61 protein-coding genes and 1 pseudogene (1 of these 62 only partly in view) are annotated in these 54,306 nt (G+C 63.3%); 37 read left to right on the top strand and 25 right to left on the bottom strand.

All coding sequences use genetic code 11. The annotated features are described in order from the left end of the window. Positions 1–25 precede the first annotated feature (25 nt). Positions 26–235: a hypothetical protein gene (locus ACOABP_RS01870; RefSeq protein WP_066733656.1), complete on the top strand. Its 210-nt coding sequence runs from the start codon at positions 26–28 to the stop codon at positions 233–235. Then, on the top strand, positions 232–477 hold the full coding sequence (locus ACOABP_RS01865; RefSeq protein ID WP_066733653.1) for a hypothetical protein: 246 nt from the start codon (positions 232–234) through the stop codon (positions 475–477). The genes ACOABP_RS01870 and ACOABP_RS01865 overlap by 4 nt, the downstream gene beginning before the upstream one ends. Positions 478–570: 93 nt before the next feature. Here the strand turns inward: ACOABP_RS01865 and fnr are convergent, their stop codons facing one another. After that, entirely contained in the window at positions 571–1,296 is a 726-nt protein-coding gene (gene fnr / locus ACOABP_RS01860) for a fumarate/nitrate reduction transcriptional regulator Fnr (RefSeq protein WP_066733651.1), read from the bottom strand. A gap of 85 nt (positions 1,297–1,381) precedes the next feature. Here fnr and ACOABP_RS01855 point away from each other — a divergent pair, with 85 nt between their 5' ends. From ACOABP_RS01855 to truB, 8 genes are all read left to right on the top strand, one after another. Next, complete coding sequence (locus ACOABP_RS01855; RefSeq protein WP_474226733.1) at positions 1,382–2,149, top strand: sulfite exporter TauE/SafE family protein; 768 nt, start codon at positions 1,382–1,384, stop codon at positions 2,147–2,149. 551 nt (positions 2,150–2,700) lie between these two features. Further along, complete coding sequence (gene scpB / locus ACOABP_RS01850; RefSeq protein ID WP_474226732.1) at positions 2,701–3,702, top strand: SMC-Scp complex subunit ScpB; 1,002 nt, start codon at positions 2,701–2,703, stop codon at positions 3,700–3,702. 28 nt (positions 3,703–3,730) lie between these two features. After that, the gene (rluB, locus tag ACOABP_RS01845) at positions 3,731–5,662 is read left to right on the top strand and encodes a 23S rRNA pseudouridine(2605) synthase RluB (RefSeq protein WP_474226731.1); all 1,932 of its coding nucleotides are present in this window, start codon (positions 3,731–3,733) and stop codon (positions 5,660–5,662) included. Between the two features lie 331 nt (positions 5,663–5,993). After that, on the top strand, positions 5,994–6,482 hold the full coding sequence (gene rimP / locus ACOABP_RS01840; RefSeq protein WP_474226730.1) for a ribosome maturation factor RimP: 489 nt from the start codon (positions 5,994–5,996) through the stop codon (positions 6,480–6,482). Continuing rightward, positions 6,479–7,954 carry a transcription termination factor NusA gene (nusA, locus tag ACOABP_RS01835; protein WP_474226729.1) on the top strand — a complete coding sequence of 492 codons (1,476 nt, stop codon included), beginning with the start codon at positions 6,479–6,481 and terminating at the stop codon, positions 7,952–7,954. The genes rimP and nusA overlap by 4 nt, the downstream gene beginning before the upstream one ends. 83 nt (positions 7,955–8,037) lie before the next feature. Beyond that, positions 8,038–10,968 carry a translation initiation factor IF-2 gene (gene infB, locus ACOABP_RS01830; protein ID WP_474226728.1) on the top strand — a complete coding sequence of 977 codons (2,931 nt, stop codon included), beginning with the start codon at positions 8,038–8,040 and terminating at the stop codon, positions 10,966–10,968. Between the two features lie 68 nt (positions 10,969–11,036). Continuing rightward, positions 11,037–11,408, top strand: a complete 372-nt coding sequence (rbfA, locus tag ACOABP_RS01825) for a 30S ribosome-binding factor RbfA (protein WP_066733635.1) — start codon at positions 11,037–11,039, stop codon at positions 11,406–11,408. A 72-nt stretch (positions 11,409–11,480) separates the two neighbouring features. Continuing rightward, positions 11,481–12,422, top strand: coding sequence for a tRNA pseudouridine(55) synthase TruB (gene truB, locus ACOABP_RS01820; RefSeq protein WP_474226727.1), 942 nt, complete (start codon positions 11,481–11,483; stop codon positions 12,420–12,422). Positions 12,423–12,516: 94 nt separating this feature from the next. On the opposite strand, the gene ACOABP_RS01815 is transcribed toward truB, so the two are convergent. The 4 genes from ACOABP_RS01815 to ACOABP_RS01800 all read right to left on the bottom strand — a co-directional run bounded on the left by ACOABP_RS01815 (position 12,517) and on the right by ACOABP_RS01800 (position 17,645). Beyond that, complete coding sequence (locus ACOABP_RS01815; protein WP_474226726.1) at positions 12,517–14,124, bottom strand: DHA2 family efflux MFS transporter permease subunit; 1,608 nt, start codon at positions 14,122–14,124, stop codon at positions 12,517–12,519. 37 nt (positions 14,125–14,161) lie between these two features. Continuing rightward, positions 14,162–15,427, bottom strand: a complete 1,266-nt coding sequence (locus ACOABP_RS01810; RefSeq protein ID WP_474226725.1) for an EmrA/EmrK family multidrug efflux transporter periplasmic adaptor subunit — start codon at positions 15,425–15,427, stop codon at positions 14,162–14,164. Positions 15,428–15,510: 83 nt separating this feature from the next. Further along, positions 15,511–17,046: an AdeC/AdeK/OprM family multidrug efflux complex outer membrane factor gene (locus ACOABP_RS01805; protein WP_474226724.1), complete on the bottom strand. Its 1,536-nt coding sequence runs from the start codon at positions 17,044–17,046 to the stop codon at positions 15,511–15,513. An 83-nt stretch (positions 17,047–17,129) separates the two neighbouring features. Next, on the bottom strand, positions 17,130–17,645 hold the full coding sequence (locus ACOABP_RS01800; protein ID WP_474226723.1) for a MarR family winged helix-turn-helix transcriptional regulator: 516 nt from the start codon (positions 17,643–17,645) through the stop codon (positions 17,130–17,132). Positions 17,646–17,840: 195 nt separating this feature from the next. On the opposite strand from ACOABP_RS01800, the gene typA reads away from it, so the two are divergent. Next, a complete protein-coding gene (typA, locus tag ACOABP_RS01795; RefSeq protein ID WP_474226722.1) occupies positions 17,841–19,661 on the top strand; it encodes a translational GTPase TypA in 1,821 nt (606 codons plus the stop codon). A gap of 63 nt (positions 19,662–19,724) precedes the next feature. On the opposite strand, the gene ACOABP_RS01790 is transcribed toward typA, so the two are convergent. Then, positions 19,725–20,654 (bottom strand): sterol desaturase family protein, encoded by a 930-nt coding sequence (locus ACOABP_RS01790; RefSeq protein WP_474226721.1) that lies wholly within the window; start codon positions 20,652–20,654, stop codon positions 19,725–19,727. 222 nt (positions 20,655–20,876) lie between these two features. Here ACOABP_RS01790 and ACOABP_RS01785 point away from each other — a divergent pair, with 222 nt between their 5' ends. The 3 genes from ACOABP_RS01785 to ACOABP_RS01775 all read left to right on the top strand — a co-directional run bounded on the left by ACOABP_RS01785 (position 20,877) and on the right by ACOABP_RS01775 (position 24,379). Next, positions 20,877–22,445: a methyl-accepting chemotaxis protein gene (locus ACOABP_RS01785; RefSeq protein WP_474226720.1), complete on the top strand. Its 1,569-nt coding sequence runs from the start codon at positions 20,877–20,879 to the stop codon at positions 22,443–22,445. A 114-nt stretch (positions 22,446–22,559) separates the two neighbouring features. Next, positions 22,560–23,639 carry an enoyl-CoA hydratase/isomerase family protein gene (locus ACOABP_RS01780; RefSeq protein ID WP_474226719.1) on the top strand — a complete coding sequence of 360 codons (1,080 nt, stop codon included), beginning with the start codon at positions 22,560–22,562 and terminating at the stop codon, positions 23,637–23,639. 176 nt (positions 23,640–23,815) lie between these two features. After that, the gene (locus ACOABP_RS01775; protein WP_474226718.1) at positions 23,816–24,379 is read left to right on the top strand and encodes an NADPH-dependent FMN reductase; all 564 of its coding nucleotides are present in this window, start codon (positions 23,816–23,818) and stop codon (positions 24,377–24,379) included. A 472-nt stretch (positions 24,380–24,851) separates the two neighbouring features. On the opposite strand, the gene ACOABP_RS01770 is transcribed toward ACOABP_RS01775, so the two are convergent. Beyond that, entirely contained in the window at positions 24,852–25,196 is a 345-nt protein-coding gene (locus ACOABP_RS01770; RefSeq protein WP_474226717.1) for a hypothetical protein, read from the bottom strand. Positions 25,197–26,346: 1,150 nt separating this feature from the next. Here ACOABP_RS01770 and ACOABP_RS01765 point away from each other — a divergent pair. After that, the gene (locus ACOABP_RS01765) at positions 26,347–26,571 is read left to right on the top strand and encodes a hypothetical protein (RefSeq protein WP_474226716.1); all 225 of its coding nucleotides are present in this window, start codon (positions 26,347–26,349) and stop codon (positions 26,569–26,571) included. A 162-nt stretch (positions 26,572–26,733) separates the two neighbouring features. On the opposite strand, the gene ACOABP_RS01760 is transcribed toward ACOABP_RS01765, so the two are convergent. The 12 genes and pseudogenes from ACOABP_RS01760 to ACOABP_RS01705 all read right to left on the bottom strand — a co-directional run bounded on the left by ACOABP_RS01760 (position 26,734) and on the right by ACOABP_RS01705 (position 32,686). Beyond that, entirely contained in the window at positions 26,734–26,991 is a 258-nt protein-coding gene (locus tag ACOABP_RS01760; protein ID WP_474226715.1) for a helix-turn-helix transcriptional regulator, read from the bottom strand. 91 nt (positions 26,992–27,082) lie between these two features. Further along, entirely contained in the window at positions 27,083–27,217 is a 135-nt protein-coding gene (locus tag ACOABP_RS01755) for a hypothetical protein (protein ID WP_474226714.1), read from the bottom strand. Further along, the gene (locus tag ACOABP_RS01750; RefSeq protein ID WP_474227886.1) at positions 27,214–27,423 is read right to left on the bottom strand and encodes a DNA translocase FtsK; all 210 of its coding nucleotides are present in this window, start codon (positions 27,421–27,423) and stop codon (positions 27,214–27,216) included. Before ACOABP_RS01750 ends, ACOABP_RS01755 begins: the two co-directional genes overlap by 4 nt. A gap of 42 nt (positions 27,424–27,465) precedes the next feature. Next, a pseudogene (locus ACOABP_RS01745) lies at positions 27,466–28,359 on the bottom strand (recombination-associated protein RdgC); the annotation flags it as partial. 23 nt (positions 28,360–28,382) lie between these two features. After that, positions 28,383–29,015 (bottom strand): lambda exonuclease family protein, encoded by a 633-nt coding sequence (locus ACOABP_RS01740; protein WP_474226713.1) that lies wholly within the window; start codon positions 29,013–29,015, stop codon positions 28,383–28,385. Further along, complete coding sequence (locus tag ACOABP_RS01735; RefSeq protein WP_474226712.1) at positions 29,003–29,239, bottom strand: hypothetical protein; 237 nt, start codon at positions 29,237–29,239, stop codon at positions 29,003–29,005. The genes ACOABP_RS01740 and ACOABP_RS01735 overlap by 13 nt, the downstream gene beginning before the upstream one ends. Further along, positions 29,236–29,883 (bottom strand): ERF family protein, encoded by a 648-nt coding sequence (locus tag ACOABP_RS01730; RefSeq protein ID WP_474226711.1) that lies wholly within the window; start codon positions 29,881–29,883, stop codon positions 29,236–29,238. The genes ACOABP_RS01735 and ACOABP_RS01730 overlap by 4 nt, the downstream gene beginning before the upstream one ends. 17 nt (positions 29,884–29,900) lie before the next feature. Continuing rightward, positions 29,901–31,139, bottom strand: a complete 1,239-nt coding sequence (locus ACOABP_RS01725; protein ID WP_474226710.1) for a hypothetical protein — start codon at positions 31,137–31,139, stop codon at positions 29,901–29,903. 118 nt (positions 31,140–31,257) lie between these two features. Further along, on the bottom strand, positions 31,258–31,401 hold the full coding sequence (locus ACOABP_RS01720) for a hypothetical protein (protein WP_474226709.1): 144 nt from the start codon (positions 31,399–31,401) through the stop codon (positions 31,258–31,260). Continuing rightward, positions 31,398–31,673, bottom strand: a complete 276-nt coding sequence (locus ACOABP_RS01715; RefSeq protein WP_474226708.1) for a hypothetical protein — start codon at positions 31,671–31,673, stop codon at positions 31,398–31,400. Before ACOABP_RS01715 ends, ACOABP_RS01720 begins: the two co-directional genes overlap by 4 nt. Beyond that, positions 31,670–32,308, bottom strand: a complete 639-nt coding sequence (locus tag ACOABP_RS01710; protein ID WP_474226707.1) for a hypothetical protein — start codon at positions 32,306–32,308, stop codon at positions 31,670–31,672. Before ACOABP_RS01710 ends, ACOABP_RS01715 begins: the two co-directional genes overlap by 4 nt. Positions 32,309–32,323: 15 nt before the next feature. Further along, on the bottom strand, positions 32,324–32,686 hold the full coding sequence (locus tag ACOABP_RS01705; protein WP_474226706.1) for a hypothetical protein: 363 nt from the start codon (positions 32,684–32,686) through the stop codon (positions 32,324–32,326). A gap of 565 nt (positions 32,687–33,251) precedes the next feature. On the opposite strand from ACOABP_RS01705, the gene ACOABP_RS01700 reads away from it, so the two are divergent. Next, positions 33,252–33,470, top strand: a complete 219-nt coding sequence (locus ACOABP_RS01700; protein ID WP_474226705.1) for a hypothetical protein — start codon at positions 33,252–33,254, stop codon at positions 33,468–33,470. Positions 33,471–33,518: 48 nt separating this feature from the next. Here the strand turns inward: ACOABP_RS01700 and ACOABP_RS01695 are convergent, their stop codons facing one another. The 3 genes from ACOABP_RS01695 to ACOABP_RS01685 form a co-directional block, all read right to left on the bottom strand. Continuing rightward, on the bottom strand, positions 33,519–33,773 hold the full coding sequence (locus ACOABP_RS01695) for a hypothetical protein (protein ID WP_474226704.1): 255 nt from the start codon (positions 33,771–33,773) through the stop codon (positions 33,519–33,521). A gap of 590 nt (positions 33,774–34,363) precedes the next feature. Then, positions 34,364–35,248, bottom strand: a complete 885-nt coding sequence (locus ACOABP_RS01690; RefSeq protein ID WP_474226703.1) for a hypothetical protein — start codon at positions 35,246–35,248, stop codon at positions 34,364–34,366. Between the two features lie 125 nt (positions 35,249–35,373). Next, on the bottom strand, positions 35,374–35,856 hold the full coding sequence (locus ACOABP_RS01685) for a hypothetical protein (RefSeq protein WP_474226702.1): 483 nt from the start codon (positions 35,854–35,856) through the stop codon (positions 35,374–35,376). Positions 35,857–35,927: 71 nt separating this feature from the next. On the opposite strand from ACOABP_RS01685, the gene ACOABP_RS01680 reads away from it, so the two are divergent. Further along, the gene (locus ACOABP_RS01680; RefSeq protein ID WP_474226701.1) at positions 35,928–36,209 is read left to right on the top strand and encodes a YdaS family helix-turn-helix protein; all 282 of its coding nucleotides are present in this window, start codon (positions 35,928–35,930) and stop codon (positions 36,207–36,209) included. Between the two features lie 205 nt (positions 36,210–36,414). On the opposite strand, the gene ACOABP_RS01675 is transcribed toward ACOABP_RS01680, so the two are convergent. Then, a complete protein-coding gene (locus ACOABP_RS01675; RefSeq protein WP_474226700.1) occupies positions 36,415–36,711 on the bottom strand; it encodes a hypothetical protein in 297 nt (98 codons plus the stop codon). A gap of 129 nt (positions 36,712–36,840) precedes the next feature. Between ACOABP_RS01675 and ACOABP_RS01670 the strand changes: the two genes are divergently transcribed. The 9 genes from ACOABP_RS01670 to ACOABP_RS01630 are packed head-to-tail and all read left to right on the top strand — an operon-like array spanning position 36,841 to position 40,939. Then, on the top strand, positions 36,841–37,119 hold the full coding sequence (locus tag ACOABP_RS01670) for a hypothetical protein (RefSeq protein ID WP_474226699.1): 279 nt from the start codon (positions 36,841–36,843) through the stop codon (positions 37,117–37,119). An 18-nt stretch (positions 37,120–37,137) separates the two neighbouring features. Continuing rightward, on the top strand, positions 37,138–37,320 hold the full coding sequence (locus tag ACOABP_RS01665) for a hypothetical protein (RefSeq protein ID WP_474226698.1): 183 nt from the start codon (positions 37,138–37,140) through the stop codon (positions 37,318–37,320). Beyond that, positions 37,314–37,757: a hypothetical protein gene (locus ACOABP_RS01660; protein ID WP_474226697.1), complete on the top strand. Its 444-nt coding sequence runs from the start codon at positions 37,314–37,316 to the stop codon at positions 37,755–37,757. Before ACOABP_RS01665 ends, ACOABP_RS01660 begins: the two co-directional genes overlap by 7 nt. After that, the gene (locus ACOABP_RS01655; protein WP_474226696.1) at positions 37,754–38,842 is read left to right on the top strand and encodes a YdaU family protein; all 1,089 of its coding nucleotides are present in this window, start codon (positions 37,754–37,756) and stop codon (positions 38,840–38,842) included. The genes ACOABP_RS01660 and ACOABP_RS01655 overlap by 4 nt, the downstream gene beginning before the upstream one ends. Beyond that, positions 38,839–39,081 (top strand): hypothetical protein, encoded by a 243-nt coding sequence (locus ACOABP_RS01650; protein ID WP_474226695.1) that lies wholly within the window; start codon positions 38,839–38,841, stop codon positions 39,079–39,081. The genes ACOABP_RS01655 and ACOABP_RS01650 overlap by 4 nt, the downstream gene beginning before the upstream one ends. Before the next feature lie 35 nt (positions 39,082–39,116). Beyond that, on the top strand, positions 39,117–39,467 hold the full coding sequence (locus ACOABP_RS01645) for a hypothetical protein (RefSeq protein WP_474226694.1): 351 nt from the start codon (positions 39,117–39,119) through the stop codon (positions 39,465–39,467). Further along, positions 39,464–39,919: a DUF1064 domain-containing protein gene (locus ACOABP_RS01640; RefSeq protein ID WP_474226693.1), complete on the top strand. Its 456-nt coding sequence runs from the start codon at positions 39,464–39,466 to the stop codon at positions 39,917–39,919. The genes ACOABP_RS01645 and ACOABP_RS01640 overlap by 4 nt, the downstream gene beginning before the upstream one ends. 19 nt (positions 39,920–39,938) lie before the next feature. After that, positions 39,939–40,352: a hypothetical protein gene (locus ACOABP_RS01635; protein ID WP_474226692.1), complete on the top strand. Its 414-nt coding sequence runs from the start codon at positions 39,939–39,941 to the stop codon at positions 40,350–40,352. A 47-nt stretch (positions 40,353–40,399) separates the two neighbouring features. Further along, positions 40,400–40,939, top strand: coding sequence for a hypothetical protein (locus tag ACOABP_RS01630; protein ID WP_474226691.1), 540 nt, complete (start codon positions 40,400–40,402; stop codon positions 40,937–40,939). A gap of 6 nt (positions 40,940–40,945) precedes the next feature. Here the strand turns inward: ACOABP_RS01630 and ACOABP_RS01625 are convergent, their stop codons facing one another. Beyond that, positions 40,946–41,317: a hypothetical protein gene (locus tag ACOABP_RS01625; protein WP_474226690.1), complete on the bottom strand. Its 372-nt coding sequence runs from the start codon at positions 41,315–41,317 to the stop codon at positions 40,946–40,948. A 210-nt stretch (positions 41,318–41,527) separates the two neighbouring features. Between ACOABP_RS01625 and ACOABP_RS01620 the strand changes: the two genes are divergently transcribed. Then, positions 41,528–41,890, top strand: a complete 363-nt coding sequence (locus ACOABP_RS01620; protein WP_474226689.1) for an NUDIX hydrolase — start codon at positions 41,528–41,530, stop codon at positions 41,888–41,890. A 241-nt stretch (positions 41,891–42,131) separates the two neighbouring features. Continuing rightward, complete coding sequence (locus ACOABP_RS01615; RefSeq protein WP_474226688.1) at positions 42,132–42,515, top strand: YkvA family protein; 384 nt, start codon at positions 42,132–42,134, stop codon at positions 42,513–42,515. Between the two features lie 79 nt (positions 42,516–42,594). On the opposite strand, the gene ACOABP_RS01610 is transcribed toward ACOABP_RS01615, so the two are convergent. Then, positions 42,595–43,212, bottom strand: a complete 618-nt coding sequence (locus ACOABP_RS01610; protein WP_474226687.1) for a response regulator — start codon at positions 43,210–43,212, stop codon at positions 42,595–42,597. A gap of 1,524 nt (positions 43,213–44,736) precedes the next feature. Here ACOABP_RS01610 and ACOABP_RS01605 point away from each other — a divergent pair. From ACOABP_RS01605 to ACOABP_RS01565, 9 genes are all read left to right on the top strand, one after another. Beyond that, the gene (locus tag ACOABP_RS01605) at positions 44,737–45,453 is read left to right on the top strand and encodes a terminase small subunit (protein ID WP_474226686.1); all 717 of its coding nucleotides are present in this window, start codon (positions 44,737–44,739) and stop codon (positions 45,451–45,453) included. A gap of 3 nt (positions 45,454–45,456) precedes the next feature. Further along, positions 45,457–46,158, top strand: coding sequence for a GIY-YIG nuclease family protein (locus ACOABP_RS01600; RefSeq protein ID WP_474226685.1), 702 nt, complete (start codon positions 45,457–45,459; stop codon positions 46,156–46,158). Next, positions 46,148–47,752 (top strand): terminase, encoded by a 1,605-nt coding sequence (locus ACOABP_RS01595; RefSeq protein ID WP_474226684.1) that lies wholly within the window; start codon positions 46,148–46,150, stop codon positions 47,750–47,752. The genes ACOABP_RS01600 and ACOABP_RS01595 overlap by 11 nt, the downstream gene beginning before the upstream one ends. A gap of 11 nt (positions 47,753–47,763) precedes the next feature. Then, positions 47,764–50,082: a portal protein gene (locus ACOABP_RS01590; protein WP_474226683.1), complete on the top strand. Its 2,319-nt coding sequence runs from the start codon at positions 47,764–47,766 to the stop codon at positions 50,080–50,082. A 180-nt stretch (positions 50,083–50,262) separates the two neighbouring features. Then, positions 50,263–51,369 (top strand): hypothetical protein, encoded by a 1,107-nt coding sequence (locus ACOABP_RS01585; RefSeq protein ID WP_474226682.1) that lies wholly within the window; start codon positions 50,263–50,265, stop codon positions 51,367–51,369. 17 nt (positions 51,370–51,386) lie between these two features. After that, positions 51,387–52,676: a phage capsid family protein gene (locus tag ACOABP_RS01580; protein WP_474226681.1), complete on the top strand. Its 1,290-nt coding sequence runs from the start codon at positions 51,387–51,389 to the stop codon at positions 52,674–52,676. Positions 52,677–52,738: 62 nt separating this feature from the next. Further along, entirely contained in the window at positions 52,739–53,215 is a 477-nt protein-coding gene (locus tag ACOABP_RS01575; RefSeq protein WP_474226680.1) for a hypothetical protein, read from the top strand. A 67-nt stretch (positions 53,216–53,282) separates the two neighbouring features. Then, on the top strand, positions 53,283–54,149 hold the full coding sequence (locus ACOABP_RS01570) for a RyR domain-containing protein (protein ID WP_474226679.1): 867 nt from the start codon (positions 53,283–53,285) through the stop codon (positions 54,147–54,149). Continuing rightward, positions 54,146–54,306, top strand: the 5' end (the start) of a protein-coding gene (locus ACOABP_RS01565) for a phage adaptor protein (protein WP_474226678.1). It continues 517 nt past the right edge of the window; the window shows 161 of its 678 coding nt (coding positions 1–161); it begins with the start codon at positions 54,146–54,148; its stop codon lies off the right edge, out of view. The genes ACOABP_RS01570 and ACOABP_RS01565 overlap by 4 nt, the downstream gene beginning before the upstream one ends.

Raw genomic sequence — 54,306 nt, 5'->3', positions numbered from 1 at the left:
GGACGGATGCCAATAGGAGAGCGCAATGACCCAACACCCCGCAAAGCCCTGGTACAGGGAACCATGGCCCTGGATTCTGATGAGTGGTCCGCTGCTGGCGATGGTCGGTTGCGGTATCACGATCTGGCTGGCGAACACCCATGCCGATGTGCCGGTGACCGACGCCACCCGCCATGGACTGGTAGTGGAGAAGGCAAGCGCCGATCGCGCTGAACAGACCGCGAGGCGCCCATGAGACTGCGCTGGCTGATGTGGGTGCTATGGCCGGCGTTTCTGATGGGCGGTGCGGCCACGGCGGTGGTGTTCTCGGTGGTAGATCCCGGAGATCTGAATTTCTTCGGACATCCGGTCGAGGCGTCGCGGCAGGCGATCTACACTGTGGGGTTTCTGGTAGCGTGGCTGTTCTGCGCGTTGTCCAGCGGGCTCACGCTGTACACGATGCCGGTGAAGCTTAGTGACACCGATGAACTCGAGTAGGCAATGCAGAATTGCACTGCAAAAGACAAAGGCCGCGCCGGAAGTGTTCCGGCGCGGCCTTTGGCGTGATGTTCCGTGCGGGTTCGGTCTGTCTCAGCAGGACCGGCTGTACACCTGCTTGATACCTGCCATATCGACGAGCTTCACATGTCGCTGACGAATCTGGATCAGGCCTGCTTCGGCAAAGCGCGAGAACAGGCGGCTGACGGTCTCGAGTTTCAGGCCCAGGTAGCTGCCGATTTCCTCGCGGCTCATGCGCAGAACGAACTCGGTGGACGAATAACCGCGTGCCGACAGACGCTCGGACATGTTCACGAGAAAAGCGGCCAGGCGCTCTTCGGCGCGCATCGAGCCCAGTGTGATCAGCATGACCTGGTCCTGCGAGATTTCCTTGCTCATCAGGCGCAGGAACTGGCCTTGCAGCGAGGGCAGGGTGCTGGAGAGCGATTGCAGGTCGTCATAGCGCACGACGCAGACTTCGGTGTCCTCCAGCGCGGTGGCGTCGGAAGCGTGCTGCATCTCGCTGAGGCCGTCGAGGCCAATGACTTCGCCGGGCAGGTGAAAACCGGTGATCTGGGTGCGCCCGTCTTCCATGGTGACGTGCGTCTTCAGTGTTCCGAAGCGAATGGCGTACACCGCGTTGAGCGGTTCGCCCATGCGGTAAAGCGTTTCGCCCTTGTGAACACGCACGCGTTCCTGCACGAGCGTGTCCATCTTCGCCAGGTCTTGTTGCGACATGCCCACGGGCAGGCAAAGCTGGCCCATGGCACATGTGGAACAACGGGGCGACATCTCGGTGACGGGGATGGAAGTCAACAATTGAAGTGCTCGTTATGAATGCGCTTGCAGCGAGGGCGCGATGCAGGCATTTTACAGCGTCATGTGACGCAGAAGCGAGGAACAGTTGCCATTTGGTGTGCTTTTAAGCGTTTTTCTGATGGCCTTGCTCGGTGGTATGCATTGCGCTGCCATGTGTGGAGGAATTGCTATTGCTGCGGAGCAGAAACACCCGCGGGATGTGGCAATTGTCTTGCATCGTTCCACGCGTCAATGGTGGACTGCGTTGTGCATCATGCATGCGGGGCGCATTACGACATACATGCTGCTTGGCGCGGTGATGGGTGCGGTGGGCGCGACGGTGTGGCGACAGGATTATCTGCCGCTGCAGCGCTGGCTCTATGCGGCGGGCAGCATGATGCTGGTGATCACGGGTCTGTGGTTGTTGCGTGGACGCGTGATGCGATCCGACTGGATCGAGCGTCTGGCGTCGCTGGCCGCAGTACACGTGGTTCAACGTGCACGTGCGATGGCCGGGCGACTGCCGATGCGGCTGCGCGGCAAGCAGCGCGCGGCACCGCTGGTGCGTCGATACGGGATGGGCCTGGCATGGGGGCTCGTACCGTGTGGAATGGTCTATGGTGCACTTGCGCTGGCGCTGCTGGCTGGCAACGCGGTATCGGGTGCGCTGGTGATGGGGGCGTTCGGTCTGGGCACGCTGCCGAACCTGCTGGTGATCTCGGGGTTGTCGGGATACCTGCGGCAACTCTCCCGCAAGCCCGCGGTGCGCGTGGCGTCGGGCCTGGTGGTGATCGGATTTGGCGTGCTGGGGGTGGCCCGGGCAATATGGCTGCCGGATACCCTGGCCCAACACGGCTTTTGCGTGGTGTTCTGAATCGGCCACAGCGGCGGGTTGCGGGCGGGGCCGGGAATGCCATACAATCCCGAGAACCACGGTATCGCGCCGCACCATGCTCGGGGCGCCGCTGGGGCCGCATCCCTGATCTGGGGAGCGTGCCCAGGGTTTCTGGCCACCCCGGTGCGCCGGAAACGTCTCCACAGTCCATCCGGTTCAAAAGATCTGGTTAAAAGGCCGGCTGCGGTTGGGAAGATGGCGCCGGTCAGGGCGGGGTTGCCTGAGCCGATATCGTCTTGTTTCTTGCCGTCTTGGCCATCCGGTGGCCCTGGCGAATGTCCGCCCCGAAGGGAGAAGGCGCGACGCAAGAGGTCCGTTGACTGGTGAAACTGGCCAGCGCCGGACGATCTCCTGCCGGATCGACCCGGCAATTCGATGCAAAAGAACGAGGTGCGCACGGCTGCGCTGCATTAGCGGGCGAGCTGGCTGCGCGATGAAATGGCGGTGGCTTCGGCCTCGCTGTATCTGCAATCTCCAGTGCCCCGGGATTCGTCCGGGGGCAGGTGCAAAGACAGGCTGCACGCAATCACATGAATACCCAAGAGGCGAAGATCGTCCTCGAGACCGCGCTGATCTGTGCGCAGGAACCGCTGCGCGTTGGCGATCTGCGACGGTTGTTTGCCGACGACGTCGGCGCCGACACGATCCGGGTGCTGCTCGAGGAACTGCGGCAGGACTGGCAGCCGCGCGGGGTGGAACTCGTGGCGCTGGCCAGCGGCTGGCGTTTCCAGAGTCGCCCCGAGATGCGGGAGTTCCTTGACCGGCTGAATCCGGAAAAGCCGCCGAAGTACTCGCGCGCCGTCATGGAAACCCTGGCGATCATTGCGTATCGCCAGCCTGTCACCCGTGGCGATATCGAGGAAATCCGGGGCGTGACGGTCAGCACGGAAGTGGTCAAGAAACTCGAGGACCGCAGCTGGATCGAAGTCATCGGCCACCGCGATGTGCCGGGGCGCCCGGCGCTGTACGCAACGACCAAGGCGTTCCTGGATGACCTCGGCTTGCGTTCGCTGGACGAACTGCCGCCGCTGGAAGACGCCCAGGCGCAGGCGCAAGCCGCGCTGCTGGAGCAGCAGGCTATTGATTTTGAAGAAATCGCCACGGCCAACCCACCGGCTGGCGACGAAGAGGCCTTTGCGGAGTCGGCCGCCGTGCAAGCTGAAGCCTCCGTGCCTGCAGAGGCCGGGGCGACGCCCGCGGCGGTGGGCGCGGCTGAAGCCAGCGAAACGGCAGGCCTGGCCGAAGCCGGCGAAGGCGCCACGCAGGAAGCGCGCGCCGACACGGAATCGGCGCAGCACGAAGAAGGGGACGTTGCCCCCAGCGAGGAACTCGCCGACGGCGATGCCTCCGAAGACGATATCAGCACCGCCCGGATGCCTGTAGAAGACGGGCAGGACGACGCGCCGGTGGCTCATGCCAACGGCTTCCACATGGACACCGGGGCGCCCGAAGCGGCGCCCGCCGAGCCTGCGGACCTGAATGACGAGACGCCATTCCCGACCGAGGACGACGACGAGCGTGTGTCCAACTGAACAACATGCAACATCGATAGTGAATACTTTGTCTGATTCCGCTGAGCAAGACGTCCGCCAGCCGGACGTGCCGGGTGACACCGGCGCCCCCGATACGGGAAATGACGCCGACGGCGCGCCGCGCCGCAAGGGGCTCCGCCGCGGTTTGCGCAATCTGGTGGCTTCGCGCCGCCAGGCCGCGCAGGATCGGGACGCGGGTCGCGCGGAAGGCGATGCTCCGGCACCGGCCGAGGCTGGCGACACCGCCCAGCCCGCCGCGCCGCGTGGCCGTGGCCGCCGCAAGCCGGCGCCCGCCGCCGATGCCGGTGCACCGGAGGCGCAGCAGGCCGATGGCGGCGAGCCACAGGCCCAGGCTGGCCAGCGCAAGCGCCGCCAGCAACCGCAGCGCAAGGCCGCATTGGTCGACGGCGACAACAAGCCGGCAGCCGAGCAGGCTGGCAAGCGCAACCGCAATGGCCAGCGCAAGAATCAGGCGGGTGCCGGCAAGCAGGGTGCCCGTGGCGAACAGCGTCAGGGCGAGCAGCGCCAGGGCGACAAGCCGGCCAGGCAGGGCAGCGGCAAGGGCGGTGCGCCCAAGAGTGCCGCAGGCTCCGAAGACCTGTTCCGGTTCGTGATTTCCGAGCAGTTCGACGAGGAAGATACGGTCGTGCCGCGCACCAAGGCCAAGCCGGTGCGCGAGCTGACATCGGATGACGATGCGCCGAAGCTGCACAAGGTACTGGCCGAAGGCGGTCTGGGCTCGCGCCGCGAGATGGAAGAACTGATCCTGCAGGGTCGGGTGTCCGTCAACGGCCTGCCGGCGCATATCGGCCAACGTATCCTGCCGGCCGACCAGGTTCGCGTGAACGGCAAGCTGATTCATCGCAAAGTATCGACCAAGCCGCCGCGCGTGCTGCTGTATCACAAGCCGTCCGGCGAAATCGTCAGCCAGTCGGATCCGGAAGGCCGTCCGACCGTGTTCGACAGCCTGCCGCGCATCAAGAATGGCAAGTGGGTGGCGGTGGGGCGCCTGGACTTCAATACCGAAGGCCTGCTGATCTTCACCACGTCTGGCGATATCGCCAACCGTTTCATGCATCCGCGCTATGGCGTGGAGCGCGAGTATGCGGTGCGTACGCTGGGCGAACTGGCGGAAGCCGATCGTCAGGCGCTGCTGCACGGTATCCAGCTCGATGATGGCGAGGCCAACTTCCTGCGCATCGCCGATGGCGGTGGCGAAGGCGTGAACCAGTGGTATCACGTGGCGCTGACCGAAGGCCGGAATCGCGAAGTGCGCCGGATGTTCGAAGCCGTGGGTCTGACCGTTTCGCGCCTGATCCGTACCCGCTACGGCCAGTTCCTGCTGCCGCGCGGTCTCAAGCGCGGCCGCTGGCAAGAACTGGAAGCTACCGACGTGCGCAACCTGATGGCCAATATTGGCCTGAAGGCGCCGGCCAAGAGTGATCAGGGCGGCAGCAAGGGCGCCACCAAGGTGGGCGGTCGCAAGGCGCGCACCGAAGCGGCCATTGCCGGCATGCCGATGCACACCGGCATGGATGGACTGCCCCGCTTTGAAAAGCCGGCTGGCAATCGCGGCGGTGGCAATGCCGGCGGCCGTGGCCAGCCCGACCCGATGCAGACCTCGATGGGCTACATCCCGTCTGGCCCGGCACCGCTGACGTCGCACACGACGAAATTCAGCGGTGGCCTGGGCGGCGGCGGTATGCGCGGCGCGGGCGGCATGCGAGGCGCGGCCGGCGGCAAGGGTGCCGGCGGCGGCCGTAGCGGCCGTGGTGGCATGGGTGGTATGGGTGGCAATGCGGGGAATGCCGGGAACGCTGGTGGCAATCGTCAGCGTCGGGGCGGCGGCGGCGATGTCAACGGCAATGTGATGCCGAAGGCCGCGAAGGCCGGTGGCGGCGCTGGTGGCGGTGGCGGCAATCGCCGGCCACGTGGCGGCGGCCGGGGCGGTCAACGCTGATACGGAAAGGGCCGATGCCGGGAAAGTCCGGCGATCGGCCCCGTTCCGGCGCGGATCCCAGTTGGCTTTTGCCTTTTAGTCATAATCCGCGTATAATCAAAGTCTATTCAAAAGTATCATCCTCGGCGAGGATGGGCGAATGATGGGCATTGCGCCCATTTTTTTTTGGTTCGCCCGTTTGTGCTTGCGGCTGGATTGCGTCACACGATGCGTCCGGTTTCATGGGGATGATGGGCAGGCAGGGCTTACAGGCCGTTTCGGAACCTCGATTTCAGAACGTTGTGTTGTCCAGTGTCTGCCAAGGTATTGAAAGCCACTACTCGGGAATACAGTGCATCTGGCAGATTTGATCGAAACCACCCTTAACGGCATGGGCTACGAGTTGGTTGAGCTTGAGCGTGCCCCGGCCGGACTTCTGCGTGTCTATATCGATCAGCCTGAAACCGGCATCGTCATTGAGGATTGCGAGAAGGTCAGCCGACAGCTCACGCACGTGCTGATGGTCGAGAACGTCGACTACGAACGCCTCGAAGTGTCGTCGCCCGGCCTGGACCGCCCCCTCAAGAAGCTGGCCGACTTTGCCCGCTTCGCCGGTGAGGAAGCCCGAGTCACGCTGCGCCTGCCGGTCAACGGCCAGAAGAATTTCGTCGGCATCCTGCGCGAACCCGCAGGCGAGGCCGGGGTCGAGAAGATCGGCCTGGAATTCGAGGGCAAGGATGGCCCGGCGCTGCTGGAATTCGCCATATCCGATGTCGACAAGGCCCGTCTGGTGCCTGTGATCGACTTCAAGGGAAATCAAAGAAAAGGGAACAAGCAATGAGCCGCGAAGTTCTGTTGCTCGTCGATGCGCTAGCGCGCGAGAAGAACGTCGACAAGGATGTGGTCTTTGGCGCACTGGAGGCCGCGCTGGCCTCGGCGACCAAGAAGCGTTTCGAGGAAGACGTGGATATCCGCGTCCATATCGACCGTGAATCCGGCGAGCACGAAACGTTCCGCCGCTGGCTTGTCGTCCCCGACGAACAGGGCCTGCAGGAACCGGACAAGCAGATCCTGCTGTTCGAAGCCCGCGATCAGAGCGCCGACATCCAGCTGGACGATTTCATCGAAGAGCAGATCGAGTCGGTGGAGTTCGGCCGTATCGGCGCGCAGGCCGCCAAGCAGGTGATCCTGCAGCGTATCCGCGACGCCGAGCGCGAACAGATCCTGAACGACTATCTGGATCGCGGCGAGAAGATCATGACCGGCACGGTCAAGCGCGCCGACAAGAAGGGCCTGATCGTCGAGTCCGGTCGCGTGGAAGCGCTGCTGGCCCGCGATCAGATCATTCCGAAGGAAAACCTGCGCACCGGCGACCGCGTGCGTGCGTACATCCTGAATGTGGACCGCGCCGCGCGTGGCCCGCAGATCGAACTGTCGCGCACCGCGCCCGAGTTCCTGATCAAGCTCTTCGAGAACGAAGTGCCCGAGATGGAAGAGGGCCTGCTGGAAATCAAGGCAGCTGCCCGCGATCCGGGTGTGCGCGCCAAGATCGCCGTGGTGGCGCATGACAAGCGCATCGATCCGATCGGTACCTGCGTGGGCGTGCGTGGCACGCGCGTCACGGCAGTGCGCAACGAGATTGGCGGCGAAGCCGTGGACATCGTACTGTGGTCGGAAGACCCGGCGCAGTTCGTGATCGGCGCGCTGGCACCGGCACAGGTGCAATCGATCGTGGTCGACGAAGAGAAGCACTGCATGGATGTGGTGGTCGACGAGGAAAACCTCGCCGTCGCCATTGGTCGCAGCGGTCAGAACGTACGCCTGGCGTCGGAGCTGACCGGCTGGCAGATCAACATCATGACGCAGGAAGAATCGGCGCAGAAGCAGGCCGAGGAAAGCGAAGTGGTCCGCAAGTTGTTCATGGCCAAGCTGGACGTGGACGAGGAAGTGGCGGACATCCTGATCGAGGAAGGCTTCTCCACGCTGGAAGAAGTGGCCTACGTGCCCATCAGCGAAATGATGGAAATCGAGGCCTTCGACGAGGACACCGTCAACGAGCTGCGCAACCGCGCCCGCGATGCGCTGCTGACGATGGAACTGGCCCGGGAAGAAAAGGTGGAAGAGGTGTCGCAGGATCTGCGTTCGCTCGACGGCCTGACCCCCGAGCTGATCGGCAAATTGGCCGAAGGCAATATCCACACGCGTGACGACCTGGCCGAACTGGCCGTGGACGAGCTGGTCGAGATGGCCGGCGTTGGCGAGGATGAAGCCAAGGCGCTGATCATGAAAGCACGGGAACATTGGTTTAACTGAGGGACACGTCCGGGTTGACACCCGGACGCGCTTTCCGCACACGAATTGTCCCGACGTAGAAACCGAGCATTGAAAGGGTTTGAATGGCAAGCACAACAGTTGCCCAACTGGCCGCAGAACTGAGCCGCAGCCCTGCTGCACTGCTGGAACAATTGCAGGCAGCTGGGGTGGGCAAGGCGACGCCTGAAGACATCATTACCGAATCGGACAAGACCCGACTGCTGGATTACCTGAAGCGGTCGCACGGTCAGACCGATGACAGCGCACGCAAGAAAATCACGTTGACCAAGCGCGAAACGTCCGAGATCCGTCAATCCGACTCCACCGGCAAGACCCGCACGGTGCAGGTCGAAGTGCGTAAGAAGCGCGTGCTGATCAAGCGCGACGAAGTCGAATCGCACGACGACGGTGCCGACACCCAGGCGGCCGAAGCCGCTGCCGAGCAGGCACGCCGCGACGAGGAACAGCGTCGCGAGCAGGCTGAAGCCCTGGCACGCCAGGAAGCCGAAGCCCAGGCTGCCCGCGAGGCCGCCGAGCGCGAGGAATCCGAGCGCCGTGCCAAGCAGGAAGCACTGGAGGCCGAGCAGCGCCGCCAGGCCGAACTGCTGGAGCAGAAGGCGGCTGAAGAAGCCGCTGCCGCCCAGGCTGCCTCCGACGCCGCCGAGGAAACCGCGCGCAAGAAGGCTGAAGAAGACAAGGCACGTCTGGCCACTGAACGCGCTCAGGCGCAGAAGAACGTCGACGACGCCAAGGCTGCCGCCGACAAGGCGCGCGCCGAGCAGGACAGCGCCAAGGCGGCTGCCGACAAGGCGCGTGCCGAGCAGGACGCCGCTGCGCGCCGCCGTCGCGAGGCTGCCGAAGCCGAGGCCCGCGCCATCCAGCAGATGCTGAATGCGCCGCCCCGTGTGCTGAAGGCACCGTCGGAGCGCAAGGCCGAGGAAAAGAAGGCCGAGCAGACCGGCACGCTGCACAAGCCGGTGAAGCCGGCTGGCACCGAAGTCAAGAAGGACGAAAAGAAGACCGCCGCCGCACCGGCCGCCACGACGACCACTGCCACCGCCGACAAGAAGGGTGGCAAGGGCAAGGGCAGCTGGCAGGACGAAGCCCGTGGCAAGGGCAAGGGCGGTGGCCTGAAGACGCGCGGCGATTCGTCGGGCGGTACCGGCGGCTGGCGCAGCGGCTCGCGTGGCCGTGGCGGCAAGCAGCATGGTGACGATGGCCGCAGCAACTTCCAGGCACCGACCGAACCGGTGGTGCGCGAAGTGCACGTGCCCGAGACCGTCTCGGTGGCCGATCTGGCCCACAAGATGGCCGTCAAGGCATCCGAGGTCATCAAGCAGATGATGAAGCTCGGCCAGATGGTGACGATCAACCAGGTGCTGGACCAGGAAACCGCCATGATCGTGGTGGAAGAAATGGGCCACAAGGCGTACGCCGCCAAGCTGGACGATCCGGAAGCGCTGCTGCTGGTGACGGAAGGCGAAGAGCAGACCGACGCCGAACTGCTGCCGCGTCCGCCGGTGGTGACCGTGATGGGTCACGTCGACCACGGCAAGACCTCGCTGCTGGACTACATCCGCCGCACCAAGGTTGCCGCGGGCGAAGCCGGTGGCATTACGCAGCACATTGGCGCGTACCACGTGGAAACCGACCGTGGCGTGATCACGTTCCTGGATACCCCGGGTCACGAGGCCTTCACGGCCATGCGTGCCCGTGGTGCCAAGGCCACCGATATCGTCATCCTGGTGGTGGCGGCCGACGACGGCGTGATGCCGCAGACCAAGGAAGCGATTGCGCACGCCAAGGCTGCCGGCGTGCCCATCGTGGTGGCGATCACCAAGGTCGACAAGCCCGAAGCCAACCCGGACCGCGTCAAGCAGGAACTGGTGGCCGAGCAGGTGTTGCCTGAAGAGTACGGCGGCGATTCGCCGTTCGTGCCGGTGTCGGCCAAGTCCGGCCAGGGCATCGACGACCTGCTCGAGAATGTGCTGCTGCAGGCTGAAGTGCTGGAGCTGCGTGCTCCGGTGGACGCACCCGCCAAGGGTCTCGTCGTGGAAGCCCAGCTCGACAAGGGCAAGGGCCCGATCGCCACGATCCTGGTGAGCAGCGGTACGCTCAAGCGCGGCGACGTCGTGCTGGCCGGCAGTGCCTATGGCCGCGTGCGCGCCATGCTGGACGAAAATGGCAAGCCGGCGAAGGAAGCTGGTCCGTCGATCCCGGTGGAAATCCAGGGTCTGTCGGAAGTGCCCGCCGCCGGTGAAGAAGTGCTGGTACTGCCGGACGAGCGCAAGGCGCGTGAAATCGCCTTGTTCCGTCAGGGCAAGTTCCGCGACGTGAAGCTGGCCAAGCAGCAGGCGGCCAAGCTGGAAACGATGCTGGAGCAGATGGCCGAAGGCGAAGTCCAGACGCTGCCGCTGATCGTGAAGGCCGACGTGCAGGGTTCGCAGGAAGCGCTGGTGCAGTCGCTGCAGAAGCTGTCGACCGCCGAAGTGCGCGTGCAGATCGTGCACGGTGGCGTGGGTGGCATCTCGGAATCGGACGTCAACTTGGCTACCGCTTCGAAGGCTGTGATCATCGGCTTCAACGTGCGTGCTGATTCCGGTGCGCGCAAGCTGGCCGAGCACAACGGCATCGACATCCGCTACTACAACATCATTTACGATGCTGTGGACGAGATCAAGGCGGCGATGTCGGGCATGCTGGCGCCGGAGAAGCGCGAGACGACGATCGGTCAGGTGGAAGTCCGTCAGGTCTTCCGCGTGCCGAAGGTTGGCGCCGTGGCCGGCTGTATGGTCACCGACGGCCTGGTCAAGCGTACGTCGCTGGTCCGTGTACTGCGCAACAACGTGGTGATCCACGACGGCGAACTGGACTCGCTCAAGCGGTTCAAGGACGACGTCAAGGAAGTCAAGCAGGGCTTCGAGTGCGGTCTGTCGATCAAGAACTTCAACGATGTTCAGGAAGGCGACCAGCTCGAGGTGTACGAAATCACCGAGGTGGCGCGTACGCTGTAAGGCGATACGCAAAGACGGCAGGCTCCGGCCTGCCGTTTTCACATCATCGGTAAAGCAAAAAGTTTTGCATGGCCAAGAAAGGCAATATCTCTTCCCGTAATTTGCGCCTGTCCGACCAGATCCAGAAGGAACTGGCCGAGATGATCCAGCGCGAGCTCCGCGATCCGCGCCTGGGGCTGGTAACGCTGCAGTCGGTGTCGCTGACGCCCGACTACGCGCACGCCAAGGTCTACTTCACGGTGCTCGGTGCCGAGCCCGAGGTGGCGGCCGGCATCCTCAAGGAAAAGGCGGGCTACCTGCATTCGCTGCTGTTCAAGCGTCTGCATATTCATACCGTGCCGACGCTGCACTTCCATCACGACACGTCGGTGGAGCATGCGATCGAGATGTCGAAGCTGATCAACGAAGCCAATTCGACGCGCGCCAAGGACGACGAATAAGGCTTCGGCCCTGTTCTTGCCGTTTTCTCGCGAGCCGGCCTGCGGGCCGGCGCCGCAAACCTCTTCCCCGCAATGACCGATTCCCAAGCCAACCGTCCGCCCCGGCTGCCGCGCCGTGACGTGCATGGGGTGCTGCTGCTCGACAAGCCGCTGGGCCTGTCGTCCAACGATGCGCTGGTGCGCGCCAAGCGCCTGTTGCGCGCAAACAAGGCCGGCCATACCGGTACGCTCGATCCGCTGGCGACGGGCTTGTTGCCGCTGTGCTTTGGCGAGGCCACCAAGTTCTCGCAGGACCTGCTCGACGCCGACAAGACCTACGAAGCCGCTGTGCGCCTGGGCGCCACCACGACCACCGGGGACGCGGAGGGCGATATCGTCAGCGAACGGCCAGTGACCTGCGACCGTGCCGCGCTAGACGCAGCGATCGTGCGTTTCACGGGCGAAATCGAGCAGGTGCCCCCGATGTACTCGGCGCTGAAGAAGGACGGCAAGCCGCTCTACGAATATGCGCGGGCAGGGCAGACGGTGGAGCGCGCGGCACGCCAGGTGACCATCCACGCGATCACGCTGCTCGATGTCGACCTGGAAAATAGTCGTTTTACGATGCGCGTGACCTGCAGCAAGGGCACGTATATCCGCACGCTGGCCGAAGATATTGGCGAAGCGCTTGGTTGCGGCGCTCACCTGACGGGGCTGCGGCGTACTGGCGTGGGCGATCTGACGCTGGAGGGCGCGGTGACGCTGGAGCAGATCGACGCACACGCCGACGACGTGCGGCCCACGTTGCTGGCGCCGGTGGACGCGCTGCTGCAGCGTTGCGCACCGGTGCAACTCGATGCCGCGTCGGCTGGCCGCTTCGTGCAAGGCCAGCGCATCGCGCGCCGCGATCTGCCCGAGGGGCAGGCGGCGGAAGAGGGCGCGCTGGCGCGTGTCTATGGCGACGATGGCAAGCTGCTTGGTGTGGCGCGGATGCGGGACGGGGCCTTGCGGCCGGAGCGCCTCGTAAAACTCTGAGTTTTACCGGCCCTGAAGAAAGCGCCCAAAGCAAAAGGGCATCGATATATGGATCGATGCCCTTTTTTCATGCCTCATGCAAACTGCCGGCCGATCAGTGTGCGCCGGCCGCGTCGGCGCCGCCGCCGCCCTTGGCGCGCTTGGTCAGCCAGACAAAGCCGATCAGCGCGAAGAACAGCACGCCCGAGATCCAGAAGATGTCGTTGGCGCCCAGCATCGACGCCTGCAGCGAGATGTTGCGTTCGATCAGCCCGATGGCCTGCATCTTCGACATGCCCATTTGCATCAGGTGGTCGAGCTGGGCCTGGTACGCCGGGTTGTACGGGTTGATCTGTTCCACCAGCTGCGCGTGATGCAGCGCCGAGCGGTTTTCCCAGACCGTGGTCGAGATCGACGCACCGATGGCACCGAACGTGATCCGCACGAAGTTCGACAGGCCCGAGGCCGCCGGGATCTTCTCGGGCGGCTGGCCCGACAGGATGATCGACGTCAGCGGGATAAAGAACATTGCCATGGCCGCACCCTGGATCAGCGTCGGGATCACCAGTGCGCGCGTGTCCACGCCAGTGGTGAAGCCGGCCCGCATGAAGCTGACCGCGCCGAAGATGATAAACGCCGTGGTCGCCACCCAGCGCGCGTCGATTTTCGGCAGCGCACGGCCGATGATAGGCGACAGGATGATGGCAAAGATGCCCACGGGTGCCGTTACCAGGCCGGCATCGGTGGCGGTGTAGCCGACGATGGTCTGCAGCCACAGCGGCAGGATCACGAGGTTGCCGAAGAACAGACCGTAGGCCACCGATATCGCCACCACCCCGGCCGCGAAGTTGCGGCCCTTGAACAGGTGGATGTCGACGATTGGATGCTTTTCGTAAAGCTCCCAGGCCAGGAAGAACAGGAAGCCGACCACGGCGGTCACGCCCAGCGCCACGATCACGCCGGAATGGAACCAGTCCAGTTCCTTGCCCTTGTCCAGCATCAGCTGCATCGAGCCAACCCAGATCACCAGCAGCGCCAGGCCGATGCGGTCGATCGGCAGCATCTTGGTGGGCGTTTCACGCTCGCGATAGATCGACCACGTCACCCAGGCCGTCACGATCCCGATCGGCACGTTGATGTAGAAGATCCACGGCCAGGTCATGTTGTCCGAGATCCAGCCGCCCAGCAGGGGCCCCATGATGGGCGCCACCAGCGTGGTCATGCCCCATAGCGCCAGGGCCATCGAACTCTTGGCGGGCGGATAGCTTGCCAGCAGCAGCGCCTGCGACAGCGGAATCATCGGGCCGGCCACTGCGCCTTGCAGCACGCGGGCGGCCAGCAGCGTTTCCAGGTTCGGCGCCACGCCGCACAGCCACGACGACACCACGAACAGCAGGATCGACAGCACGAACAGACGCACCGCGCCAAAGCGCGTGGTCAGCCAGCCCGTGAGCGGCACCGAGATCGCGTTGGCGACGGCGAACGACGTGATGACCCAGGTGCCCTGGTTCGGCGATACGCCGAGGTCGCCCGAGATGGCCGGGATCGACACGTTGGCAATCGACGAATCGAGCACGTTCATGAACGTGGCGAGCGACAGCGCGATGGTGCCCAGGATCAGCTTGCCGCCCGTAAGCGGCGGATGCGCGGCGGGGCGGGCGGGCGCCGGCTTCGGGGCCGGTGCCGCGCCGGCGTCCGGCGTTGCGGTGGTGGAATTAGCCATGGGCAATCAGCCAGTCAAACAGGTCAGTTCGGATCGGTCAGGTACGGGCGGGCTTGGTCGCCGCACGCGCCGCATTGGCCGCCGCGGCACTTGCCGCGCTGGCCGGGCCGGCAGGATTTGCCGCACCCGGAGCCGGCACGCGACCGCCGTTGTTGACCGCGATAATGCGGGCGATCAGCGCGTCGGCGTCCTGCGCCACCTTGTCGTAGACATCGGTCTGCAGCGGCTTGGCCGACTTGGTGCTGACCAGCGACGCGCCTTCTTCCTTGCGCACGTCGACCGTGACGTTCATCGACAGGCCCACGCGCAGCGGGTGGTCCTTGAGCTGCTGCGGATCCAGGGCGATCCGCACCGGCAGGCGCTGCACCACCTTGATCCAGTTGCCGGTGGCATTCTGCGCAGGCAACAGCGAGAACGCGGCACCGGTGCCGGCCGAGAAACCTTCCACATGGCCCGTGTACTTGACCTTCGAGCCATAGACGTCGGCTTCCAGCTCAACCGGCTGGCCGATCCGCATGTGGGTGATCTGCACTTCCTTGAAGTTGGCGTCGACCCAGACCTGGTCCAGCGGCACCACGGCCATCAGGGGCGTGCCGGCCGCCACGCGCTGGCCCACCTGCACCGACCGCTTGGCGACGTAGCCGGTGACCGGCGCCGGCATGGTCGAGCGCGCGAACGCCAGATAGGCCGAGCGCAGGTTGGCGGCGGCGCGCTGCACGTTCGGGTGCTTTTCCACCGTGGTCTGGTCGGTCAGCACCTGGTTCGATGCCAGTTGCTCGCGGGCGGCAACCAGCGCCGATTCGGCGGCCTTCAGCGCGGTCTGGGCGTGGGCGATTTCCTCGCTCGACACGGCGCCCGAGCCGGCAATGGCCTGGCGGCGGCGCAGGTCGTCGCGGGCCTTTGCCACGTCGGCATCGCGCAGTGCCACCTGCGCCGACAGCGAACCATTGTTCACATACAGCGTGCGCACTTCGCGCACGGCCTGGGCAAGCTGGGCTTCGGCCTGCTCCATTGCCACCTGCGTGTCGGCGCGATCCAGTTGGATCAGTGGCTGGCCGGCGGTCACCAGTTGCGTATCGTCAGCGGCAATCGACACCACGGTGCCACCCACCAGCGGCGTGACCTGCACTACGTTGCCGGCCACGTAGGCGTCGTCGGTGTTTTCGAAATGGCGGGCGTAAAGGCCCCAGTACAGGCCATAGCCGATGCCGGCCACCACAACCGCGGCGGTCAGGGAAACGAGCAGGCGCTTGCGCTTGCCGTTGTTGTCGCCCGCGGGGGCTGCTTGCTGGTTGGTGCTCATGATTGGATCTCTCGAATCTCTGCGATGTGTCGTCGTGTCTTGTGTCGGGCAGTGCTATCGGCTGGTGCCGGGAGCCGGTGCCATCAGCCCTGCGTTGCCTGGGCCGTGCCTGCGGGCTTGCCTGCGTCGGGATGATTGCCACCCGGGGCGGCGCCTTCTTCCTGATAGCCGCCGCCCAGCGCCTTCATCAGCCCCATCTGCAGGTCCAGCCGGCGCGCCTGCAGGTCGGTTGCCAGCCGGCGCTGTTGCAGCACGTTGCTTTCGGCATTGAGCACCGTCAGTTGCGTGCCCAGGCCCGCCTTGTAGCGTGTGGTGGCCAGCGAGTAGGCATGCTCGGCCAGGTCCAGCGCCTCGCGCTGGGTCTGGATCTGCTGGTCCACGCTGCGGATGCTGGTCACCGTATCGGCCGTCTCGCGCAGCGCATCCACCAGCGTCTGGTTGTAGCTGGCCGCGGCGATGTCGTATTGCGCGTACTTGCCCTTGAGGTTGGCGCGCAGGCGGCCGCCCTGGAAGATCGGCAGCGTCACCGACGGCCCCACGCCAAACGTGCGGCTCATGCTCATCAGCAGGTTCGACGGATCGAGCGAGGCCACGCCGGCAAAGGCGGTCAGCTTCACATCGGGCAGGAATTCCTTCTTCGCCACGGTGATGTCCTTGGACGAGGCCTCCACGCGCCAGCGCGCGGCCACGATGTCCGGACGGCGGCCAATCAGGCCGATGGTCAGGTCGTCGGGCAGTTGCGGCGTGGCGTTGGCAAGCAGCGTCGGCCGGGCGATCTGCAGGCCCCGGTCGGGCCCCTTGCCCAGCAGCGCCGCGATCTGGTTGCGCGCCAGGGCGATTTCCTCGTCCACGCGCTGCAGGTCGGTCTGGGCGGCGGCCACGGTGCCGCGTGCCTGGGTGGTTTCCACCTGGGTATCTAGCCCGGCGGCCAGGCGCTGGCGCGACAGGTCGGTCAGGTCGCGGCGCTGGGCGATGGCGCGTTCGGCCACGTCGCGCTGCGCGTACAGCGCGGCCAGGCGGTTGTAGCCGCGGGCGACCGACGTGGTCAGCATCAGGCGCGCGGCCTGGGTTTCGGCTTCCATCGCGCGGTCATCGGACAGCGCGGCTTCCAGCGCGTCGCGGTTCTTGCCCCAGAAGTCGAGATCCCAGTTCAGGCCCAGCTGCAGGCGCGACTGGTTCTGCCAGGACCCTGCCAGCGGCGTACCCGTGAACAGGTCGGTTTCCGAGAAGCGCTGGCGTACCAGGCTGCCTTCGAAGTCCACACCGGGGTAGAGCGCGGAGCGGGTGGCATCGGCCATCGCCCGCGAGGCTTCCAGGCGGCCAAATGCCACCTGCAGGTTCGGGTTGCCCTGGATGGCCTCGTCCACCAGCACACGCAGCTGCGGGTCACGGAACTGGTCGACCCAGTCCTGCGACGGCCACTGGCCGTGTTCGCCGGCAAAGGTTTGCGGCGACGCCAGCGTGCTGGCCTCGGTCATCGTCTGCGTGCTGTGCGAATTGCCCAGCGCGGCGCATCCGGCCAGCACGGCAGCCGCCAGCACGGTCAGCGCAAGCGTGCCCGTGCGGCGAAGCTGGCCCGTGCGGCTGGCACGGTGGGGAAGGGAGTGAGCGGTGGTCATAGGGTGTGACTGTGACGCGGTCTGGCGATTTCAGGAATGGCGAATCTGACGAGTTGGAATTCTTCTTCGGTATCGTCGATGGCCTATCCCGTGTTGCGCTCGAACGGGCAGCCGGCAGGGCCTGCGCCGCGGTTGTTGGCGATGATCCGCAGCAGCATGCCGCGCAGCACCTCGATCTCGTCATGGCTGAAGCCCTCGAAATGGCGGCGCATGACATTGCAGAATACGGCCGGCAGCTTCTCGACCATGGCGGTGCCGGCAGGGGTGATGGACAGGTCTACCACGCGGCGGTCGTCGTCACGGCGCGTGCGCGCAATGAGGCCGCGCTTTTCCATGCGGCTCAGCAGTCGCGTGACCGATCCGGCATCGGTGTTCAGGTTGCGGGCCAGGTCGGTTACCGTGGTGGCCTCGCCTTTGGCCAGCATCATCAGGCAGCTGGCCTGCGCGTGCGTCATGTCCAGGCTGCTGACATCCTGCTCCACGCCTTGCGACAGCGTATTCTTCGCGCGCGCCAGCAGGTAGCCTACGCTCTTGCCGATTTCATAGTCGGCCGGGTCGAACAGGTCTTCGGACGGATCGAGGGGTGTCGGGTGCTTCATCTCTTGTCGATGCAATCTTTGCCTGGGCAAATATAAGCATGTAACAAGTGATGTTCAAGTACCGCAATTCGTTATTGCGGAAAACGCAATGGCCTCTCTTGATCTATGCTGAACAGCGATAGAGTGTTCTGCGCTGCAACATGCTAGAATGTCGGGTTAATTTTTTCCGATAGCTCCGCCTTCAGGGGACGCCGAATGACCCGCGCCATCCGTAATATCGCCATCATCGCTCACGTCGATCATGGCAAGACCACCCTGGTCGACCAACTCCTGCGCCAGGCAGGCACCTTCCGCGACAACCAGCAAATCGCCGAACGGGTGATGGACTCGAACGACCTGGAAAAGGAACGCGGGATCACCATCCTCGCGAAGAACTGTGCCGTCGAGTACAACGGCACGCACATCAACATTGTTGATACCCCGGGCCACGCCGACTTCGGCGGTGAAGTGGAGCGCGTGCTGTCGATGGTCGACGGCGTGCTCCTGCTGGTGGACGCCGTGGAAGGCCCGATGCCGCAAACGCGTTTCGTGACGCGCAAGGCACTGGCCCTGGGCCTGAAGCCCATCGTCGTGATCAACAAGATCGACCGCCCGGGCGCCCGTCCGGACTGGGTGATCAACCAGACCTTCGACCTGTTCGACAAGCTGGGCGCCAACGACGACCAGCTGGATTTCTCGGTGATCTACGCATCGGGCCTGAACGGCTACGCCGGCCTGACCGAAGATGTGCGCGACGGCGACATGAAGCCGCTGTTCGAGACCGTACTGGACAAGGTGCCGGTGCGTAACGACGACCCGAACGGTCCGCTGCAGATGCAGATCATTTCGCTGGACTACTCGAGCTACGTCGGCAAGATCGGCGTGGGCCGCATCTCGCGTGGCCGCGCCAAGCCGCTGCAGGACGTGGTGGTCAAGTTCGGCCCGGAAGGCAATCCGATCAAGGGCCGTATCAACCAGGTGCTGAAGTTCAGCGGCCTGGAGCGCGAAATCGTGTCCGAGGCGGAAGCCGGCGACATCGTGCTGATCAACGGTATCGAGGAACTGGGCATCGGCTGCACCGTGTGCGCCCCCGAAGCCCAGGACGCGCTGCCGATGCTGAAGGTGGACGAGCCCACGCTGACGATGAACTTCTGCGTCAACACGTCGCCGCTGGCCGGCCGTGAAGGCAAGTTCGTGACCAGCCGCCAGCTGCGCGAGCGCCTGGACCGCGAACTGAAGTCGAACGTGGCGCTGCGCGTGGCCGATACCGGCGACGACACCATCTTCGAAGTGTCGGGCCGCGGCGAACTGCACCTGACCATCCTGCTGGAAAACATGCGCCGCGAAGGCTACGAGCTGGCCGTGTCGCGTCCGCGCGTGGTGTTCAAGGAAATTGACGGTGTCAAGAACGAGCCGTACGAACTGCTGACCGTGGACGTCGAAGACGGCCACCAGGGTTCGGTCATGGAAGAGCTGGGCCGCCGCAAGGGCGAACTGCTGGACATGGCTTCGGACGGCAAGGGCCGTACCCGCCTGGAATACCGCATTCCGGCACGTGGCCTGATCGGCTTCCAGGGTGAATTCCTGACGCTGACGCGTGGTACCGGCCTGATCAGCCACATCTTCGACGACTACGCACCGGTGCGCGAAGGCGGCCTGGGCGAGCGCCACAACGGCGTGCTGATCTCGCAGGACGACGGCGATGCCGTGGCCTACGCACTGTGGAAGCTGCAGGACCGCGGCCGCATGTTCGTGAAGCCGGGCGACGCGCTGTACGAAGGCATGATCATCGGTATCCACAGCCGCGACAACGACCTGGTCGTGAACCCGATCAAGGGCAAGCAGCTGACCAACGTGCGCGCGTCGGGTACCGACGAAGCGGTGCGCCTGGTGCCGCCGATCCAGATGTCGCTGGAATACGCGGTGGAATTCATCGCCGACGACGAACTGGTGGAAATCACGCCGAAGAGCATCCGTCTGCGCAAGCGTCACCTGAAGGAGCACGAGCGCAAGCGTGCTTCGCGTGACACGAACTGATTTCCGGTGTCCGGCCTGCCGGCCGGTCGGAAACGAAAACCGCGCCCATGTGGCGCGGTTTTTTTATGTGCCGCTGGTTTGCTCCGCGCCCCCGCCTGCGTGAGAGGGGCCGGGCGAGAGCCCAGGCGTGCCCGGATCTGCCGAAGCGGCAAGTTCACTGCGCCACTCCGGCGGCTTCCACAGGTAGCGCAAATCCCGCTCGCGCCAGGCATCGGCAAGCATGTCGCGCCATTCGTGGAACGTCAGCGTCAGCGGGTTGTGCGTGTGGACCTGCCGCGTGATGCCATATTGCGGCGCCTCCTGCTCGGGCACGAACGTGCCGAACATGTGGTCCCAGACGGTCAGCACGCCGGCATAGTTGCGGTCGATGTACTGCGGATTCCTGGCGTGATGCACGCGGTGGACGCTTGGCGTATTGACGAGCTTTTCGATGATTGGCCAGCGCTGCCCCAGCCGCGTATGGACGAAGAACTGGAACGCCAGATTGAGCCCCACGGCCAGAATCACCCAATCTGGCGAAAATCCGATGAAGGCCAGCGGAATCCAGAAGATCCACATGCCCGAGACCGGGTAGGTCAGGCTCTGCCGGAACGCTGTCGAGAAGTTCATGCCTTCCGACGAGTGATGGGCTACGTGCGATGCCCACATCCAGCGCACCCGATGGCTGGCGCGATGGAACCAGTAGTAAAGAAAATCCTGCAGCAGCAACAGCAGCGCAAACGACCACCATGTCTCCGGCACGGCGCGCAGGCCATGCGCGTAGCACCACGTGTAGACCGTCCGGATCATCAACCAGAGAAAGAAGGCGTCCGATGCCTGGTGCATCAGCGCCAGCGTGGCATTCGACAGCGTGTCGCGCCAGCTGTAGATCGAGCGGTCGCGCTTCGACCAATACCAGGCTTCCCAGCCGATCGTCAGCACGAAGACCGGGGCAAAGGCCATCAGGATCAGGCCGGGGTCGAAACCCTGGGCGGCGGGGGCGCTGGATGTCATGGGCGATGTCATGGCGCAAGTGTGCATATTTTCGCCAGATACGCACTGAGGATTTCCTCCATACGCCCGTCAAGTGGCGCTCGCTTAACGTCTCGCCGATCATCACAAAAATGAAGGACTGACTATCACCGCAGGGCAATCAAGTCGGGCCACGGCAATGCCGTCATTGGGGCGATGGCCATGGAGGAGTGGCCGCTTTCATAACACGGAGAGATCTGCCCCATGTTTCGCAACACTACGATTGGCGCCCGGTTGTGGCTCCTGACGATTGTCACAAACTTGTTGCTGTTGATTGTCGGTGCCGTTGGATGGATCGGCATGTCGCGTAGCAATGACGCCACGCGCCAGATCTATCAGCAGCAATTGTCGGCGGCCACTCATCTGGCCGAAGCGCGCTCGAATCAGTTGCTGGTGCGTGTGCTGCTGGACCAGGCAGTCTTTTCGACCGAGGCCGCCGATGCCAAGGCGCGCGCGGCCACGGCGCAGGATTTTGCGCGCCAGTCCGACGCTGCCTGGCAGTTGTATCTGGCTATTCCGCGAACCGACGAGCAGACTCGCGCCACCGAGAACGTGTCGGAGAAACGCCGCGCCCTGTTCCAGGAAGGCGTGACGCCGATGATTGCCGCCCTGGACGCCGGCAATCGCGACGCGATGATGAAGGCCGTCATGGAGACGATTCCGAAACTCGATATCCAGTTCACTGCCGTCAACACGGAACTGGGTCGCCTGCAGGTGGAAAGTGCCAAGGCCGTCTACGAAAATTCGCAACATCGCTACGACCGGCTGCTTGCCGTGTCCATCGCCGTGCTGGGGCTTGGCCTGGTGTTCAGCACCGTGGTGGCCTGGCGACTGCGTGCGTCGATCGTCAATCCGCTGGATATCGCCATTGCCCGTTTCGCGCGCATGGCCGACGGCGATCTTAGTATTTCGGCTATGCGAGATGGCGATGCAACGGCCGACGAGCATGCAAAAAGCGAAACCAGCCGCATGCTCGGCATGCTCGGCCGCATGCAAGGGCGCCTGGTCGAGATGGTGGGCGAGGTGCGCAGCGGCGCCGATTCGATTGCGGCGGCCAGCCAGCAGATTGCCAGCGGCAATGCCAACCTGTCGCAGCGTACCGAGCAGCAGGCCGCTTCGCTCGAAGAGACCGCTTCGAGCATGGAGGAACTGACCAGCACCGTGCGCCACAACGCGGACAGCGCCCGCGAGGCCAGCACACTGGCGGTGGATGCCCGCCGGCTGGCCGAGACCGGCAGCCAGGCCGTGTCGCGCGTGCAAAGCACGATGCAGCAGATCGACACCGGGGCCAACAAGGTGGTGGACATCATCGAGGTGATCGAGAAGATTGCTTTCCAGACCAATATCCTGGCGCTGAATGCGGCCGTGGAGGCCGCGCGTGCGGGCGAGCACGGCCGTGGCTTCGCGGTGGTGGCCGGCGATGTGCGCGATCTGTCGCAGCGTTGCGCGGCGGCGTCCAAGGAAATCCGCACGCTGATTGGCACCTCTGTGTCGAACGTGCGCGAAGGCACGTCACTGGTGGACGATGCGGAGCGCGCGATGCAGGACATCGTGAATGCGGTGCGGCGTGTGAGCGATATCGTCGGCGGCATCAGCGCGGCGTCGGACGAGCAGTCGCGCGGCATCGAGCAGGTGAACGTGGCGGTTTCGCATATGGACGGCATGACGCAGCAGAACGCGGCGCTGGTGGAGGAAGCCGCCGCCGCCGCCGGGTCGCTCGAAGACCAGGCGCAGCGGCTGACCGGCCTGATGTCGGCCTTCCGGCTGGCCTGATCGCCGAGGCCGGTGGCTTGTGACAGACGATGAGCCGATTCTGAAACGGCGTCGTCATCGAATCCGGGCAAGGTAGGTGGCGTAAAATTACCGCCTACTGGAATGGAGACAGAAATGACGGAGTTCGTATCAACAGCGGTGCAGGGCGGCGTAGCCTATCTGACGCTGACCCGCCCGCAGGCCCTGAACGCATTGTCGCTCGACATGATTCGCGCGATCACGGCCGCGCTGCAGCAGTGGGAGTCCGATGCCGCGGTGCACGCGGTGGTGGTGGCCGGCGCGGGCGGCAAGGCGTTCTGCGCGGGCGGCGACATCCGCTGGTTCCACCAGGCGTACCACGCCAACGACCCGCTGCTCGACCAGTTCTTTGTCGAGGAGTACGCGCTCAATCATCTGATCCACCGCTACAGCAAGCCCTACATCGCGCTGATGGACGGCGTGGTGATGGGTGGCGGCATGGGCATCTCGCAAGGTGCGCGGCTGCGCATTGTCACCGACCGCACCAAGATGGCCATGCCGGAAACGAACATTGGCCTGTTCCCCGATGTGGGGGGCGGTTGGTTCCTGGCGCGCACGCCGGGACACATCGGCGAGTACCTGGGCCTGACCGGCGTGGTAATTCATGCCGCCGACGCGCTGTACGCGAAGCTTGCCGATGCCTATCTGCCAGCCAATGTGATGGCGGAACTGGCGGCATCGCTTCAGGCGCATGCGTTCGGCAGCGCCGACGCAGTGCTGGCGCATATCGCTACCTTCACGGACCAGCACGCAACCGCGTGCGCCCCGCAGGCCAGCCAACTGGCGCAGCATGCCGAAGCCATCGACACGCTGTTTGCCGGCGAGACGGCGCAGGGCATTCTCGCCGCCATCAGCGATATGGCCGGTGACTGGGCAGCGCAGACCGCCGCCACGCTGCGTAGCCGGTCGCCGCTGATGCTCTGCGTCACGCTGGAACAGATCCGCCGCGCGCGCACGATGTCTCTGGAGGACGAACTGCGCATGGAACTCGACATGATGTACGACGTGTTCCGTCACGGCGACGGTATCGAAGGCATCCGCGCACTGGTGATCGACAAGGACCACGAGCCGAAATGGAATCCGGCCCGACTGGATGAAGTGACGCCCGGCCATGTGCGCGCGTTCTTCGACAGCAAATGGCGGCGCGAGGAGCATCCGCTGGCGTCGCTGGGGTAATCGTTTCGCCAATTGCGGCAATTGCGCCATCCGCGTCGATGCGCGGGTGGCGTGGGCGGCAGCGGTGGCGGGGCAGTGGTCACGCAAGTCGAGTAGAGTGTCGGCAGGACTGGCCCCGTAGCCGGGGCCGGCCTTCGCTTCACTTCGACCGTGTGTGAACAGTGAAAGGAACCGTAATGAGCAATCCTCGTGATGTCGCCGTACTGGTGGGAAGCCTGCGCAAGGAATCCCTGAACCTGAAACTGGCCAAGGCCCTGGCCGCGCTTGCGCCGCCGCAGCTCAAGCTCGATATCGTCGAGATCCGCCAGCTGTCCCACTACAACCAGGACGACGATGCCAATCCGCCATCGGAGTGGGTAGCCTTCCGCGACCGCATCCGCCGAGCCGATGCGGTCCTGTTCGTCACCCCCGAATACAACCGTTCCGTGCCGGGCGTGCTGAAAAACGCCATCGACGTGGGATCGCGCCCTTACGGGCAAAGCGCGTGGGACGGCAAGCCGGGCGGCGTGATCAGCGCATCGCCGGGCAATATCGGCGGGTTTGGCGCCAACCACCATCTGCGCCAGTCGCTGGTGTTCCTGAATATTCCGGTGCTGCAACAGCCCGAGGCGTATATCAGCGGGGTGGACAAGCTGTTCGACGAACAGGGCGGAATCGGCAACGATTCGACCCGGGGCTTCCTGAGCAAGTACCTGACGACCTTCGCTGCCTGGATCGACCGTAACGCCGCTGCCCGCTGACGGCGGTACGGCCGCTTCAAATGTCGGTAAGCCCCGTCCTACAAGGCAAAGCGGGCGGGAACCGACACCGCCGGCGCCCCCTCCTTTCTATAGTGAAGCCATGTTCGCAGACATAGACAAGGAGGAAACATCATGCCGTATATTCTCGCGTGGCTGCTCGGCGTACCGGCCTTCGTCCTGATCCTGATCTGGCTGTTCATGCACTGAGTGCGTGCCGGCAAATATGAAATAACGGCGTCTGCGGGCGCCGTTTCTTATTGACGGTTTTGCTGGCTGGGTGTCGCCCAGCCGATGTGCCCCATCCACGACCCTGCTCAAGGCTTGCATCTCGCGTATACTTGCGGTCTTCCTCGGTCCTCGGCCCTGAACGCCGTAACGGACGCTCCCTCGACGCCATACCCATGACTGCAAATCCGCGCCGCATCTCGGTTGCCGCGATGATGGACTGGTGCGAAGTAAGCCTCACTCTGGCTTAACCATGCGGGTTTCCGGGCGGTCTCTCTTCGTCTCGTAGCAATTCCGTAGCACTGGCGTCGGCGTCCCGGGCGATCTCTTCGGCGAAATCTACCGGGGGTGGCACCTCGAAAGCACGCACCACGCCGTACACGTCCAGCGCACAGAAGCCCTTCTGCAGGATCTCGGCCAGTACCAATGGGGGCGAAATGCCCGGCAGGGGAGTGTCGATCGTCAGTTCCGTCGTACGCTGCGTATAGGGGGCGCCCAGCCAGTGGCGCACCAGCAGCGGACACTCGATGAGGTCTTTGTCGTGCGGCAGGATCAGCGCACGATGGCCGTGACGTAACAGGACGATGTTCATGATCGGTGCAAAGCGCAAGGGGCGTGGGATCTAATCCCGCGCCGCCCGGTGAGACACTCCCCCGACGCCTCATGGGGCGGGGCCCCGCAACGATGAAACGCCCCTTGCGGGTCGATCGTTTTTTATCGTAGTACAGCGCTGATCCGGAGCCAAATCCGGAGATCCGAACGGATGTTTCCCCTCCATCGGGTGGTGCCGAGTCAGAAATTCGTTGCCTAAGCTGGTCCGGCGGAGGACCTCAACTACCGCATTCGAGCTTGGCGACCCGACCCACACCGGTGTCGGGTCGTTTTTTTGGGGGGGGGCTGTGCCCTGATCCGACTTGCCCCGGGGGCGTGCGCTAGCCTGGTACGGCGCTCACGGGAATGCGCTCGACCCATTGTCGGCGACGCTTGCGGGGCGTTTTTGCCGATACACCCTTGCATTCGGTCACCCGCGCGCCGGGGTAGGTCGTTGCGACAAACGCGCGTGCCGCGTCAGCAGAATCGAACCGCATGGGCTTCCCTGTCGTGCCATCCCTATGCATCGCAGTGGCGAACCAATGTCCGTTGAGGGGGCCATGGATTGTGAGTCGGGTGACCGTTGACATCGAAAGCCTCCGAAGGCGGTGACCTTCACAGCATAGCGCGCGTTTCACCACGGGACAGGCGGAATGTTGCCCGCGCGAGATGCCGGAAGGACCGTGGACGGGGCGGCAGGGCCTATGGCGCCGGGGCAGGCCGGTTCTCCAGAAATTCGGCCGCTTCGTCCAGGGCCTCCTGCGCGATCCGGCGAGCGTCGTTAGTGGGGCCGGCACTGAGCAACAAGGCTAGCGCGGCATAGAGGGCGTGGACGTGCTCTATGGCTTCATCCGACTCGCGCTTCTGGCATAGGGCGATACACTAAACGATGGCTGTAGATTCTACATCGCAGCCACCAACATCATTTGGCTTCGGTGCGGGCCCAACGTTCGGCAGAACACACTGATTGCCAATTGTCTGAGCGTATGCCTTGTGGGCTGCGGCCGCAGCCGCGGTTTCAGATGACGCAAGTGCAACCTGAAATGCTGTGGCAGCGTTGCGTCCGTCGCACACTTAATCACGCGTAAATTCGCGCGACATACGATTTCAAGTGCTGCGCCATCCGGGGGACCACAGCGAAGCGAGGTCACATGTCGCCGCATCTCGAAGTTGTGCTCGATGCGCCCGTCCTCGAAGGCGAAGCCGCGCAGGTGGAGGCCGTATTGGCCAGCCTGACGCGGCTTGGCCTGGTATCCGTGTGGCATCGTCTGGCAGACGGCTCCTACGTTGTCGAGGCCAATCCCGAAGTCGCGAACCAGCTCGCGAGCCTTGTCGATCGACATGATCAGCCCGCGCCCGGCTTCACAGAAAAATGACGCCCCGCAGCCGGGGGACTGTCGGGGCGTTTTGGAAAGCAGGCTGAGTTACGGGCCTGCCAGCCGATGGTGGGCGTGAAGTTTGAGGCCCCATGTTCGATGCCGCACAGACACGGCGATCTTTTCACCGTTCGGCTGCTCGACACGTAGAGAAGCGTTAGCTCAAGGCGCGATCAGAGCCTGTATCCGCTGGTGTTCGGCCCGCGCTGAGGCGCGTTGGGTATCCAGGTAGTCGGCCACGTCCCGGATGTCGCCGACCAGGCTACGGCCTTCCTTACGCATGGGAATGGGAAAGCTGCCGGCCGACAACCGGTTGTACGCTGTCTGTTTCTGGACGCCGATGGCCTCGCACACTTCGTCCAGACTCAACAGCATCCGGCCGTCGAACTGCGCGGCCAGCAGGAAAAGGCTGGATTTCACGACCGTCCTCCTGCAAGCTTTTTGTCTGCCCGAGTGCGTAGCACATTGGCCGCCGGCCGAATCGACACAAGATTTTGCGGTGGATGGTCGGTCATAGCTTCCGTTCCTTTCTCTCAGTGTTGTAGGCGGCCATCCACTTGCGGAGGCAATGGTTCGCATACACACCGCCGGCGATGTACAGCAGGCCGGCCAGCGTGAGGAAAATCAGTGCGGTGGCGGTGGTCATGCGGGGGCCCTTGGAAGGACAGAGCGGTTGCCGTCCTTGTCCATCACCGAGACAACGCCGGTGGTTTCCATGTGGTCCAGCAGCCTGGCCGCGCGGTTGTAGCCGATGCGCAGGTGGCGCTGAACGAAAGAGATGGACGCGCGTTTGTTTGCCAGCACGACTTCCACGGCCTGGTCGATGAGCGGGTCGTCTGCGCCATCGCCCACGTTGTCGGCGGCCGCGCGTTCCACCAGGTCGCCAGCTTCGGCGGCGGGGCGCTCGCCGCCCAGTGCTTGAACAAGGTCGGCCAGCATGCCCGCCAGTTCGCCGGCCATCAGGGCGAAGTCAGCATCGAAGCGCTCGCCAGCATCCTGGATGCTGACGTCGGCGGATTCCTTGATCACATCCAGCGGCGCCACGCGCTTGATGATCAGGGAATCCGTCAGCACGAGCGAGACACGGTCGTTCCACGTCATGGCCAGCCGCGTGCAGCGCTTGCCAGAGGCAATGTGCTTGGCCACGTCGTCCGGATCTGGCATCTGCTTTGCGATGCGGATGGTGGCGCGGCTTTCGCCCATCGATTCCAGCGTGGTGTCATCGTCCACAGTGAAGCCGGCCGGCGCGTTGTCGGTGGCCAGCCACTCGGTCATGGCAGCCACCGGCGAGAGATTCACGAAAAGCTGGTGAGCGGGGAAGCTGTCGATTGCCTTGAAGAGGGCGCCCATCATGACGTCCTTCTTGGCTGGGCTGGCGGCATCGATCACCAGCCAGCCGTTATTCGTGTCGATCCACGCACGTGTCAGCGTATTGACGCTGAAGGCCTTGGGCAACAACTCTTCGATCAGTTGGTCCTTGATCTCGCGCATCTGCTTACGGCCCGGCTTGAACCCTTGTTGCTCTTCGATGTCCGCCGCGCGGGCCTTGGTGGCGTCGCGAATGACGGACTGCGGGAGTAGCTTCTTTTCGGTTTGGAGCGCGATCAGTAGATTGCCGCCTACCTCATGCACCAGGCCGCTGCCGTCGCGCGGCGCAGCGAAGCCATAGCCTTCGAACTCAAGGCTGCTGCACGGGACGAATGCGTGCTTCACCAGTGCTGCTTCCAGATCCGTGGCAGACATCTGGAATGTGGGCAGTCGGTAGATCGACAGGTTTTTGAACCACATAATTGCTTTCCTCGATTCGGATATCAGGCGGCCAGCTTGCGCAGCGCCGTAACGTTCTCTTCCACCAGCTTGTCGAACTCGATCAGATCCAATTCCATGGCCTCGATGTAGTCGTCGTCGCGCTTGACGCGCCAGCGGAAGAACTCTTTGACGGGCCTCAGCGGGGGGCAGTAGATGCAGAAGTCCCACCACAGGCGACCGGACAGCCAGAGGTTTCCCTGCACCTGGTCTTGGTACTTTTTGAGGTCGTGGCCGATGATCGTGGTGCGCAATTCTTCGGGCGAGATCAAGCACTTGTATTCCGCACCGCCGTCCTTGCCGATCCAGCCGTCGGCGCTGGCGCCGAACTTGCCGTCGTCGGTCAGGACCATGCCCACAGGCTCGACGTACAGGCCGATATCGGCCTGATGGGCAATCCGCGCATCAGGCTCCAGTTCGTGGCCGCGGCGCATCTGCCATGTCTCGTGGCCTCCGTCCAGCGGCTCGCCATTCAGGCGCTCGATGGCCAGGCGGAATGCATAGTCCAGGGCCTCTTCGGTTCGTTCTTGCGTGGTCTTCTTGCGGGACCGCGCGATGCGGAACATGCTGGCCGTGATCACGCCGCTGCGCGCGGCCAGCCATTCGCGGCTGCCCTGCTGGCAGGTCACGACGCGCATGCTTGGCCCCCTTCGATCACGCGTTGTACGTTCATCGACGTGCGCAGCAGCACGACGTGCGCATGGTTTTCGCCACGAGTCATGGCGATACCAAGCGCGGCCTTGCTGATCAGCATTTCGAGCACCCTGGCCACCGCGTCAGCGTCCCCGTAGGCGCCCACGGCGTTGACATAGTCGCCAAGGGCTTTCTCCGCCTTCGCACTGCATTGGGCCGGCGTGATCACGCTGCCTCCGCTCCGCGCAGTTCCTGCATGCGCTGGTTGAAGTAGTCGTGATACTTCGCCTTTTCGTCTTTAGTCAGGGCAGACATGACCTTGCTAAGCGCGCCGATGCTCGGGGCGTCGCGCATCTCCGGATGCTCGGGCACTACGCCGGGGGCACGCAGGGTACCGTCGCTAGGCGGCTGGCCGTTCTCGTCAGTGTCTTCGTCTGCGGCAACCCCGAGCATTGCGCCCAGGACGTAGCGGCGCAGGAACGTGATGTAGGCGCCGAACTCCTTGATGTCCACGTCATTGCCGCGCGGCACGTCGATGATCGATTCCATGCGGGCCCCCGATTTGTGGCCAAGGATCGTGCGCATGTGCACGCCGCCGTCGGGCTTGTTGCTCACCAGCTGTACGGGCGCGAAGCCTTGTTCCGACAGCGCCGGGGTCGTCTTCGTGCGAATTTCTGCCAGGTCGGCATACTTGAATGTGTAGGCCGGGGCGCCGTTCGGCGGATACACCGTAGCCGTCCGGTTTTTCTCCACCGGCAGGAAGTTTCCTTGCGCGACGGCCAAGGCGCCGAAGAACTCGCCTAGGTTGCCGTCACCGTTCGGTGCAGGGATGAGGTTGACGTCCACCTGCGGGTGGAGGAGGTTGGTGTCCATGGGAGCATTCATGATGTTCAGCCCTTGATGGCGACAATGGCGGCGTCGATGCGGTCGGCGAGATCGCCGGCCGGCACGTGGGCGCGGGCTTCGGTAAGCAGGGCCAGCAGGGTGCCGGCCTGTGCGCGCACGCGTGCGGCGGCGGCTTCGGCGGCTTCCTGCTCACGGCGGCGGGCCTCGGCTTCGTCGCGCTGGCGCTTTTCCTCGGCGGCGCGTGCTTCGGCCTGGCGGCGCTCTTCGGCCTCGCGCTCCGCACGTTCCGCGGCTTCGCGCGCTTCCTGCTCTTCGCGTGCCTTGCGGGCTACAGCGTCGGCTTCTTCCTGCTCGCGGCGGGCGTTGTCGGCACGGAGTCGCGCGAGTTCTTCAGCGTCGCGCGCGGCGTCCAGCATGGTCTTCAGGTTCCCCAGCGCTGCCTCGATCGCGGCGCCGGCATCGGCCTGAAACTCGGCGAAGTCATCCACGGCCTCGCGAGCCAGGGAGTCAATGCGCTGCTGGATCTGGCGGACACCCAGACCGATGCAGGTAGTAGGGGCTGATTCGATGGCGCGGATACGGTCCTTGATGCCATCAACGCGCCGGCGCTCGGCAGCGGCCTCTTCCTCAGCGGCGCGCCGGGCCGCGGCTTCGGCTTCCTGCTGGGCCATCATGGCCGCCAGTTCCTCGCGCGCCGTGGCGTTGGCCAGGTGGGCGCGGAGGGTTTCGGCGGCCGTGGCCACCGCTTCGATGGCCTGGTCGCCGTATTCTTCCCAGTCACGCTGGGCGAGGAAATCCGGCGACTGCAGTCGCGCGATCGTTTCTGTGATCTCGGCTACCGTCGCGGTCAGGCCGTGGCGTGGTAGTTCGCCGATCGCCTTGAGGGCGGCCTGGTGCGCATCGATGCGGGCAGCTTCAGCCTTGGCCGTGGCGATGCGCTCTTCTTCCTTCTTCAGGGCCTCAGCGTCGATCTGCGCCTTGACGGGGCCTTCGACCTTTTCCACCTCGCCGATGATGTAGTCCCGCTTCTCGCGAGCCTTCTTCTGGATGTCCATGACCGGGCGATTCCAGTTGGTGTACGCGCTTTCGGCAGCGGTGCGGGTGCTCACGCAGCGACGCACGAAATCGCGCGCTGCCTTGTTGCCTTCCTTCGTGGTGACGTCGAACACTTCCTTGCTGGCGTCGCGCAGTTCGGTCAGGCCGGCTTCGATCGCGTCGTACTTCAGGACCGCTACGGATGTTTCCGGGGTGGCGTCGAGGACTTCGGTATCAGTGGATTCCATGCTCTTTCTCAGCGGATGGGGATCAATTCGAAGCTGCCATCAGCGCGGCAGCGGCCGGACCGGCGGATGCCGATCTTGCGCAGGAACTCGTCCCACGCGATGAGGGTGATTTCGGGCTTCACGTGGTGCTCCCGGGTAGGACGAAGAGGGCGGCGCTGTCATCAACCGTCGCGTACAGCACAACGATGGCGAGCGCGAGCAGGGTGCCGAACGCCCACGGGTGGCGGCGCTCGAATTCGTAAATGAATTCCCAGACCTTCATGGCCGGTGCCCCGTCAGTCGGTCATCGCGGGCAGCGTCGGCGGCTTCTTCTTCCCAGAAAGCCTGGAGATCGTGGTAAGCGCCCAGCGCCAGGGCGCCGATCTCGTTTTCATCGTGCAGGGCCGTGACATCGATGCCGCTGTCGGTGACGCTGTGGACGCTGAACGACTCGTCTTCGCCCGGTTGTTCGAGGGTGGCGGCGTACGCGCGGTGATACGTGCCGGTTACCTTCAACTCGGTGCCGTTGTGCTGGATGGTCACGGTGGTGGTCATGCCGGCTCTCCGATCACCGCGCGGACGGTCGCACCGACATAGGCCATTTCGGCAAGCGCCAGGTTCTGGGGGGACATGTAAATCTGGAGGTGCAGCCGGCCCTTCTTGAAGTCGACAGTGCGAACGACGTCACCTTCTCCGCGCTCGGCGATCGTGAAGCCTGCGAACAGCAGCGCTTTGCCCAGACTGGCCTCGGCGGAATTGCTGTATGCGCTGATGCGCAGGGTCTGCCGTTTGCCGTACGCCGGCGTGATGTTGTCGGCGTAGATGGTGTAGCCACCGGCCTTGATGTTGGCGTGCTCGGCTGCGAGCAGCTTCAGCGTCGCGGCCATCTGCTGGATCTGCTGCAGGCGTCCGCGGTGGCGCTGTTCTTCCGACGCCGTGGCCTGCTGCAGCAGCGGCATGGCCAGGATTTCATGGGTGGTGGGGTATTTCGCCATGGTCTCTCTGCTCGGGGCGGCCTTCATCTTGGCCAGCTTGATGGCGGCGGCATCGGTGTCGGGGACAGGCTCCACGGTCACGTCGTCGCCGAAGTCAGCGCGCGCGAGGCGCGTTGCCTCCGCGTGTTCAACGGTGTATTCGGCCTTCAGCCAGCAGCCGTCGGCGTGGGTAATGAGGTAAATGCGCGTTTCCATCGTTCGCCCCTGCGATCAGACGCCGTGGTAGCGGACTTCGATAACGTGCTCGCCGGTGGCCGGATTCAGGCGAGGGTGGCCGGCCGACGGGCTACGGTGCGTGTCGATCTTGCTGACCAGGGCGGCGGCCCGCTCGTGCAGCGCCGCCACGTCGGTAGAGCGCAGCGTATGGACGCCGCCGGTGCCGCGCGGGCGGTGGCTTTCGCGAATGCGGGCAACAGGAGGCACGCCCGCCTGCGCCAGCAGTTCTGCGCGGAGGGAGTTGAAGAGGGCGAGTTGCGCCTGGCCCGGCTGGCCTTCGCCGACGGACAGGAACGTGATCAGTGCTTGTGCGCGTGCCTCGGGGGGAATCCTGCTGACGATCTCTTGCGGTGACATGCTTCGCTCCATCGGTTGGGCCCGTGTTTGGCGGGCTGCTGATGGAGTGAACTATAGCACTGCTACTGTAGCGATGCTATATTTTTATTTGAGGCTTCGTAGACGGAGTGTGGCGGCAAGTTTGGATGCGTAGTCCGTCAGCGCCTCAATGGCGTATGGATAATCGTCTTCGTAGACCCCACTCAAGCTGGCGAACCTGGACCCGTCCAGGCGACGGTGTATGTGGATCGATCCGCTGATAGTGGGATCTGCGTTGTTCGGGCAACCCCCGCTTGTTCGGCGGTTCACTCGGTATTTGGTAAAGTCAATGACCCTGCTCATACTGCTCCTGTGCCGCCCTTAGGGCTTGGCAATGTTGTTCTCTCTCAGGGCAAATATGACGCTTAATCGACAAAGTGGCGCCCATGCTGGGGGAGGGTGGCGCCGTGACGTGGAACGGTGAGCAAACAAGACTGCTCTTACGGGTTGGCCCGACTGAGCGTGCGTTGGCAAGCGTTCCTGTCAGTTGGGCGGGCTCGACATGACGCAGCACTAGAATGGCGCAACAACCCCCGAGGGCTTACATATGGATCCTGATGACGTAGTCCGGACGTTCGAGCAACTGGCCTTAGACGAGAGCGAAGAACTTGCCGTGGATGATGCGATAGCGGGCCTGGCAGTGTTGCTGGCCAACCCGGCAATTCAAGGGAAGGAGAGGGCGCTGCTTACGCAGGTGGGTGCGACCCTTTACAGGGCCGGATTAAATGAGCGCGTGATTGAGGCGGTGAAGAAGCGCCCACAGTAAAAAAAAGCCCGCGTCAGCGGGCGGGCTTGCTTTCAAGCGAGGGGGTGACTATATAGGGGTCGCCCATTTCTCCAACTTTGCGGCCAGCGCCTCGGGCTGCGATTCACAGAATGCCATAACTCCAGCATCCACTACGGCCTCCAGCAATTGCTCAGTCTTCTTTGCATTGAGTGCTTCGACTGGCCCCTCGGCAGCGAGAGGAAGCACGACAAATAATGCAGGCTCCGCTTTGCGGCTGTCCAAGTTGTGCGCAGCGAGCACGTTGGTCATGGATTGGAAGACATGCCGTTCGATAGTCTGCATGGACGAATATCTTGCTGAGACTATGTTTCCGTAACTCCGGCCGTTGTTTAGGCCAACGTGGATGGTTTTGCTGCCCAGCGTGATTTGGCGGGCCGGGACGAACACGGAATGCGCGACCGTCGTCAATGCTCGTCGCATTTCAGCGTATGCCCATCCTTCGTCCATCGCAGACTCTCTCGACACTGGCTCGGCCCAAAGGGCGCCAGCGTGGCGCTTCAGTAGGTGACTCAGCTCTCGGTCGATATTGTTAGTCGCCAAGTGGCCGCAGTTCACTAGTCGAAGGTGTGGGGTCCCAGTGGCGAGGCCGCGCATTCCACCTCGAAAGTTGCTCTCCAAAGACACCTCGACCCCGGATGCCAAGCTCCGGATTTCGGCGCCGCTCAGTGCGTCGCCATAGAGCCCAGATAGCTTCGTATAGTTTGGCAGCCATCGGACATGTGGGCGTGAGTCCCCCTCGATGGTCGCAGCGACGCCGATGACAAATTCCTGCTGACTTCCTAGGTCGGGACGGAACCAAAGTGTTGCCCATTCGCCGCTGAAGACAGGCTCCGGGGTGCGGGCTGCTCTCGACAGGAGAAGGGAGACGTCCATCAGAATAGGTGTCCAGTAGCTCGCGCGAGTGTCTTAACAGTGGCGCGCGAATGCATGTAATCGACTATTGTATCAATCTCTGCGGGGGCCAATAGGCCTTCGAGGTTGGCGCGGATCAGGTCAATCGTCTCGGGCCAGTTACCATTGCTGACCCCAGCCTGGGTCAAAATGTCTGCCTGCCAGCCGGCGAAATGGGAAGCCACAAGTTCTGCGCGAGCTAGTTCGAAGAGTTGGTTCTTGGGAGCGTCATCTGGCCAGTTGATATGCCAGTAGTAGCCGCCAGCAACCGAGCCCTGGTCGATTGCAATGTACTTGAAATCATCGAGGCACATGAAGTTTGCATCGGTTCTGTCGTTGTTCCCCGTGACATGGTCGACGCACGTGAGCATATGGCAGAACTTGCTTTTCAGGAAGGCCGTCAACCGTGAGCGATCAAAGGCCGCGAGGCGCCGGTAGAACCGAAATGGCTTCGCGCCCTGGATGAACGGGGTGGCCCAACATACGGCAATGCTGCTTCCTTGTTGAGTGTATTTTTGCGTGTCAATCGCAAAGGGTGGCAGCATTGAAGTTGGAAGGACAAGCACGCCTCCGCGCGGAGGTTGCGCGATTCCTCCCTTTGCATTCGCCACGTAGCCGATAACTTCGTTCGCCACTCCGCATGAGTCTGCAGGGTAAAGCTTGATCACTGTGTCAATGGGCTCTTCAGAACCAGGCCAGGTAACTCGGCCGATGAATATTGGCTGCCCGCCGGGATTGTGCCCCTCGTCCGGCCCGCTAATCCAGGAGGCGAATCCGCCGTAAGAATCCGCGCTCAGAATGCTGATCAAGCCAAGCCCCTCCCTAAGAGTCATCTCATTTCTATGGTCGCGCTCAATGGCAGCCATACGGACGCGGGTCCGTTGTTGTTAGGCCGCAACTGGCCGCGATATGGGTCTATCGACGAACTTAGCACGCCAAAATTCATGGCGAAATCCCCGTTCAGGGGGGACGCTGACAATCGGTCTTCAACCTACTTGGCGTGCTTGGGCCGCATGCGCGTGGTGTGTTCAATGGCCGTATCACTAGCAGCCGGGCCCAACTCCATCGCACTACTGGCGCTGCTAGCGGAAATGAACTGAGACACAACCCTGTCCAGGGCCTCACGATCGGCCGGCTTTAAGGCATCAAAGGCTTCTCTCGAAGCAGAGAAGGGCCAGTCCTTCGGCTTCGCGTCAACTATCGCCTGGTCAAAGATCGAGCGATCTTGGGTGAGCACGGTTGCCTCCGCGACCTCTTTTGCGAGGCGGGGGCTAATTTCTTCCAGACTGACCCTAAAGCCAGCGGCATAGGCCTTCGCGGCGTCCAAGTTTATCGGGCGTATACCGTTGATGTGCTGATACACAACGGCCTGCCCACCTTTGACTTGGTGCTCCCGAGCGAAGGCCGCGCGATTCACTCCAGCGAAGCGCGCCTTCAATTTTTCTGCTTCCTCTTCCGGGGTCCATATTTTCATATAGCAATGCTATCCAACAAAAAAGATAGCATGGCTTGCGTTGAAACTATAGCGCTGCTATAGTTTTCGCCATGAACCTGAGCGATTACCTGGAAAGCGCAAGCGCCAAGTCTGCGGCGGTCGTTGCCCGTGAAGTTGGTGTGTCTCCGGCTGTTGTCTATCAGTGGCGCGCGGGGATTCGCCCCGTCCCTGTGGAACGGTGCGCGGTTGTTGAGCGCGTCACGGGTGGTGCCGTCACGCGACGCGATATGAGACCTAGTGATTGGCATCAGATTTGGCCAGAACTGGCCGGACAGGTCACGTTTATAGAGCCTGCAGAGCAGCGTGAGTCTGCTGATTACCCGGCCGCCTGATCGACCCGCAGGCGGTTTTCCCCATGCGTCCCCACGCATGGGATTTTTATTCCTGACGCCCGACTACTTGATGACTCTTCGTCAAACACAACTATGTGCGGTTGCTTCGACGGGGTTACCGGTTGTCGGGCAGATGCATTTTTCATCGCCGCGCGCCACGTATGGCCGGCGCCGAGCAGGGCAGGGAGCGTTGACCGTGCCGACTTCACAGCGCGCCCGCATGGATCAGGTCCGCGTGCTCCTGAAAGTCGGCCAGAACCTCTGCGGTCTCGTCGCGCAGCATGGCCTGCTCCGCGGGGTGGCGAGTTGGGTCGCCGCTGGCTTCCTGGATCAGGGCCAGGTTGCGACGAACGATGCCGCGGGCCGCGTCGCCATGCACGTCGGTGTACAGGCGCAGCACGAGCTGACGCAGAACGAGGAGTTGCAGCCGCGTGCTTCGGCGCTCCAGATCCTGCTCGGTCAGCGGGTTCGCCGTGATGGTTGCTACGTCGCCTGTCGCCATTTTTCCGCCTCGCTCTCTACGTACCGGTTTCCCGATTTCCCCGGCCGCCTCCTGTACCTCTGTGGCGGCAATCCCGGGCGTGCCTAGCCGCCCGGGGCTTCTTATAACCAGCAACAGACGTATCCGCGCATGGAAGAGAACATGGAAAGCATCCACATGTCCCGCTCTGCCTACAACCATCCGTTGGGCAAGCTGACCGATCCGGTGAAAACCGATCTGCCTGAGATCGTCGGGGAGCACCTGACGCAGAAGGCTCGCGAAGCCGGCATGACGCGTGCCGAACTCGTGCGCGAAATTATCTGCCACTGGGCTTTTCCGGACGACATGGAAAAGTTAGCCGAACAACGGCGAAATGTCGCGCGCGGAAATGGTGCGAGATTCGAACCCAATCAGCAGCAGCACGACTGACCAGGCCCGGAGACCATCATGGACCAGATCAAGTCGCGCCAGTCGATTCGGGAAGAGGCCGCTCGCGCGGCCCGGGAAGGGGCGAATCGCAATCCGTATCCGGCTGATACCGATGCGGCCAAGGAATGGAATCAGGCCTACATCGTCGCTCGCCGCAGCGCGCCGGCGCCGCGGTCATTCGTTGGAGTGCGCCCGTGCTGACACGACGCGCGCCAATGAAGCGCAGCACGCCGCTGCGCCAGAAGGCGCCCATGCAGCGTACGTGCGGGTTGAAGCCCGGTGACGCGCAGCTTGCCCGCACGCCGATGAAGAAGAGCCGCCCGAAGCGCAGGCCAATGGCACAGCGCCGCTATGCGTTGGCCTGCCGTGGTGAACCGTGCTACCTGCTGATTCCTGGCGCGCCGTCGCACGACATGGCCACCGTTGTCGATTGCCACAGCAACCAGTTGAAGCACGGCAAGGGCGGGGCGATCAAGGCGGCCGACGAGAAGACCGTCCCGGGCTGCGCCTGGTGCCATCACGCCATCGACCAAGGCAACTGGCTGACGAAGGAGCAGCGCCGCGACTACTGGGACAGCGCCTACGCCCGCTGGGTGCCGGTGCGCACCGTGAAGCTGGCCGGAGGTGCGACGCCGTGAGCAAGTCAAAGGACAAGGCCGACGTCTGGATGCCGCTCTACATCGGGGATTACCTGGCCGACACCACGCGACTGACCACCGAGCAGCACGGGGCATACCTGCTGCTGCTCATGGACTACTGGCGCAATGGCCCGCCGCCGAACGATGACGCGACGCTGGCTCAGATCACTCGTCTGGCGCCAGCCGCGTGGAAGAAGGCGAAGCCGGCAGTGCTCCGGTTCTTCTCCGACGTCGACGGGTTGCTCCATCAGAAGCGTGCCGATGAAGAGCTTCAGGCAAGCCAGACCCGCAAGGACGCGGCCGTTGCAAAAGCCGTCCTAGCAGCCGAAAAGCGGTGGGGCAAGAAGTCCCCCGCGAATGCTCCGGGGGATGCTCCAAGCATGCCACAAGCACAACTTCCAGCAGTCATTGAAGGACTGCCGGACGGATTGCCCGGTGCTTTGCCTGAAGGTCTGCATGAGCAATGCCCTTCACCTTCATCACCACCTATGTCTGCTAACCAAGGTAGTGGTGATATGAGCCTCAGTGGTACCGCGGGCGCGCAGGGCCATGCCACATCACACCTGCGGAATCCGCAGACCGGCGAGGAAAACCCGCGGGAAATCCAGCTTGCCGTGCTGCTGCGGAAGACGTACGGCATGACCGTCACCAGCAACCATGCCGACGTGATCGAGATGGTGCGCCTTGCCGTGTCCGATCAGGAGATCGCCGAAGCGGTCGAGGTCTTCAGCATGAAGAAGAAGGGCGAGCAGCCCAATTCTGGGTACATCCTGGGGATGATCAAAACGACCCGGCAGGGCGTGGCGAAGGCCGCGGCCGAGGCTGCCGGTAAGCCGGCGGCGACTGTGCAAGCCGGCGCCGCGGAATGGTGGGTCGGCGCCGAGGGCATCAAGGCCAAGGCCGTGGATCTTGGCATGGTCTGGAAGGAAGACGAGGGCGAACTGTTCATGTCCTTCAAGGCCCGCGTGTTCAAGCGTGCCGGCGAAGGGCCATGGCGCCAGCAGATTCTGCGCGAGTACGAGCGCGATGAGGCGATGCACGGCCGACTGATGGAGTTTTTCTATCCGGGCAAGGAAGCGGCATGACTACAACCTGCGTTACCTGCGAGCACTTCACCATGAAGCCGCGCACCGGCGAGGCTCAGGCACACCTGACCGCCAGCGATGTTGCGCACGCCAAGGTCGGCATGGGCCGGTGCGCGATCGAGACGATATCGCTGCGCTGGATTAGCCCGGAGGCGCCGGCGTGCGACAAGCACGTGGCGATCAGCGACGAACAGGCGGCCATGCGCCGCAAGTGGATGAGAGGGCGGGTCGCCCGCTGACGGCGGGTATCAAAAGCAACCATAGGGAGTTGGCAATGAGCGGATTTTGCGTTTATGGGGTAACGAAGGCTCTAACGCGCAAGCGTGCTGAGGATAAAACCCCTACGTTCGACAAGCAGCTGAAGAGGGAACTTACGAAGGAAGAGTGGACGGCGCGCGTAGAGTCGGAGGCCGCACGAATCTTTCAGACGGCGAAGCCGGTGAAGATCTCCCCTGCGTTTGACGCGCCACAGTTCTGCCGGGACTGGATTGATGTCGGCGTGCGTACTGCGCAGTTGCGTGTTCCCAAAGTAATGGTCCGCAGCAAGAAATTTGATGCGGATGGTAAACCGGTCCTAAACAAGAAGACTGGCGAGCACGTGATGGGCTGGGTGGTCCACACATGAGCAAGATGCCCCGATGGTCCCCCGAGCAGCTTGCGGCGCACCAGGCGCGCGTGCCAAGGCCGGCAGCGGCTGCTCCGTCCAAGGCCGACCGCGCCGCGGCGGTGCTGAAGCGCAACCAGGCCAAGGGCCGGTTGCCGCGCGGGACCATGAACAAGACGGAAGTCCGATATGGGATCTACCTGGATCAGCAAAAGTTGGTCGGCGCCGTGCTGTGGTGGAACTTCGAGGGCATCAAGCTGATGCTGGCCCCGAATACCTCGATCACGATCGACTTCCCCGTGATGCCTGACAGCGGCGTGCTGGAGATGCGGGATGTGAAGGGCGCCAAGGCCATGGTCACGGACGACGCACGCGCCAAGATGAAGGTGGCGGCCGCGATGTACCCGTTTGTTTTCAAGTTCGTCTACCCGGCCGGCAAGGGCAGCGACGCCTGGATTGAAGAGGAAATCTGATGGCCACCAAGTACCTCAAATGAGTATGCGCCGTGAGATCGTACTGCGTGGCAGCCCGGACTGGGCTGAGGTGGTGGCCACCGTGCGCGCGGCAGCCCCAACCATGGCACGCGACGGCCGCCCTTTACGGGTCATTCTCGCTGATGACGGGGAAGACCGACTGGAAGAGCAGGTCAAGTTCTATTGGAAGGCGGTCATAGAGCCGATCGCCGCTCAGGCTGTGGTCGACGGGCAGCGCTTCACGCCGCGCACCTGGCACAAGCACCTGAAAGACCAGTTCCTGCCGCCGAAGGAAATGCGGCTATCGGACGGGCGAGTGATCCTGGTCGAACCATCCATCGCCCGCAGGGAAATCACGGTCGGCGCGATGGCGCACTACATCAATGAGGTTGAGGCCCATGCTGCCATGACCTACGGGGTAATTTTTGAATGACGGGTCCGCACAACAGCGGAATCAACGCCGCAGACTGAGGGAGAACCATGAAAAAGATCGCCACTACCGAAAAGTCCAGCGCTGACATCCTGCTGGAGATCATCCAGGACATGCACGCTCAGGAACAGATCGTTACCCGGGAGACGCTGTCCGCCCAGAAGGGGCTGACCAATCTGACGAAGACGCAGATTGACGACCGGCTGGCCTACCTGGAGAACAATGGCCGCATCGTCCGGGTGCAACGCGGGGTATTCGTGCCCGCCGAACAGCACCGGCCGGCCCGCAGTGTCTACACATCCATCCTGCCTGACGGAACGACGGTGCTGGAGGTGGGAGAGCAGAAGCTGATTCTGTCGCCGCGGGAGGCGCGCATGGTCGGCCAGGCGATGGCCGGTGCCGCGCAACAGTTCGTTGCCATCCAGCAGGGGCACGAGGCAGCGTATGCCAACCACGAGATGTCCATGCAGATGCGGGAGATGCGCCGCCAACTGAGCCGCGTATTCGGAGTGATCGGCAACCCCGCCAGCCCTCAGACGGCACAGATGGGCTTACCTTGTCTCGGCGCTGAAGCCGGGAGCAGCGTGTGAATGCGTCTAGCTGCCGCCTTTCGACCAGTTTGTCTTAACAAAGCGGGTTTTCGGCGATGCCGCTCCTCCGGTTAGCACGTCCGTAGCGCTGGAGTCAGCATCCCGGGCGATTTCGTCAGCGAAATCCGTCTCGGGCGGAACCTCGAAAGCATGCACCACTCCATACGCGTCCAGGGCACAAAAGCCCTTTTGCAGGATTTCAGCAAGAACCACGGGCGGAGAGATGCCGGGCAGCGGCGCGTCGATCGTCAATTCTGTCGCGCTCTGCGTGTATGGTGCGCCTAGCCAGTGGCGCACCAGCAGGGGGCAGTCGATTAGGTCCTTGTCGTGCGGCAGGATCAGGGCCCGGGTTGCGCGGCGCAATAGAACGATATGCATGTCGGTCGGCTAGACGAATGCAGGAAGAGGCTGCGACTTCATCGTAGCAAAGTCACGCGGGCGATGCCAAGAACTGAGGGCGGGTGCTTGCGGGGTCACTGCTGACGTGGCGCTTGGCCTTGGATTATTAGTTAGCCCTACTTTCGAGCAGGCAGAGCGCCGCGGCAGCCGGTACAATCCGCCGCTGTCTGAATTCGCTCAAAACCTTCCATGCGACCGAAAATTCGCGCGACCGTCGTTTGCATACGTAGCGACCAGGTCTTGCTGGTCTCCAAGGACGCTAAACGATGGGCTTTGCCTGGGGGGCGACCTGACAAGAAGGAGCTTTTGGCCGACACGGCCATCAGGGAACTTGTCGAAGAGACTGGGCTGAGGGCCAAATCTCTCTCGTTCCGAGCGCAGTTTCTCGGGGCGACGACGGTCCATCATGTGTTCCAAGCCAGGGTTGGCAATTCGGCTGAGGCGCGCCCCTGCAATGAAATTAAGGTGTGCCAATGGGTCGCCTGGGATGAACTTGATCAATTCGGCGTAAGCCTCACAACGAAGCAGATCATCGCCCAAACACTCGCTTAGACGCGGCGTGCGCTCTCGCCCTGCATCCCAGAGGGGAACGAGACGGCCTATGCCAATTCCATGCCGTGTATTCGGGATGATCGGCAGCCAGCATCCAGCATCCAGCATCCAGCATCCAGCAGCCGGCACAGATAGGCTTGCCGTGCTTGGACAGCGGAGCCATGACAACGCGTGATTAATCTTGGCTAAATCGCAAGACGCTTACAATGATGCGCTAAGACAACACCGCCTCAACTCTGACATGGCCATCCTTGCGAATCTCCGCACATGGGCGCGACGAGTCAAGCGTGACGGCGTGACCCTGTGGTTTGCCTGTCGTCACCCTGAGACGCCGATGCTGGCCAAATGCTTGTGCATGTTTGTGGTGGCATACGCGTCCAGTCCAATAGACCTCGTACCCGATTTCATTCCGGTTCTCGGGTACGTCGACGATGTTCTATTGCTGCCTGGCCTCATCTGGCTAGCAATAAGGCTGATACCCGTGCGCGTGATGGCAGCCTGCCGTGCACAAGCCGACCAATGGATTGAAGAGCAGAAAAAGAAGCCGACGTCCTACTGGGGCGTCGCCTTGGTGGTCTGCATCTGGGTGGCCTTAGCCTATGGAGGCTGGTTCGCGCTTCGCTGATTCCGTCCGAAGTCGATTCGTTTTCTGTCATTCGTAGAACCGGACTTGCGTGCAGCGGGTTGACGCAGATGCGGCGCTTCTACTGGCTTTCGATCCATTGAATGGCGAATCGCATCAGTTCTTTGCCGCTGCGGATACTCAGCTTGTCCTTGATGTTAGCTTGATGAGCTTCGATGGTCTTGATGCTGCGATTCATTTTCTCGGCAATCTCGCGTGTACTGAAGCCGAGTCCGATCAGGTGCAAGACCTCGAATTCCCGCTCTGACAGGTTTGCGATGGCGCTGGTGGACGTCTTTGTCGGCATCGTCAGCGTCCGCGCGAGCTTCTCATGCATCGCCGCGCTCAAGTAGACATTCCCGGCGAGTACCTCGCGGATGGCGTACAAGATATCCTCGGTGGCCCCGAGCTTCATCAGGTACCCATTTGCACCTGCTCGCAATGCGCGTTCGGCGAATAGGGCTTCGTCATGCATGCTGAAAACGAGGATTGCCAGCGTTGGATAGTGCAGCCGGAAAGTCTTGACAAGATCCAGGCCCGAGTTCGACTGCAGGCTGAGGTCTACGATGGCCAAGTCAGGCCTGCAGGTGACGGCCGCCACCGCTTCTTCGACACTGCCCGCCACGCAGCAGACATGCAGGTTTGCCTGTGAATGCAGCAGATAAGTCAGCCCTTCTCCGATGATGGGATGATCATCCACGATTAGGATCTGGACCGCATGGCCATGGCTACATGGTGTCCCTGGCATGATCCGGGCTCCCAGGTATCGGAAAGCCGAGTGCAACCTTGGTGTCACCTCGGCCATTGCGGGAGACCGTACATGACCCCCTATCAGACTCGCCCGATCACACGGGTTGTGAAGGCTCAGCCCCACCTTGACAGTAGCACTTGCCATCCACGGGGCGCAGGTATCGCTTCCTCAGACACATGGTGGCATGTTAGGCGAAATAATCGGCATTGGCCGGAAAGACCGCCAGGGTCGAGAGGATCGCGGGGAGCATTGACGGACCGTCCACCTTCAACATCACGGATGTCGGGTGGCCCTTATCGCCAGGTAACGGGCCTTAGGTATGCGCGTGCAGGATAGCGTCCTTGCGCATTTTGACTATATTGCGGCGGCAGTCCCTCGCGCGACTATTTGACATGCTCGCGAGCTGACGGCTTTTCGTTTCGCGGTCTCCTGTATAACAGTCCATTCTGCAGACGGTCCAGATGAATGGGTGTTTTGCCGAAGGCGACCGAGTGCAACAAGCTTCTCGACTCGCCACAGCGGGACGGATTCCACCACCGTGTTCCGGTCAGGTTCCCATAGGCTTGCTCCCACGATACGTCCATCCATCGGCGACCGGAGGATGAGAAGCTTATGACCGCGCAATAGGAGGCCTATGATTCTGCGTTGACCGACGGAAAGGCTCATTCGACTTCCTAATTTCGGATTGTCCAGGCAGGGGTAATAAGAGCGCGGAAAACGGCACGGTAGACGCGGGAGCCCTTATTGCCTTCACCGAATCGAGCAAAAAAATCGGCGCCCAGGGTCAGTGGGCGCCGATCGGGAATATCGAGACGGGGTCAAATCAACTCGATAGATCATTTTCAGCGTTCGATGGAGTGACGACAATACCGCTTTAGTGGGGCTCAAGAATTCTGCGGGCGCCAGAATGGCGGTCAAGAGCGACACTGATGCCACATCCTCATGAACTCACCGCCAACATGGCCACCGTCCACGCGTGGACTGCGGTCCATAGTGCTGCATTTGCTGGCAGTCGAGTATGCGCGTTGGACCGCAGGCTTCACATAGTACAAATGGGTTATTCGTTGCCTCTGGCCAGGTTCCAGACGCTCTAACGCTATAATGGTCAACACCCCGTTTTGTGTATTGTTTTAGTAATACAGAGAACGTTGCACCACGTCCCTAGCGGCGTGGTTTTTTTTGCCCATTCGCAGCGGGAAGAAAGACGATCCGAGGGCTCGGAGTACTTCACCCGAAGTCCGATTCTTACCATACCCCTATAGGGCTGGACGCCCCCGCCCTGTATCCCAAGACTGGCCGCCTATGGCCAGCGTACCTAAGGCGCCCAAGCGCGCCACACCCAATGCGAAGAAGCCCAAGGCAGCCAAGCCACGCGCTGCCAAGGCTTCTACTCGCCCGGCCACTGATCACGCTCATGAGTCGGCAGTGGAAACCCTTACCCCCAAGCAGCAGCGATTCGTTGACGAATACCTGGTGGACAACAACGCCACCCAGGCAGCGATTCGTGCCGGCTACAGCGCCAAGACTGCCAGACAGCAGGGCGCGGAGAACCTGTCAAAACCTGTCATCCAGGCGGAAATCGCGGCAGCCAGGAAGCGCCAACAGGAGCGCACTGAGATCACCGCCGACCGCGTGCTGCGTGAAGCCTGGAACCAGGTCACGGCCGACGCCCGGGAACTGACGCAGCTTCACATCGGCTGCTGCCGCTACTGCCATGGCGAGGGACACCAGTTCCAGCGCACCAAGGCTGAGCGCGACCGTGCCTATGAGGAATGGGAGGCGTCCGGCGACCGCGACAAGCCGGAGTACTTCGATGAGGCAGGCGGCATTGGCTTCAGCCCGAACAATCAGCCGCACCCGGACTGCCCGGAATGCGCTGGCCGCGGCATCGCCCGTGTTGTGCTGATGGACACCCGCAACCTGTCACCCAGTGCGTTGTCCCTGTTCGCCGGCGTCAAGCAGACGAAGTTCGGCATCGAAATCCAGATGCACTCCAAGGACGCGGCCATGGAGAAGCTGTTCAAGCACCTTGGGCTGTACGAGAAGGACAACGAACAGAAGACCGATCCGCTCACCTCGCTGCTGCACACCATCGCCAAGGGCAACGGGAACGCCATCATGCCGGTGGCGAACGATCCAGAGCACGGCGCCTTCGCACCGGTCGCCGATACACCCGATAACGAGGAATGAGCCATGGCCGACGTCATCTACTACATCCGTAGCACGGCTACCAGCCGGGTCTACGTCGGCTCTATGACTCGCGGCGCTCGCCAGCGCTGGGCTGAGCACTTGCACTATCTCCGCAAGGGCGCGCACCATTCGAAGCACGTGCAGCGGGTATACGACAAGTACGGCGAGAACGACCTAACGCTGGAAGTTGCCTACGAGTGCCAGCCAGGAGACTCGATTCTGAGAATCGAACAGCAGCATATCGATCTGTTCGACGGCCGCTGCATGAACACAGCGCCAGTATCTGATTCGATCTATGCCGCGCACGCTGTCAATCGCAGTCGAACCATGCCTGATAGTGAGCGCGCCCGCCGTTCCGCTGCCGCCAAGGCCGCCATTGCCGAAGGGCGTGCCACGCGCGGGCCATGGAGTGAGGAACGCAAGAAGGCTCATTCCGAGCGTCTGAAGGGGCGCAAGATGCCGCCGGTATCAACTGAGGCGCGAGAGAACATCAGTGCCGCATTGCGGCTCCGTCATGCCCTGAACGGCACAGCTTCCAAGCAGAAAGCGCCAGACGGCCGCACGGCATTCATTGCGCAGGAAGTGCCATCTTGGTTGCTCATGCGCGCCGAAGGAAAGAGCTACCGCGAAATCGAACGAATAACTGGCCGATGCCGGAAAGTGATTTCTAGGGAATGCATGAAGGTTCAGCGCGATGAGCATTGAGCTGCCGACCGACGCCAAGGCGCTTGCCGCCTTCCTTGCCGACCCCGAAAAACGGCTGTTCAGCGGAGCGCTCTACAAAATTATGATCAAGGGCGACGACCAGGTCGGCCCCGACGGTCAGGTGGTCGAGGGCGAGTCGTTCGTCATGCCGTTCAGGCCCAACCGTGCGCAGCGCCGCTTCATCAAGCGCCTGTGGTACCGCAACCTGATCCTGAAGGCGCGGCAGCTTGGGTTCACCACCCTGATCTGCATCCTGTGGCTGGATCACGCGCTTTTCAACGCTGACCAGCGCTGCGGCATCATCGCGCAGGACTTGCAGGCCGCGGCGGCGATCTTCCGCGACAAGGTGCAGTTCGCGTACCGCAACCTGCCTGACGAGATCCGCGAGCGCTTCCCTCTGGCGCGCGACTCCCAGTCCGAACTGCTGTTCGCCCACAACAACAGCAGCATCCGCGTGGCCACGTCCATGCGCTCCGGCACGATCCACCGCCTGCACGTCTCCGAATTCGGGAAGATTTGCGCCAAGTACCCGGACAAGGCGCAGGAAGTGGTGACCGGCTCCATCCCGGCGGTGCCGACGAACGGCATCCTGGTGATCGAATCGACGGCCGAGGGCCGGGAGGGCGAGTTCTTCGAGATGGTCGAGACGGCCGAGAAGAACCACGCCAGCCGCAAGGTGCTGACGCCGAAGGACTACCGCTTCCACTTCTATGCGTGGTGGCAGGAGCCGAAGTACCGCCTTGACGCTCGCACGGTCCCCATCAGCCGCGAAGAGCATGAGTACTTCGACCTGGTCGAGGCCAAGGTGTTGGCCGACATGGGCCAGGTCATCACCATCGACCCAGACCAACGGGCCTGGTACGTGGCCACGAAGCGCGCGGACTTCAAGGGCAAAGAAGAGCGCATGTGGCAGGAATACCCCAGCTTCCCGGCTGAGGCGTTCCAGATCAGCACCGAGGGCAATTACTACGCCAAGGACATGATCGCGCTGCGCAAACGCGGCGGCATCACGCGCGTTCCGCGACTGGACCTGCCGGTCAACACGTTCTGGGACATCGGCCGCAGCGACGGCTGCGCGGTCTGGTTCCAGCAGGAGATGCGCGGCGAAGACCGCTTCATCGACTACTACGAGGCGCACAACGAAGACCTGCGGCACTACGTCAAGGAATTGCGCGACCGCGGCTACGTCTTTGGCAAGCACTACCTGCCGCACGACGCCAATCACCAGCGTCTCAGCGACTACAACCGGACCACGAAGGAGATGCTGGAAGACCTGCTGCCTGGCGAGACTTTCATCATCGTGCCGCGAATCACCGAACTGATCACGGGCGTGCAGCAGACCCGGAAGCACCTGAAGGGCGCGTACTTCGATGAAGCCGGCTGCGCCAAGGGCATCACTCGCATCGAGGGCTATCGGAAGAAGTTCAGCCGCGCGGACAACCGCTTTATCGACCAGCCGGACAAGAGCAACGGCTGCAGCGAGGGCGCCGACGCGCTCCGCCAATGGGCACAGGCCAAGGAATTGGGCTTGCTCGAATCCACGACGAAATCCAACACCTACGTAGAGGCGGAGACGCCTGACTGGCGCCTATGAGGACATCCACCATGCAAGAGACGAACAGCATTCCAGCCGGCACTGAGCCCCTGTCGCAGGTCGAATACCAGGAAATCTACCGCGAGATTGACGAGCAGCCGCGGTGGCGTGGCACTGCCGACAAGGAAATGGACTACGCCGACGGCAACCAGCTTGACGGCGAACTGCTGCGCAAGATGGCCGAACTGGGCATTCCCCCCGCGGTGGAAGACCTGATCGGGCCGGCGCTGCTGTCGATCCAGGGCTACGAAGCGACCATCCGCAGCGACTGGCGTGTCTCGCCCAACGGCCAGCCGGGCGGGCAGGACGTGGCTGATGCCTTGAACTTCAAGCTGAACGAGGCCGAGCGCCAGTCGAAGGCCGACATCGCATGCAGCAAGGCGTTCCGCCCCCAGATCGGTTGCGGCGTCGGTTGGGTGGAGGTGGCCAAAGAGTCGGACCCGTTCAAGTACCCGTACCGCTGCACCCCAATCCACCGGAACGAGATCCACTGGGACATGAAGTGCGGCGACGACTGGGAGGCGTCCAGATGGCTGCGCCGGCAGCGCTGGCTGACCAAGGAGCGTATCGCGCTGGTGTTCCCGGACCACACCGAAATGATCATGGCATGCGGCACCCATGGCCCGCTTTGGTGGGCAGACCGCACCCTGAGCATGGACGGCGGCATCAGCACCGGCCTGGCCAACGCATGGAACGAGGGGCGCGCATGGACCATGCAGGAAGACCGCTGGTTCAACCCGACGAGCAAGGAACTGTGCGTGTCGGAGGTCTGGTACCGGCGCTGGGCGCGCGTGCCCATCATCCGCACGCCAGATGGCCGCGTGGTGGAGTTCGACCACAACAACCTGTCGCATAACGTCGCCGTGGCGCGCGGCCTGGCTGCGGTGGAGCACGCGACCGTGACCAGGGTGCGGCGCGCCTACTGGCTGGGCCCGCATCTACTGCATGACGGCCCGTCGCCATACAGCCACCGCCACTTCCCGTATGTCCCATTCTTCGGGTTCCGCGAGGACAACACCGGCGTGCCGTATGGCTTCGTCCGTGGAATGAAGTACGCGCAGGACAGCCTGAACAGCGGCAACAGCAAGCTGCGCTGGGGCATGAGCGTCACTCGCATCGAGCGCACCAAGGGCGCGGTGGCCATGACCGACGCCCAACTGCGCCGCCAGGTGGCGCGGCCGGACGCCGACATCGTGCTGGACGCCGCGCACATGGCCCAGAACGGCGCCAAGTTCGAGGTGAAGCGGGATTACCAGCTCACGCAGCAGCACTTCCAGATGCTGCAGGACAACCGCCAGACCATTGAGCGCGTGTCGAGCATCACCAGCGGATTCGTTGGGCGGCAGGGCACGGCCAAGTCTGGCGTGCAGGAGCAGACGCAGGTCGAGCAGTCGAACCAGAGCCTGTCGATTCCCATGGACAACTTCCGCGGCGGCCGGACGCTGGTCGGCGAGTTGCTGCTGTCGCTGATCATCGCCGATATGGGCACAGCGCGGCACGAGGTCATTATCGAGGGCGACGCGGTCAAGGCCGATCGCACGGTGGTGATCAACGCGCCGGAAGTGGACCCGGGCACCGGCATTGCCTACCTGTCGAACGATCTGCAGCGCACACGCCTGAAAGTGGCCGTGGACGACGTCCCGAGCACCAACAGCTACCGCGGCCAGCAGCTCAATGCCATGTCCGAGGCGGTCAAGAGCATGCCGCCGGAGTATCAGGCCGCCGTGCTACCGTTCCTGGTCAGCCTCATGGACGTCCCATTCAAGCGCGACGTGGTGGAAGCCATCCGCAACGTGCAGTTGCAGGCCACGCCCGAGCAGCAGGCGGAGGCCATCAAGACGGCCGTGGCGGACGCACTGGCCAAGGCCGGCACCGACATCAAGATGCGCGAATTGGACCTGAAGGAGCGCAAGGCCGACAGCGAAATCAAACAGATCGACGCCCAGTCGGTCCAAATCGGAGTACAGGCGGCATTCAGTGCGATGCAGGCCGGCGCGCAGATCGCGCAGATGCCGATGATTGCCCCGATTGCCGATGCAGTGATGCAGGGCGCCGGCTACCAGCGGCCCAACCCGATGGGCGACGACCCGAACTTCCCGGTGGCGGCGCAGGCCGCGGCCATGAACATCAAATCGCCGTATATCCAAGGTCAAGGGCCAGCGGGCGCAGTGCCGGCGGAGGAAGCCAGCACCGCGGAAGCTGCCGGCCAGGCCCCGGTGATGCATCGAAACACCAGCCCGACGTTTCCGCCGGTGCCCGCAGACGCGCCAACCGGTCAACGTGGCATTGAGACACCACGCGCGGACGACAACCTGCCCGGCGAGCGTTGATCGTTCACCAGTGCGCAGCACCTTCAGGCCCTACAGGTGACCCCTGTAGGGCTTTCTGTTTGTGCGTGCCATTCGCACACTCCGGCCAAGCCAACGCGCATGCGTGCGCAGGCGAAGGGCGGAGTAATCCGCATTGCTGACGACCCCTGCGGCCACGGCGATATGTGGCGGGACACAGGCATGACCACTACCGACCAACAAAACGAGTTTATCCAGTCGCTGAACGGCGACCTTTCCCCCACGCAGGCCGCTCAACTCTTGGAGATGAGCGGGCAGGGCGATACCGGTGCCACGTCGCCGGAACTGGCAGCGCAGCCCGGCGCCGCCACTGCACCGGCGGCAGGTACGACCCAAGGCGATGCCGGCACGACCGGCGCAAGTGACAGTGCCACGGCAGCAGCAGCCAGCACGCCCGCAGCAGCACCGGCAGCAACGCCGGCCGCCGTCGCAGGCGAGTTGACCGCCGCCAACGCCGTGATTCTGGCGAAGGACGGAAAGCACACCATCGGCTATGAAAAGCTGGTGGAGGCGCGAGAAGGCGAGAAGCATTGGAAGGCCCAAGCGGAAGCCGCGCAGACCCAGCTTGCCGAGTTGCAAGCACAGGCCAAAACGCGGGCGGATGCTGGTCAGACCCCCACTCAGACTGACGCTCAGGTGGCGGCCGCGCAAGCAGCCATCGACCAGGGCATCGATCCGGGCATCTTCGGCGATTTCAGCGAAGAGGATTTGGCCAAGGGCATTCAGACGCTTGTCGACGCGAAAGTGGCTGCGAAGGTCGACGCCATCGTGGCGCAGAAGCTGGCTCCTATCCAGCAGAAGCACGCGACGGACGCCACCGAGAGCCATTACGCGGCTATCTACGAAGCGCACCCGGATGCCGACTCCCTTGCGGAAAGCAAGGAACTGGGCGACTGGATCAACACGCAACCGTCATTCGTCCGCGATGGCTACAACGCGGTGCTGCAGAAGGGCACCACGCAGCAAGTCATCGAACTGTTCAGCGCCTTCAAGCAGGCAACTGGCACGACTCAGGGCGCCGGCGCTGGCGCGGCCGCGGGAGGCACCGAACAGGTGAACCCCGAAGCCGTGAAGGCGGCGGCCCAAGCGGCCATTGCCAACGCCCCGACGCGGGTTCCAGCCAGCCTCACCGATCTTCCCGGTGGGCGCCCGGCAGGTCTGTCGCGGGACGAACAAATGGCCGACATGAACGGACGTGAACTGCTCGATGCGATGAACGCCGGGAACATGACCCCGGAGCAAATCGACCGGTTCCTCAACACGCTGTGATCCGATAAGAGGGCTCTATGACTGCAAAGACGCACGCCGCGTATGGCGACAAGACCAACATGGTGCAACAGGCCGTCGGCCTGTTCGCCACCCACATGCAGCGCAACAGCACGCTGAACCGCCTGACCGGCAAGATGCCGGCCGGCATCGCGGGCGCGGAAGCGACGCTGCGCAAACAGACCACGCAGCACATGCCCATCGTGCGCTGCCAGGATCTGTCGAAGGGCAAGGGCGATGAGGTGACTTTCCACCTGCTGAACCCGATCGGCGCCAAGCCCATCATGGGCAGCCGCTATGCGGAAGGCCGCGGTACGGGTCTGAGCATCACGGAGGACAAGCTGCGCGTGAACCAGGCCCGCTTCCCGCTGGATCTGGGCGACGCCATGACGTCGATCCGCACGCCCGTGGAATTCCGCCAGCTTGGCCGCCCCGCCGCGCAGAACCTGATGGATCGCTACGTCGATCAGTCGCTGCTCGTGCATATGGCCGGCGCTCGCGGCTTCCACAACAACATCGAATGGGTGGTTCCGACCGAGGCCGACGCCGATTTCGGCGAAATCATGGTCAATCCGGTGCTGGCCCCTTCGAAGAACCGCCACTTCATCGCCGACGGCGATGCCGTGACCGGCTTCAAGGTGAACGGCGGTGAAGTGGATATCCAGTCCACCGACATCTTCAAGATGGACACGGTGGATTCGATGCGCACGGTGCTGGACCAGATTCCTCTGCCGCCCCCGATCGTGCAATTCGATGGCGACAAGGCTGCGACCGACTCGCCGCTGCGCGTGTGGATGATGTCGCCCGCGCAGTACAACAAGTTCGCCGCCGACCCGGCCTTCCGTCAACTGCAGGCGTCGGCAATGGCGCGCGCCAGCCAAGCCGGACAGCATCCGCTGTTCCTGGGCGAAGCCGGTCTGTGGAATGGCTTCCTGCTCATCAAGATGCCGCGCGCGATCCGCTTCTACGCGGGTGACGTCATCCGTTACTGCGGTAGCGCGAGCAGCGAGACCGAATCCACCGCGACGGTGCCGGCCAGCTTCGGCACGCAGTTCGCCGTCGACCGCTCGGTGATTCTCGGTGGCCAGGCGATCGCCGAAGCGCTGGCCAGTTCCGACAAGTCGGGCATCCCGTTCTTCTGGTCGGAAAAGGAACTGGACCACGGCGACAAGGTGGAACTGCTGATCGGCGCGATTCGCGGCGTATCGAAGGTCCGCTTTGAGGTCGACACCGGCATGGGCAAGGAAATCACCGACTACGGCGTGACCGTGGTCGATACCGCCGTGCCCATCATCGGCGCCCGCAACTGATAGCAGGTGGGCCGGCTCGCGCCGGCTCGTTTCCTTACGATACCTGACACACAGGAGGCCATATGGCTACCGTGCTCATCAATCAGTACCAGAATCGCCAGTTCGGCGGTTTCTCCCCCTTCGGCAACCTCACGTCGCTGGCGTACGCCATGCTGACCAACGCGGCCGGCATCGTTCAGAACGCCAACGCCGCCGGCGCACTCGCCGCGGGCGATGTGGTCGACCTGGGTCCGCTGCCCGAAGGCATGCGCCTGGAAGACGCGTCGGTCTTCGTGTCCACGGGCATGACCGCGACCATCACCGGCTCGCTGGGCTTCAAGTACGAGGACGGCGTGGACGACGCGACCGTGCCGCAGGACGCTGCTTACTTCGGCGCTGGCATTGACCTGGCCGCGACGGGTCGCAAGCGTGCTACGGGCGCCAAGCTGGTGACGCTGCCGAAGCCCGCCCGCCTGATCCTAACCACCGCGGTGGCTGCGAACGCCAAGGCAAGCGACATCAAGGTGCTGGTCACCGGCGAACTGTCCGGCAACCGCTGATAGCGGACGCCATTGGCGCGGGCGGCCCAGTGCCGCCCGCCCCGTCACGCAGGAGTAGGACACCTCTATGAAAGTCATCATCATTGGCAGCGTGATTCACGCCGCGCTGAACGCCGCAATGGGCGCTCTGACCGGCGCTGCGGTGGTCGAGTGGGACGGCAATGACGACGCGTACCGCGAGAAGGTGGTAGGCGCCGTGCAGTTCGCCATCGACAACCCCGATGTCACCCCCGAGCAGCAGCACGAGCAATGGCGCGAAGCGCGCATCGCCGAAGGCTGGACCTTCGCGGAAGCGCACGATGCGGAGAAGAAGCAAAGTCCGCTGCTCGTGCCCTACGCCGAATTGCCTCCGGAACAGCGCACCAAGGACGCGCTGGTGCATCGACTCGTGCTGGTGATGAAGGACATTCCCGACGCCGACGAAGCTGTCGAGGCCTTCCGCGCCAACCTGCCACCGCCGGTGGAGCATGCGGTAACGACTAGCGAACTTGCAGCGATGGCGCTTGGCATTGGCGCGGGCGTGAAATACATCGGCCGCCGGCCCGAATGGAGCGACCGCATGTACGGCACAGGTCTGGTTTTCGTCACCGACCAGGTTCGAGCGCTCCCGGAGGCAATCGCGCGCAAGTTGCTGCGGCATGCCGACCTGTTCGAGCGTGTCGATACCGCTACTGTTCTCGCCATAAGCACCGACGCAATTGGCACGGATGACGACACCGCGCAATTGCTGGAGCAGGGCAAGCTGCAGCAGCAGCGGCAGGAGCGCGATCTGAACCAGATCCAGGATCTGTACGATCAGATCGACCGCATGGACAAGGCCGGCCTGGTGGAGTTTGCCAAGGTGAACTACCGGCAGGATCTGCCCAAGAACGCCACCAAGGACGCCATGCGCACGCAGGTGAAGGGCTTCGTTGACCAGTTCGGGGTCGTATGAAGCTGGCCGAGTTGATCCGCCGTGTGCGCGTCGACGGAAACGACAACGTCGCACCGTACTTCTGGTCTGACGCGGACATCACCGCTTGGCTGAACGACGCCGTGGCGGAAGCCGCGGTGCGCGGCCGCCTCATCCACGAGAGCGAGGATGCCGCCGT

The organism is Cupriavidus sp. HE11, from assembly GCF_056097175.1.
The sequence above is the reverse complement of the archived record's forward strand: the minus strand, read 5'-3'. Positions and strand labels throughout refer to the sequence as shown.

What these genes read in the sequence shown, in the direction of transcription:
- ACOABP_RS01680 (WP_474226701.1), top strand. Translation starts at nt 35,928, where the DNA reads ATGAACCTGAGCGATTACCTGGAAAGCGCAAGCGCCAAGTCTGCGGCG.
- ACOABP_RS01700 (WP_474226705.1), top strand. Translation starts at nt 33,252, where the DNA reads ATGGATCCTGATGACGTAGTCCGGACGTTCGAGCAACTGGCCTTAGAC.
- ACOABP_RS01715 (WP_474226708.1), bottom strand. Translation starts at nt 31,673, where the DNA reads ATGACCACCACCGTGACCATCCAGCACAACGGCACCGAGTTGAAGGTA.
- ACOABP_RS01780 (WP_474226719.1), top strand. Translation starts at nt 22,560, where the DNA reads ATGACGGAGTTCGTATCAACAGCGGTGCAGGGCGGCGTAGCCTATCTG.
- ACOABP_RS01665 (WP_474226698.1), top strand. Translation starts at nt 37,138, where the DNA reads ATGGACCAGATCAAGTCGCGCCAGTCGATTCGGGAAGAGGCCGCTCGC.
- ACOABP_RS01640 (WP_474226693.1), top strand. Translation starts at nt 39,464, where the DNA reads ATGAGCAAGATGCCCCGATGGTCCCCCGAGCAGCTTGCGGCGCACCAG.
- ACOABP_RS01670 (WP_474226699.1), top strand. Translation starts at nt 36,841, where the DNA reads ATGGAAGAGAACATGGAAAGCATCCACATGTCCCGCTCTGCCTACAAC.
- ACOABP_RS01695 (WP_474226704.1), bottom strand. Translation starts at nt 33,773, where the DNA reads ATGCAGACTATCGAACGGCATGTCTTCCAATCCATGACCAACGTGCTC.
- ACOABP_RS01775 (WP_474226718.1), top strand. Translation starts at nt 23,816, where the DNA reads ATGAGCAATCCTCGTGATGTCGCCGTACTGGTGGGAAGCCTGCGCAAG.
- ACOABP_RS01685 (WP_474226702.1), bottom strand. Translation starts at nt 35,856, where the DNA reads ATGAAAATATGGACCCCGGAAGAGGAAGCAGAAAAATTGAAGGCGCGC.
- ACOABP_RS01710 (WP_474226707.1), bottom strand. Translation starts at nt 32,308, where the DNA reads ATGGAAACGCGCATTTACCTCATTACCCACGCCGACGGCTGCTGGCTG.
- ACOABP_RS01815 (WP_474226726.1), bottom strand. Translation starts at nt 14,124, where the DNA reads ATGGCTAATTCCACCACCGCAACGCCGGACGCCGGCGCGGCACCGGCC.
- ACOABP_RS01785 (WP_474226720.1), top strand. Translation starts at nt 20,877, where the DNA reads ATGTTTCGCAACACTACGATTGGCGCCCGGTTGTGGCTCCTGACGATT.
- ACOABP_RS01870 (WP_066733656.1), top strand. Translation starts at nt 26, where the DNA reads ATGACCCAACACCCCGCAAAGCCCTGGTACAGGGAACCATGGCCCTGG.
- typA (WP_474226722.1), top strand. Translation starts at nt 17,841, where the DNA reads ATGACCCGCGCCATCCGTAATATCGCCATCATCGCTCACGTCGATCAT.
- ACOABP_RS01580 (WP_474226681.1), top strand. Translation starts at nt 51,387, where the DNA reads ATGACTGCAAAGACGCACGCCGCGTATGGCGACAAGACCAACATGGTG.
- ACOABP_RS01800 (WP_474226723.1), bottom strand. Translation starts at nt 17,645, where the DNA reads ATGAAGCACCCGACACCCCTCGATCCGTCCGAAGACCTGTTCGACCCG.
- truB (WP_474226727.1), top strand. Translation starts at nt 11,481, where the DNA reads ATGACCGATTCCCAAGCCAACCGTCCGCCCCGGCTGCCGCGCCGTGAC.
- ACOABP_RS01725 (WP_474226710.1), bottom strand. Translation starts at nt 31,139, where the DNA reads ATGGAATCCACTGATACCGAAGTCCTCGACGCCACCCCGGAAACATCC.
- ACOABP_RS01675 (WP_474226700.1), bottom strand. Translation starts at nt 36,711, where the DNA reads ATGGCGACAGGCGACGTAGCAACCATCACGGCGAACCCGCTGACCGAG.
- ACOABP_RS01595 (WP_474226684.1), top strand. Translation starts at nt 46,148, where the DNA reads ATGAGCATTGAGCTGCCGACCGACGCCAAGGCGCTTGCCGCCTTCCTT.
- scpB (WP_474226732.1), top strand. Translation starts at nt 2,701, where the DNA reads ATGAATACCCAAGAGGCGAAGATCGTCCTCGAGACCGCGCTGATCTGT.
- ACOABP_RS01755 (WP_474226714.1), bottom strand. Translation starts at nt 27,217, where the DNA reads ATGACCACCGCCACCGCACTGATTTTCCTCACGCTGGCCGGCCTGCTG.
- ACOABP_RS01600 (WP_474226685.1), top strand. Translation starts at nt 45,457, where the DNA reads ATGGCCGACGTCATCTACTACATCCGTAGCACGGCTACCAGCCGGGTC.
- ACOABP_RS01805 (WP_474226724.1), bottom strand. Translation starts at nt 17,046, where the DNA reads ATGACCACCGCTCACTCCCTTCCCCACCGTGCCAGCCGCACGGGCCAG.
- ACOABP_RS01770 (WP_474226717.1), bottom strand. Translation starts at nt 25,196, where the DNA reads ATGAACATCGTCCTGTTACGTCACGGCCATCGTGCGCTGATCCTGCCG.
- ACOABP_RS01690 (WP_474226703.1), bottom strand. Translation starts at nt 35,248, where the DNA reads ATGGCTGCCATTGAGCGCGACCATAGAAATGAGATGACTCTTAGGGAG.
- infB (WP_474226728.1), top strand. Translation starts at nt 8,038, where the DNA reads ATGGCAAGCACAACAGTTGCCCAACTGGCCGCAGAACTGAGCCGCAGC.
- ACOABP_RS01810 (WP_474226725.1), bottom strand. Translation starts at nt 15,427, where the DNA reads ATGAGCACCAACCAGCAAGCAGCCCCCGCGGGCGACAACAACGGCAAG.
- ACOABP_RS01620 (WP_474226689.1), top strand. Translation starts at nt 41,528, where the DNA reads ATGCGACCGAAAATTCGCGCGACCGTCGTTTGCATACGTAGCGACCAG.
- ACOABP_RS01705 (WP_474226706.1), bottom strand. Translation starts at nt 32,686, where the DNA reads ATGTCACCGCAAGAGATCGTCAGCAGGATTCCCCCCGAGGCACGCGCA.
- ACOABP_RS01650 (WP_474226695.1), top strand. Translation starts at nt 38,839, where the DNA reads ATGACTACAACCTGCGTTACCTGCGAGCACTTCACCATGAAGCCGCGC.
- ACOABP_RS01730 (WP_474226711.1), bottom strand. Translation starts at nt 29,883, where the DNA reads ATGGACACCAACCTCCTCCACCCGCAGGTGGACGTCAACCTCATCCCT.
- ACOABP_RS01590 (WP_474226683.1), top strand. Translation starts at nt 47,764, where the DNA reads ATGCAAGAGACGAACAGCATTCCAGCCGGCACTGAGCCCCTGTCGCAG.
- rbfA (WP_066733635.1), top strand. Translation starts at nt 11,037, where the DNA reads ATGGCCAAGAAAGGCAATATCTCTTCCCGTAATTTGCGCCTGTCCGAC.
- nusA (WP_474226729.1), top strand. Translation starts at nt 6,479, where the DNA reads ATGAGCCGCGAAGTTCTGTTGCTCGTCGATGCGCTAGCGCGCGAGAAG.
- ACOABP_RS01645 (WP_474226694.1), top strand. Translation starts at nt 39,117, where the DNA reads ATGAGCGGATTTTGCGTTTATGGGGTAACGAAGGCTCTAACGCGCAAG.
- ACOABP_RS01625 (WP_474226690.1), bottom strand. Translation starts at nt 41,317, where the DNA reads ATGCATATCGTTCTATTGCGCCGCGCAACCCGGGCCCTGATCCTGCCG.
- ACOABP_RS01740 (WP_474226713.1), bottom strand. Translation starts at nt 29,015, where the DNA reads ATGCGCGTCGTGACCTGCCAGCAGGGCAGCCGCGAATGGCTGGCCGCG.
- ACOABP_RS01790 (WP_474226721.1), bottom strand. Translation starts at nt 20,654, where the DNA reads ATGACATCCAGCGCCCCCGCCGCCCAGGGTTTCGACCCCGGCCTGATC.
- ACOABP_RS01635 (WP_474226692.1), top strand. Translation starts at nt 39,939, where the DNA reads ATGAGTATGCGCCGTGAGATCGTACTGCGTGGCAGCCCGGACTGGGCT.
- ACOABP_RS01570 (WP_474226679.1), top strand. Translation starts at nt 53,283, where the DNA reads ATGAAAGTCATCATCATTGGCAGCGTGATTCACGCCGCGCTGAACGCC.
- ACOABP_RS01765 (WP_474226716.1), top strand. Translation starts at nt 26,347, where the DNA reads ATGTCGCCGCATCTCGAAGTTGTGCTCGATGCGCCCGTCCTCGAAGGC.
- ACOABP_RS01630 (WP_474226691.1), top strand. Translation starts at nt 40,400, where the DNA reads ATGAAAAAGATCGCCACTACCGAAAAGTCCAGCGCTGACATCCTGCTG.
- ACOABP_RS01865 (WP_066733653.1), top strand. Translation starts at nt 232, where the DNA reads ATGAGACTGCGCTGGCTGATGTGGGTGCTATGGCCGGCGTTTCTGATG.
- ACOABP_RS01720 (WP_474226709.1), bottom strand. Translation starts at nt 31,401, where the DNA reads ATGAAGGTCTGGGAATTCATTTACGAATTCGAGCGCCGCCACCCGTGG.
- ACOABP_RS01615 (WP_474226688.1), top strand. Translation starts at nt 42,132, where the DNA reads ATGGCCATCCTTGCGAATCTCCGCACATGGGCGCGACGAGTCAAGCGT.
- ACOABP_RS01575 (WP_474226680.1), top strand. Translation starts at nt 52,739, where the DNA reads ATGGCTACCGTGCTCATCAATCAGTACCAGAATCGCCAGTTCGGCGGT.
- ACOABP_RS01585 (WP_474226682.1), top strand. Translation starts at nt 50,263, where the DNA reads ATGACCACTACCGACCAACAAAACGAGTTTATCCAGTCGCTGAACGGC.